This is a genomic window from Brevundimonas sp. BAL450 (genome assembly GCF_015767455.1).
GTDB classification, from domain to species: domain Bacteria; phylum Pseudomonadota; class Alphaproteobacteria; order Caulobacterales; family Caulobacteraceae; genus Brevundimonas; species Brevundimonas abyssalis.
On record NZ_JADWOW010000041.1, the window covers coordinates 1 to 53,926 of the forward strand.

Sequence of the window (53,926 nt, forward strand, 5' to 3'; positions counted from 1 at the left end):
CCCCGCCTCGCGGATGCCCTCGCGCACCCGCTTGGCCAGCTCGATGTGGTGGCGGTTGCACGGCGACAGGTCAGACCCTGTCTGGGCGATGCCGATGATCGGCTTGCCCGAGCGCAGCTCCTCCAGCGTCAGGCCGTAGTTCAGATAACGCTCCAGATACAGCGCCGTCATGTCCGGGTTCGCAGGGTTGTCGAACCACAGACGGGAGCGGAGAGGCTTGGTCATTCGGGCCTGTCGGTCAGGGCCGCCGGCGAGCCGGGGGCGAAGGGAAACACGCCGGGCAGATGGCGACCCGTGGTCTCCGAACAGTGCCCGTATTAGTCGGACAAATAGACGTGTCTCAAAAGTCGGACAAGAGCCAAAAAAGAACGCCGATCAGGCGCGCGGGCGCTGCTGCAGGGCGCGGGCCGTGTCGTGCAGGGCCATCTCCACCAGTTCGGTCATGGCCGCGCGCGCCGCCTCCGGCCCGCCCGAGGCGATGGCGTCGAACACCTTCCAGTGGTCGGGCATGGGATCGCGCGGCAGCTCCTTCTTCCGCTCCTTGTAGACCGTGGTCCAGCGGACCCCCGCGCCGATGGTGCTGGCCAGGCTGAGCAGGGGCGGATTGTCGGTGGCCTCCAGGATGGTGGCGTGGAACTCCCGGTCCGCGCCCTTGCCCTCCTCGGTGTTCAGGCCGTGGCGCTCCATGGCCATCAGGGCCTCGCGCATGCGGGTCACCTGTTCGGGGCTGCGGCGCTGGGCGGCCAGGGCGGCGGCGGCGGGCTCGATGATCAGACGCAGCTCGAAGAGGCCCTTGACCAGGGCGGGGCTGGGCTCGGTCTCGAATGACCAGGCCAGCACATCCGGGTCAAGCAGGTTCCAGCGCGCCTCGGGGTTCACCCGGGTGCCGGTCTTGGGCCGGCTCTCCACCAGCCCCTTGGCCGCCAGGATGCGGATGGCCTCGCGATAGGCGCTGCGGGACACCTCCAGACGCTCGGAGAAATCGATCTCGTTCTGGAGAATCTCGCCGGGCTTGTACTGCCCCGAGACGATGGCCACGCCCAGGTCATGGGCGATGACGCCATGGATGCGGGCCGGGCTGCGCACGGGCTTGCCGATGCGCCGGTCCCCTCCGGTTCTGGTTTTCTTTTCGGGCGCCATGGGCGAGGGTTCTGCTCCGTGCGGCATTCTGGGGCGGCGTGGTCGCACGCCCGCGTCTTGTGCGAGAAATGGCTATGCGACGTTCTGAAGCGCCATGCAATCGTCAGACCATTGGTTGACCGGCGCGGCAGGATGCCCTCTAAATGATGATAGCGCTACCAAGCCGGTCGCTGACGAACTGGCGGGAGCGAGGGAGGACGCACATGACCAAATGGGACCGGCCGGAGCGATTCCGGCGAGGACGGGCGATCACCGCCTTCGGGGCCGCCCTGGCCATCACGCTGGCGCCGATGCAGCCGGCCTTCGCTTTTCAGCAGGAACAGACGCCCGTCTATCGCGACGCCGCGCGTCCGGTGGCGGATCGGGTCGAGGACCTGCTCTCGCGCATGACGCTGGAGGAGAAGGTCGGCCAGATGCAGGGCCTGTGGGAGAACAAGGGCGACGTGCAGACGCCGGAGGGCGACTTCTCGCCCGAGCGGGCCTCCGCCGCCTTTCCCCATGGCCTCGGTCAGATCTCGCGGCCGTCCGACATGCGCGGCGTCGATCCCACCACCAACGGCGCGGCGGGCGTCACCGAGGGCGCCGTCAACCGCGACGGCCGCCAGACGGTGGAGTACATCAACGCCGCCCAGCGCTGGGCCCTCGAGGAGACCCGTCTCGGCATCCCGCTGATCTTCCATGAGGAGTCGCTGCACGGCTACACCGCCCGCGGCGCCACCAGCTTTCCCCAGTCCATCGCCCTGGCCAGCACCTGGGATCCCGAGCTGATCACCCAGGTGTTCAATGTGGCCTCGCGCGAGATGCGCGCCCGCGGCGTGCACCTGACCCTCGCCCCCGTGGTGGACGTGGCGCGCGACCCCCGCTGGGGCCGCATCGAGGAGACCTACGGCGAGGACCCGCACCTGGTGTCCGAAATCGGCCTGGCCGCCATCCGCGGTTATCAGGGCGACACCCTGCCCCTGGCCGAGGACCGGGTCTTCGTCACCCTCAAGCACATGACCGGCCACGGCGAGCCCGAGAACGGCATCAACGTCGGCCCCGCCCAGATCTCCGAGCGGGTCCTGCGCGAGGTGTTCTTCCCGCCGTTCGAGCGGGCGGTGCGAGAGCTGCCGGTGCGCTCGATCATGGCCTCCTACAACGAGATCGACGGCCTGCCGTCCCACGCCAACCGCTGGCTGCTGCACGATGTGCTGCGCGAGGAGTGGGGTTATGACGGCCTGATCGTCTCCGACTATTTCGCCATCCGCGAGATGGTCACCCGCCACCAGATGTTCGCGGACATCCAGGACGCCACCGTGCGGGCCATGGACGCCGGGATCGACATCGAGCTGCCCGACGGCGAGGGCTTCGTTCACCTGCCCGAGCTGGTCGCCGAGGGCCGCATCTCCGAGGCCCAGATCGACGACGCGGTGCGCCGCATCCTGACCATGAAGTTCGAGGCGGGCCTGTTCGAGAACCCCTATGCGGACCCCGACACCGCCGACGCCCTGACCGCCACCCCGGACGCCATCGCCCTGGCCCGTCAGGTGGCCGGACGCGCCATCACCCTGCTCAAGAACGACGACCAGACCCTGCCGCTGCGCGCGGACGGCCTCGGCCGTCTGGCGGTGCTGGGGACCCATGCGGTGGACACCCCCATCGGCGGCTACAGCGACATCCCGCGCCATGTGGTCAGCGTGCTGGAAGGTCTCGAGGCCGAGGCCGAAAGCGGCGGCTTCGAGGTGGTGTATTCCGAGGGCGTGCGCCTGACCGAAAGCCGCGAATGGGCCGCTGACGAGGTCAATCTGGTCGATCCGGCCGTCAACGCCCGCCTGATCGAGGAGGCCGTCGCGGTCGCCCGCCAGTCCGACGTCATCGTCATGGTGCTGGGCGAGAACGAACAGCTCAGCCGCGAGGCCTGGGCCGAGAACCATCTGGGCGACCGCGCCGACCTGCAGCTTGTGGGCCAGCAGATGGATCTGGCCCGCGCCATCTTCGCCCTGAACAAGCCCACCATCGTGCTGCTGCTCAACGGCCGCCCGCTGGCCGTCGGCGAACTGGTGGAGCAGGCCGACGCCCTCATCCAGGGCTGGTACCTGGGTCAGGAGACGGGCAACGCCGTCGCCGACGTCCTGTTCGGCCGGGTCAATCCGGGCGGCAAGCTGCCGGTCACCATCCCCCGCTCGGTGGGCCAGCTGCCGGTGTTCTACAACCACAAGCCGACCGCGCGCCGGGGCTATCTGTTCGACGAGACCAGCCCCCTGTTCCCGTTCGGCTACGGCCTCAGCTACACCAGCTTCCAGATGTCGGCGCCGCGCCTGACCAACCCGACCATCCGCGTCGGCGAGGCGGCCCAGGTGCAGGTGGACGTCACCAACACCGGCCCCGTGGCCGGAGACGAGGTGGTGCAGATCTATGTCCGCGACGACCACGCCTCGATCACCCGCCCCGTGCTGGAGCTCAAGGCGTTCGAGCGCGTCACCCTGCAGCCGGGCGAGACCCGCACGGTGACCCTGGATCTGTCGCCCGAAGCCCTGTCGCTGTGGAATCTGGACATGGAGCGGGTGGTGGAGCCGGGCACCTTCACCATCCACGCCGGTCCCAACTCGGTCGACCTGCAGTCAGCCACCCTGACGGTGCGCTGATCCTCCCCGACCGCCCGTCGTTCCTTCGGGAGCGGCGGGCGGCGCCTTTTCGCGACAGGAGGCGTGCATGCCGCGTTTCGTGACGGGCTTCCTTGCTCTTTGTCTTTTCTGGCTGGGCGCGGCGCTGCCCGCTTCCGCCTGCGAGGACCCGGGCGCGGTCTGCCCCGGCGCCGCGTCCGGCGAGGCCTTCGCCCTGATCGCCTCGGGCCGTCCCGCCGTGGTGCACACCGATCCCGGCGACCACGCGGGCCTGCTGCGCGCCGCCGCCGACCTGCGCGGCGATCTGGAGCGGGTGTCCGGTTCGCCCTCGCCGCTGGGTCATGACGCCGGCGAAGGGCTGGCGGTCATCGTCGGAACCCTGGGCCGCAGCGCCGTCATCGACGCCCTGGTCGCCGAAGGCCGTCTGGACGTCTCGGACGTGGCCGGCCAGTGGGAGGCCTTTGTCCAGCAGGTGATCGACAACCCGGCTCCGGGCGTGGACCGGGCCCTGATCATCGCCGGGTCGGACATGCGCGGCGCCATCTATGGCGTCTATGATCTGTCAGAGCGCATGGGCGTCTCGCCCTGGACCTGGTGGGCCGATGTGCCGGTGGTGCGTCAGGGCGACCTGCACGTCCTGCCCGGCCGCCGCGCCGACCGGCCCCGCGTACGTTATCGCGGCATTTTCCTGAACGACGAGAACCCGGCCCTCTACGGCTGGGTCAACGAGACCTTCGGCGGCTTCAACCACCACTTCTACACCCGGGTGTTCGAACTGACCCTGCGGTTGAAGGGCAACTATCTGTGGCCCGCCATGTGGGGCAAGGCGTTCTCCGACGACGATCCCCTGAACGCCGTCATGGCGAACGAATATGGCGTGGTGATCGGAACCTCCCATCACGAACCCATGATGCGCGCCCATGTGGAGTGGGAGCGCTACGGCGTGGGCGCCTGGGACTACACCACCAACCCCGACGCCTTGCGCCGGTTCTGGCGCGAGGGTGTCACGCGCATGGGCGGGCACGAGAGTCTGGTCACCGTCGGCATGCGCGGCGATGGCGACGAGGCCATGACCGAGGACACCGCCACCGCCCTGCTGGAGACCATCGTGGCGGACCAGCGGGACATCATCGCCGAGGTCACCGGCCGCGACCCCGCCGAAACGCCCCAGGTCTGGGCTCTCTACAAGGAGGTGCAGGACTATTACGACGACGGCATGCGGGTTCCTGACGACGTCACCCTGCTGTTCGCCGACGACAACTGGGGCAACATCCGCCGCCTGCCCGCGCCGGGGTCCGAGCGGCCCGGCGGCTACGGCGTCTATTTCCACTTCGACTATGTGGGCGGCCCCCGGAACTACAAATGGCTCAACACCACCCAGGTCGAGCGCACCTGGGAGCAGATGAACCTGGCCTGGGAATACGGCGCGGACCGGCTGTGGATCGTCAATGTTGGCGACCTCAAGCCCATGGAGCTGCCCATCAGCGCCTTCCTGGCCCAGGCCTGGAACCCCGAGGCCATGACGCTGGAGGCCATGAACGGCTTCACCCGCGACTGGGCCGCGCAGCAGTTCGGGGAGCAGCACGCCGACGAGATCGCCGACCTGCTGCGCCTCTACACCCGCTACAATTCGCGGCGGAAGCCGGAGCTCATCGGGCCGGACACCTTCAGCCTGCTCAATCACAATGAGGCCGAACTGGTGACGGCGGACTGGGCCGATCTGGCCCGCCGCGCCGACGCCGTGCGCGCGGCCCTGCCGCCGGAATACGACGACGCCTTCGTCCAGCTGGTCTGGTTCCCCATCCACGCCAGCGGCAATCTTACGGCCCTGCATGTGGAGACCGGGCGCAACCGGCTCTACGCCGCCCAGGGTCGCGCGGCGGCGGCCGGGGCGGCGGCACAGCAGGTGCGCGATCTGTTCGCCCGGGACGCCGAGCTGACCCGCATCTATCATCAGGACGTGGCCGACGGGCGCTGGAACCACATGATGTCCCAGACCCACATCAGCTACACCTACTGGCAGCAACCGGACGAGGATGTCCTGCCCGATCTGGCCGAGGTGACGCCTGTCGCCGGCGCGGCGCTGGGGGTGGCGGTGGAGGGCGATGCGCGGGCCTGGCCCGGCTCCGGCGGCGGGCCCGTCCTGCCGTCGCTGCATCGCCACGGGGTCGAGAGCCGCTGGATCGACCTGTTCGACCGGGGCGACCAACCCGCAGCCTGGACGCTCGAGGCCGGTGAGCCGTGGATCCGGCTGTCGGCGGCCGAGGGCCGGGGCGACCTGCGCGTGCGGGTCTCGGTCGACTGGTCCGCGGCGCCTGAAGGTCAGGCCGAGGGCTTCATACAGATGCGCGGCGCCGACGGAACCGAAATCACCGTCCTCGTGCCCATCCTCAATCCCGACGCGCCGGTCGAGCCGGGCCGCTTCATCGAGGCCGACGGCCATGTGACCATGGAGGCCGAACACTACGCGCGCACCCTGGAGGGGCAGGGTGTGGAGTGGCGGGTCATCCCGGGTCTGGGACGCACCCTGTCGGGCGTGACCACCACGCCCTCCACGGCCCCGGCGTCGGAACCGGGGCAGGGGCCGCGTCTCGAATACGATGTCCACCTGTTCGAGCCGGGCGAGGTCGAGGTGCGGCTGGTGCTGTCGCCGACGCTGGATTTCCGGGGCGGGGCGGGGCTCCGTTTCGGCGTCTCCATCAACGACGGACCGGTGCAGGTGGTGACCATGAACCCTACCGACACCGCGGCGGCGTGGGAGGGCGACGTGGCGAACGCCGTGGCCGTCCACGCGACCCGCCACCCGGTGGAGCGGGCGGGGCCGCACACCATCAAGGTGTGGCGCATCGATCCGGGCGTGGTCATCCAGCGGGTGATGCTCGTCCGCGACGGCGCGCCGGACAGCTATCTGGGACCGCTGGAGAGCGCCCGAGCCGACTGACTATTCAGCGGCGCGCAGGTGCTCGCTGATCTGCCCCGCCAGACGGCAGGCCTCGCCGCCGTCGGGACGGCCCTCGCGCCCGGACACGCGCACATCGGTGCGGCCCGGGCGGATGCGCAGCACCGCGTCGTGGCTGAAACCGAACCAGAAGCCTTGGCGCGTGCCCTCGATGCGGAACGGCGAGGTGCCCACCACGGTGAAGCCCGCCGCCTCCAGCGCCGCCTCGCCCACCTCCGGCGCCACCTGGGTGCGGGCGGAGAGGGCCTGATCGCAGGCGGCGACGGAGCCGACGGCCAGCGGCGCGGCCCCGGCCCGGTCGCGCTGGGCGCCGATCACCCCCGAAAAGCTCAGGGGTTCGCCCCAGTCGCTGGCGGCTTCATGCACCGGCGGGTGGGCGGCCAGGGCCTGGCGGTGGGCGATGTGCAGAGACAGGGTCACGCCCGCCGCCAGCACGGCTGCCAGCGCGTACAGCCCGCGCCGTTTCACATCGCCCATGGCCAGCAGCACCGTGGCCAGGGCCGCGCCCGCGCTGACCCAGGCCAGCCGCCAGCCCCAGACCAGGGTCAGCTGCTCATAGCCCAGCCGCCAGTCGATCAGCCCGACCCGGGTGCCGAAGGCGGCCACGAACCAGAGCAGCGGCGCCGCCAGGGCGATCAGGAAGGCCGCCGTCAGCCAGACGCCCCCGTGTCTTGATCTGCTCATGCCGAAACCTCTCGCCGTTGTGGCCGCGACCCTGCCCCCAAATCCCGCTTTTCGAAAGCCCGTTGCCCCTGTTTCCAAGGGGTCAGCCCTCCGGAAGGGGCTTTTTACGCCCACGCCTTCCGGGGGGGCTTATCATCAACGGGTCGAGGCGGGGTCCGCTCGGGCCCGATTTCGGACAGTCCGAAATCGCGCGAAATCAGGGGGAGGAAATATCTATATAAAACAAAGATAACGGCATCAGCCCGCGCCCGATTTCGGACAATTCGGACTCTGTTTTTTTCCAAGCCGGATCCGAGACCTGACCCGGACCGGCCCTCGCCTTGTCATCCCGGAAGCGCCGCAGGCGCTGTCCGGGACGGGCGGACAATAAAACTCCGCTCACCCCGGCCTTCGCCGGGATGAGCGGAGAGTGGGTGGCTCCGTCCCGGCTCTCCCCCCGGAACAAGTCCGGGGTGCGGCCGGGATGACAAGAGCTGAATCACACCGTCGGCAGGGTGTAGTCCTTGAACTCCTCGCGCAGGATCTTCTTGTCGATCTTGCCCGTGGCGCCCAGCGGGATGTCGTCCACGAAGACCACGTCGTCGGGCATCCACCATTTGGCGATCTTGCCTTCGAGGAAGTCCAGGAACTCCTGCTTCTCGGCGGTCTCGCCGTCCTTCAGCTTGACCAGCAGCAGGGGCCGTTCGTCCCATTTGGGATGGGCGATGCCGATGACGGCGGCCAGGGACGCCTTGGGGTGCCCCACGGCCACGTTCTCGATGTCGATGGAGCTGATCCACTCGCCGCCGGACTTGATCACATCCTTGGCCCGGTCGGTGATCTGCATGAAGCCGTTGGTGTCGATGATGGCCACGTCGCCGGTGTCGAAATAGCCCTCATCGTCCAGGATGTTGCCGCCCACGTCCTTGAAGTAGCTGGACGCCACGGTGGGGCCACGCACCATCAGCCGGCCCACCGCCTCGCCGTCGTGGGGCAGCGTCTCGCCCTCGTCGCTGACCAGCTTCAGCTCGATGCCCACGGGGGGCCGGCCCTGCTTCAGGCGGAACGGCATCTGCTCGTCATAGGACAGGTGCGCGATCTCCGGCGTCGGGGTCGAGACGGTGCCCACCGGCGAGGTCTCGGTCATGCCCCAGCCCTGGCGCACGTCCACGCCCAGGTCGTGGAAGCCGCGCACCAGCGCCTCGGGCAGGGCCGAGCCGCCGATCAGCACGTTCTTGAGGGTGGAGAATTTCAGGTCGTTGGCGGCCACATGCTGCAGCAGCATCTGCCACACGGTGGGCACGGCGGCCGAGAAGGTCACGCCCTCGGCCTCGATCAGCTCATAGATGGCCTCGCCGTCCATGCGCGCGCCGGGCATGACCAGCTTGGCCCCCACAGCGGGCGCCGAGAAGGCGACGCCCCAGGCGTTGGCGTGGAACATGGGCACCACCGGCAGGATCACGTCCGAGCCGGTCACGCCCATGATGTCCGAGCTCATGGTGATCAGGGTGTGCAGGAAGTTCGACCGGTGCGAGTACAGCACCCCCTTGGGGTCGCCCGTCGTGCCCGAGGTGTAGCACAGGCCGCAGGCGGTCAGCTCGTCGAAGCCGCCCCAGGTGAAGTCCTCGGACTGCTCGGACAGCACGTACTCGTAGCACTCCGCGTTGGGCAGCCTGGTCTCGGGCATCGAGACCTCGTCGGTCATGATGACCACGCGCTCCACCGTCGGGCAGTGGGCGATGATGGCGTCGAGGATCGGCACGAAGGTCAGGTCGACGAAGATGACCTTGTCCTCGGCGTGATTGATGATGAAGGCGATCTGGGACGGGTGCAGGCGCGGGTTCAGGGTGTGGCACACCGCCCCCATGCCCATGATGCCGTACCAGGCCTCCATGTGGCGCGCCGTGTTCCAGCCCAGGGTGGCGACCCGGTCGCCGAGCTTGACGCCCCAGCCGGCCAGGGCGTTCGACACCCGCTTGGCCCGGCGGTGCACGTCCGCATAGGTGGTGCGCACGATGGGGCCTTCCACCGTGCGGGTCACGATCTCACGATGCCCGTGCCAGATGCTGGCGCGATCAATGATCCGGTCAACCGTCAGCGGCCAGTCCTGCATTCGTCCCAGCATGCATCCCTCCATGTGCGCCTTGTTGAGAGCGGCGCTTTCAAATCGAAGCTACTTTGGTGATCGGTGTTAAGCAACGTGACGCTAGGGCAGGCAAGGCGCCCGGCCTTGGCCAGCGCGCACAGAAAGCCCTAAAGGACGGCCCTCGTCCATCGCGGAGCGCATCTCTTGAGCCTTCTCATCGCCATCACCGGAGGGTCCGGCTCGGGCAAGAGCACCCTGGCCCAGGCCCTGGCCCGCGCCCTGGGGTCGGATCAGGCGGTCGTGGTGCTGGAGGACTGGTACTATGTGGACGCCGCGGCCCTGCCGGACTTCGATCCGGCCAGCTTCGATTTCGACCACGTGGCGGCGCGGGATCACGCCCTGCTGGCCGCGCACCTGTCGGCGCTCAAGGCCGGGCAGGCGGTGCAGGCGCCCATCTACTCCCTGATCCACCATGGCCGCGAGCCGGGCGGGACCCCGGTGCCCGCCGTGCCGGTGGTGATCGTGGAGGGCATCCACCTGCTGGCGACACCCGCTGTGGCCGAGCTGTTCGATCTCAAGGTCTTCGTCGACACGCCCGCCGACATCCGCTTCATCCGTCGCCTGCTGCGGGACCAGGCCGAGCGCGGCCGCACGGCCCGCTCGGTGATCGACCAGTATCTGAAGACCGTTCGCCCGGGCCATGAACGCTTCACCGAACCGGGCCGCGCCCTGGCTGATTTCGTGGTGGCGGACCAGACTGCGGCGGTGGTGCTGGAGGACGTCCAGGCCGTGGATCGTCTCGCCGCGCCGGTGCTGGCCCACCCCATCCTGAAAGCCTTCCGCAGGACCTGACGGAAACCGACGTTTCTGTCTCTTGCCTTGCCAGTCCGTGTCGCGGACCATCTTTATGGTTAAGTTCCGCAACCTGAGGGGCAGGAGTCGCCCGCTTTTCATGACAGAGAACGCCCACGGGGGCGATGATGCCGAAAGCCTCCGTCATAAGCGAAAGGATCTGCTGAAAGTCGCCCGGCGCCACTTCATGGCTGAGGGCTACTCCGCCGCCCGCATGGAGGCCATCGCGCGGGACGCCTCGGTGTCCACGGCCACCCTCTACGCCTTCTTCCCGTCAAAGACCGATCTGTTCATCCGGGTCATCGACGACGCCTCGGATGACTTCGCCCGCCAGATCCAGGGAGTCCAGGTGCGCGCCGGCGCGGTGCACGAACAACTGGTCGCCTTCGGGGAAACCTACGCCGCCTTCCTGGGTGATCCGCTCGTCCGCGCGGTGTTCCGGCTGGTCATGGCCGAACGCAGGCGGTTCGAGCCGACGGCCGACCGCTTCTTCGAGCGGGGCCGCGCCGAAATCGGCGGGGTTCTGATGCAGGTGATCGGTGAGCATGTGGAGGCCGGCGCACTGAAGGTCGAGCGCCCCTCATGGGCGGCTGGCCAGCTGATGGGCATGATCGAGCATCCGGTCTTCTTCGTGCCCATGGTGACGGGCGAGGCGGTGCGGAGTCGCCGGGACGTCCGCTGCATCGTCGGCCAGGCCGTAGACACCTTCCTGGCCCGCTACGGGACCGGTCAGGGGTAGAGCCGGGTCCGGCGCCAATTCTCGCCTTCCCGGTCGAACCGCAGACGGTCATGCAGACGGAAGGGCCGGTCGCGCCAGAACTCGATCTGCCGGGGGATCACGCGCCAGCCGGTCCAGTATTCGGGTCGCGGCGGTTCCGCGCCCTCGAACCGCGCCTCAGCCGCACGCACGGCGGCCTCTAGCGTTTCCCGGCTGTCCAGCGGGCGGGACTGGGTCGAGGCCCAGGCGCCGATGCGGCTCTCGCGCGCCCGACTGGCGAAATAGGCGTCGGCCTCGGCTTCGCTGACCGGCTCAATGGCGCCGCGCACCCGCACCTGGCGGCGCAGGGACTTCCAGTGAAACAGCAGGGCCGCCTTCGGCTGGTCGCTCAGCTGGCCGCCCTTGGCGCTGCCGCGGTTGGAATAGAAGGCGAAGCCCCGCTCATCCACGCCCTTCAACAGAACCATGCGGCAATCGGGCAGGCCGTCGCTGTCCACCGTGGCCAAGGCCATGGCGTTGGAGTCGTTGGGCTCGGAGCGCCGCGCGTCCGCCATCCATTCCAGAAACAGCGGCACAGGGGCGTCGCGCTCGAACTGCGCCTCGTCGGCGTTGGCGGCCAGCTGGGCGGCGTAGTCTTCGGCGGTGGGGGTCGGCGGAATCGGATGATCGCTCATGGCCCGTTCTTACCCTCTCGACACCCTTTGGGGGAGAGGGAGCGTCACGGTTAACTCCGCCTTGACCATATTATCCGCCAATCGGGGTCATGACCGCCCAGACCCTGACCCTGCGCGACGCCTACGGCCTTCTGGGCCTGCACGGCCCCGTGGAGCCGCGCCGCCTGGCGGAGCTGTTCCGCGCTGCGGTGAAGGCCGCCCGCCCGGATCAGCCGGGCGGCGACGCCGACCGCTTTCGCCGCGTCATCGAGGCCTATCGCCTGATCCAGAAGCGCGGCGGCCTCGGCCCGGCGCTGGATGCGCCCAAGGCGCGCCCCATGCCGTTGCCGGTGGTGGTTCTGAGCCCTCTGGAAGCGATCCACGGCGCCTGCGCCACCGTCGCCCTGCCGGGACGCGGCGCCCTGCGCATCATGGTCCCGGCGGGACTGCGCACCGGCGAGCATGTGCGCCTGAGACGTGCGGCGTCGGACGGAAGCGACCTTTACCTGCCCGTGCTCATTCGCGCCGCCGACGGCCTGAAAGTCCTGGGCGACGACCTGTTCATGACCTGCCCGGTGGATCCCCGCCTGCTGGTCGACGGGGGGCGGGCCGAGATCGAAACGCACGCCGGACCGCGCCAGGCCTGGGTGGTCGGCGGCATGGCCGGGCCCGTGCGCCTGTGCCTGAAAGGCCTGGGCCTCCCGGCGCGGGGCGTCCGTCCGTCCGGACGCCTGTTCGTGACCCTGGAGGCCATGGCCGGCGCCCCCTCGGCTGCCGAGCATCTGCTGGCCCGGTTCAGTTCGGTATGGACGTCCGAGCGCCTCGCGGCCTAGAGGCTGTAAGCCATGTCCCACAACACCTTCGGCCATCTGTTCCGCGTCACCACCTGGGGTGAGAGCCATGGCCCGTCCATCGGCTGCGTCATCGACGGCTGCCCGCCGGGCATCCCCCTGACCGAGGCGGACATCCAGCCGTGGCTGGACCGGCGCAAGCCCGGCGGCTCGCGCTTCGTCACCCAGCGGCGCGAGGCGGACGAATGCCGCATCGTGTCGGGGACCTTCGACGACGGCGAGGGACCGGTCACGACGGGCGCGCCCATCGCCATCCTGATCGAGAACACGGACCAGCGGTCGAAGGATTATGGCGAGATCGCCCGCGCCTTCCGGCCGGGCCACGCCGACTACACCTATCAGGCCAAGTACGGGGTGCGGGACCATCGCGGCGGCGGGCGATCTTCGGCGCGCGAAACCGCCTGCCGCGTGGCGGCGGGCGCGGTGGCGCGCAAGGTGTTGGGCCAGGACGTCGCCATCCGCGCGGGTATCGTCCAGATCGGGCCGCACCGCATCGAGGACGACCGGATCGACTTCGGCGCGGTTGAGCACAACGCCCTGTTCGCCGCGAACGCCGAGGTGGTTCCGGCCTGGGCAGCCTATCTGGATGATATCCGCAAGGCCGGATCCTCCATCGGCGCGGTGGTGGCGGTCGAGGCTGTCGGCGTTCCCGCCGGATGGGGGGCGCCGCTTTACGGCAAGCTGGACGGCGAACTGGCGAGTGCCCTGATGTCCATCAATGCGGCCAAGGGCGTGGAGATCGGGGCCGGTTTCGAGTCCGCCGCCCTGACCGGCGAACAGAACGCCGACGAGATGCGGCTGGGCGACGACGGCGCGCCGGTGTTCCTGTCCAACAAGGCGGGCGGGGTTCTGGGCGGGATCTCGACCGGTCAGCCGGTGACGGCGCGGGTCGCCTTCAAGCCCACCTCATCGATCCTCACGCTCCGGCGCACGATCACCCGGGACGGAACCGAAACGGACCTGCGCACCAAGGGCCGTCATGATCCCTGCGTCGGCTTGCGCGGCGTTCCCGTGGTGGAGGCCATGACCGCCTGCGTTCTGGCCGACGCCATGCTGCGTCAGCGGGGGCAGACAGGATGGGCCTTCCCCTCTTTCAGCGAGACTCAAATATGACGCGCATACTGTCCGCCGCCGCCATGGTCGCTGCCGCCCTGATGCTTCAGGGGTGCCTTGTAGGAACGGCCGTCGGGGTCACCGGCGCCGTGGTCGGCACGGGCGTGAAGGCCACCGGCGCGGTGATCGGCGCGGGCGTCGACGCGGTCACGACCTCGGACGCCGAGACCCTGCGGGCCGAACGCCGCGCCTGCGAGCGCCGCGTGCGTCGCGGCTCCAACGAGGACTGCCGCCGCTACCGCACCGACGATTAGAACCGGGCGACTAGAGCAGGGCCGAGATCGCTTCGCGCGCGGCCGCGCCCAGATCCTCGCGCTTTAGCGCAAGCGCCACATTTGCGCGCAGCAGGCCGATCTTGTCGCCGCAGTCGTGGGTCACGCCTTCATATTCGACGGCGGTGAAGGCCTGGTCCTGCATCAAGCGGGCCATGGCGTCGGTCAGCTGGATCTCGCCGCCCGCGCCTCGCTCCTGGGTTTCCAGCAGATGAAAGATCTCGGGCTGCAGGATATAGCGGCCCGAGATGGACAGGTTAGACGGCGCGGTCCCCTTGGCCGGCTTCTCCACCATGCCCTTCATGCCGATGCGGTTGCCGGTCCGCTCCAGCGGATCGACGATGCCGTACTTGTGGGTCATGTCCTCGGGCACCGCCTCGACGCCGATGACGTTGCCGCCGACCTCCTCATAGACCTGAATCAACTGCTTCAGGGCGCCCGGCGCCGCATCGACGATCACGTCGGGCAGGATCACGGCGAACGGCTCGTCCGCGATGATGTCGCGGGCGCACCATACCGCGTGGCCCAGGCCCAGCGGCTTCATCTGGCGGGTGAAGCTCATCTCGCCCGCGCGGGCCAGTTCGCCGTTCATCATCTCGAGGATGTCGGTCTTGCCCTTGGCCTCAAGCTGGGCCTCCAGCTCGATCTGGTGGTCGAAATAGTCCTCGATGGCCTGTTTCGCCCGGCCGGTGACGAAGACGATGTGCTCAATGCCGGCCTCGCGCGCTTCTTCCACGATGTAGCTGAGGATCGGCCGGTCCACGACGTTCAGCAGTTCCTTGGGCGTGGTCTTGGTGCCGGGCAGAACCCGGGTGCCCAGACCCGCGACGGGCAGGACAGCCTTGCGAACACGTCGAGGGGACTTGGCGTCGGTCATGGGGGCTCCAGTCTGGATCAGGTTCGGCGAGGCCGTTGATAGGCGCTTCGGGCGGCGCTGCAAACGTCGGCGCCGCGATGGAGGTCGGAACCGCCGGGCTGGCGGACAGTTCCGCGATGTGATGTCGTGGTCGCCCGACCGTCCGCACCCGAAAGGCCTGACATGATCCGACCATTCGCCGTCCTCACCCTGTCGCTGTCCGCGCTGGCGCTCGTCTCTTGCAGCGACCAGGAGTCTGAAGGCCCCGCCGTGCCGCCGACCACGGCCGAGACCCTCGAAGTTCCGGAGGATCTGATCATGCCGCCCGAGGAGGCCGAGGTGCCGCCGGCCGTGGGCCAGGAAGCGGCTGCCATCCCGGATACCCCGCCGGTGCTTCCCGAAGGCGGGCCGGCGCCCAGTCCGGCGGCAAGCCCCCCGCCGGAAGGCTGAAAGCCGGTTATTCGACCGTGACGGACTTGGCCAGATTGCGCGGCTGGTCCACGTCGGTGCCCTTCTGCACGGCCGTGTAATAGGCCAGCAGCTGCACCGGCACCGCATAGATCAGGGGCGCGATGAAGGGGTCGCAGGGAGGGATCTCGATTCGACGCACCGTTGCGCCGTGGGGCGAGGGCGCACCCCGCGCCGTGATCATCACCACCGGGCCGCCGCGCGCGGCCACTTCCTGAAGGTTCGAGGCGGTCTTTTCGAACACCTCGTCCATGGGGGCCAAGGCGATGATGGGGGTCGCCTCGTCCACCAGGGCGATAGGGCCGTGCTTCAGCTCCCCGGCGGCGTAGCCCTCGGCGTGGATATAGCTGATCTCCTTCAGCTTCAGCGCCCCCTCCATGGCCAGGGGGAACATGGCTCCCCGCCCCAGGAACAGCACGTCCGACGCCTTGGCCACATCCTGGGCGACGGCCCTGATGTCGTCATCGGCCTGCAGGGTCTCGGCGATCAGGCGCGGCGCCTCGAACAGGGCCTTGACCAGGCGCGCCTCCTCGTCCGGCGCCACGCGGCCGCGCGCCACGCCCGCCGCCAGCGCCAGCGACAGCAGCGCCGCCACCTGGGCGGTGAAGGCCTTGGTGGAGGCCACGCCGATCTCTGGCCCGGCCCAGGTGGGCCACATGGCCCGGGCTTCGCGCGCCATGGACGAGGTGTGGACATTGACCACCGCCGCGGTGTCGAAGCCCTGCGCCTTGCACCAGGTCAGGCTGGCCAGGGTGTCGGCGGTCTCGCCTGATTGGCTGACCGCAACCACCAGGGTTCCGGGCGTCAGGGCCGGGCTACGGTAACGGAACTCGGACGCGATCTCCACGTCGCAGGGCACGCCGGCCAACCGCTCGAAAGCGTAGCGGGCGATCTCCCCGGCGTAGAAGGCGGTGCCGCAGGCCACGATCTGGATGCGGCTGACCTTGGTCAGGTCGATGGCGTCCTGGGGTTTCACCTTCTGCGCCACCAGATCCAGATAGGCCGACAGGGTGTGCTGGACGCTGTCGGGCTGCTCGTGGATCTCTTTCTCCATGAAGTGGCGGTATTCGCCCTTCTCCACCATGGCGGCCGAGGCGGAGACGGTGACCACCGGGCGGTTCGCCTTCCTGCCCTGTTCATCCCGGATGTCGGCGCCGCCGCGGGTCAGGGCGACATAGTCGCCTTCTTCGAGATAGCTGATCTGCTGGGTGAAGGGGCCGACCGCGAGGGCGTCGGAGCCCAGATACATCTCGCCCTCGCCCCAGCCCACCACCAGCGGGCTGCCCTTGCGCGCGCCCAGGATGAGGTCGTCGTGGCCCTCGATCAGCACGCCCAAGGCATAGGCGCCGCTCAGGCGGTCCAGCACGGCCTTGAAGGCCGTCATGGGCTCGTCGCCGGCGTCCAGCCGCGCGTCGATCAGATGGGCCACCACCTCCGTGTCGGTCTGGCTTTCGAAGACGCGCCCCGCGGCCTCCAGTTCGGCCTTCAGTTCGGCGAAATTCTCGATGATGCCGTTGTGCACCACCGCCACACGCCCCGCCTTGTGCGGGTGGGCGTTGGGCTCGGTGGGCGGGCCGTGGGTGGCCCAGCGGGTGTGGCCGATGCCGACGACGGAGGTCAGGGGCTGATCGGCGAGAACCGCCTCCAGCTCCCGGATCTTGCCCTTGGCCCGGCGCCGCTCGATGCGGCCGTCCACCAGGGCCGCAACGCCCGCGGAATCATAGCCCCGGTATTCCAGGCGCTTCAGGCTGTCGATCATCAGAGGGGCCGCCTGGGCCGTCCCGGTCACGCCGATAATTCCGCACATGGCTTGATCTATTCTCCCGAGACGAAGGGTTCAGGCTGCTTGGCACAGGCCGCGCCTGGCGTTAAGCCCGCGTGCAAAGGGCGGGCCTGATCGTTTCGGCTTTAACCGAAAGGCCGTGACCGCCAACTAAAAAGACGTTTCGCCAGGTTTCCCGGCGAAAACGGAGGGATCGTGAGCAAGCGACGTTATTTCGGCACCGACGGCATTCGCGGCCGCGCCAACAGCCACCCCATGACGGCCGAGGTCGCGCTGCGCGTCGGTCTGGCGGCGGGCAAGTTGTTCATGTCCGGCGACGACCGGCGCCATCTGGTGGTGATCGGCAAGGACACGCGCCTGTCCGGCTACATGATCGAACCGGCTCTGGTGGCGGGCTTCGCCAGTGTGGGCATGGACGTGCGCACCTTCGGTCCCTTGCCCACACCCGGCGTCGCGATGATGACCCGGTCCATGCGTGCGGACCTGGGGGTGATGATCTCGGCGTCGCACAACAGTTTCGCCGACAACGGCATCAAGCTGTTCGGGCCGGACGGATACAAGCTGTCCGACGAGATGGAGTTGAAGATCGAGGCCCTGATGCATGAAGACCTGGGCCAGGGGCTGGCGGACGCCGACGCCCTGGGACGGGTCAAGCGCATCGACGACGCCCAGGCCCGTTACGTGGAGATCGCCAAGGCGACCTTCCCGAGAAAGATGAACCTGAACGGCCTGCGCATCGCCGTGGACTGCGCCAACGGCGCTGGTTATCGCGTGGCCCCGACCACCCTTTACGAGCTGGGCGCGGACGTCTTCCCGGTCGGGGTGGAGCCGAACGGTCTGAACATCAACGCGGAGTGCGGCTCGACCCATCCGCGCACCCTCTCCGAGGCCGTGAAGCGCTACGGCGCCGACATCGGCATCGCCCTCGACGGAGACGCCGATCGGCTGGCCCTGTGCGACGAAAAGGGCCGGGTCATCGATGGCGACCAGATCATGGCCCTGATCGCTCGCGACTGGGCCAAACGGGGCATCCTGACCGGCGGCGGCATCGTGGCCACGGTCATGTCCAACCTGGGCCTTGAGCGCGTCCTCAAGGCCGACGGCCTAACGCTTGAGCGCACCCAGGTGGGCGACCGCTATGTCATGGAGTGCATGCGCGAGGGCGGGTTCAATGTGGGCGGCGAACAGTCCGGCCACCTGATCCTCAGCCGCCACGCCACCACCGGCGACGGTCTGATCGCCGCGCTTCAGGTGCTGGCCGTGCTCGTGGAGTCCGGCAAGCCCATGAGCGAACTGGCCGCCCAGTTCGAGCCTGTGCCCCAGAAACTCAAGAACGTGCGCCATTCGGGCGGAAACCCCTTGGCGGACAAGGGCGTCACCGACGCGATCGCCGCCGGGCAGACGCGCCTTAACGGCTCCGGCCGGGTGGTTGTCCGCGCCTCGGGCACCGAACCTCTGATCCGCATCATGGCCGAAGGCGACGACGCCAAACTGGTGAATGCGGTGGTCGATGAGATCGCCGAGGCGGTCAAGGCGGCGGGCTGACGGCCGCCGCGCCATGACCCTTCCCCCGCTCCTGACCCGGATCACGGCCCTGGCGCCTGGCGTGGCGCTCAGCCTGGTGGTGGCCGCCGTCGCCATGGGGTTGCAAAGCTTCGAGACGCAGGTGTTCGACCGCATCTGGCTGGAAGGCCTGGTGCTGGCGATCCTGATCGGCGCGGGCGTGCGGACCTTCTGGCCGCCGCCCGAGACCTTTCGCGCGGGCGTGGCGTTCAGCGCGGGGTTTCTGCTGGAGGTGGCGGTGGTGCTGCTGGGCGCCTCGCTCAGCGCCCCGGCCCTGGCGGCCATGGGGCCTACCCTGTTGCTGGGTATCGTACTGGTGGTCGCCGTGGGCGTGACCGGGGGCTACTGGCTGGGCCGCTGGTGCGGCCTGACCCGCAACGCCGCCCTGCTGGTGGCCTGCGGCAACGGCATCTGCGGCAACTCGGCCATCGTCGCCGTGGCGCCCGTGATCGGGGCGAAGGGCGAGGAGGTGTCGGCGGCCATCGGTTTCACCGCCGTTCTAGGTGTCGGCATGGTGCTGTTGCTGCCGGTGGTGGCGGATCTGCTCGGCCTGTCGATCACCGATGCGGGCGTGCTGGCGGGCCTGACGGTCTATGCGGTGCCCCAGGTGCTGGCGGCGGTGGCGCCCATGGGGCTGGCGGCGGCGCAGGTGGGCACGCTGGTCAAACTGACCCGCGTGCTGATGCTGGGGCCGGTGTGCATCGTGCTGGCCCTGACCACGCGGGATCGGGCGGGCCAGAAGCCCGGGCTGGCGCGCCTGATCCCCTGGTTCATCCTCGGCTTCATCGCCATGGCGGCTCTACGGTCGTTCGGTCTGATCCCCGAGGCGCTGATCGGGCCGATCACGGGCGTGGCCGGTGTCCTGACGGTGATCGCCATGGCGGCGCTGGGCCTGACCACGGACCTGCGCGCGGTGCTCCGATCCGGGCCACGCGCCGCTCTGGCCGCCGTTCTGTCGCTGGCCCTGCTGAGTGTGCTGGCGCTGGGCCTGATCGGGCTTCTGAACCTGCTCTAGATTTCCTGATTCCAGGCGCCGACGGCGTCGTGACGGGCCAGGCGGGGCTTCACCTCACTGTGGAAGAGGTCGCGCATGTCGTCCTCGGAGCGCAGGCTTTCCACCACCACCACCAGCTCCGGCTTGTTGGAGGAGGCGCGCACCAGCACCCACGAGCCGTCCTCCAGATGGACCCGCGCGCCGTTGACGGTGATCACTTCGGTTACCTTGCGGCCCAGGATTTCGCCTCCGGCCGCGTGCAGGGCCAGATAGTCCTTCTGCACCGCCTCGACGACGCTGTACTTGGCCTCGTCGGCGCAATGCGGGCTCATGGTCAGGGAGGTGAAGGCTTTCGGCAGGGCGGTCTTCAGCTGTGACAACCGCTTGCCGGGATGTCGGTCCAGCAGGGACAGTACTGCACCCGCCGCCACGATGCCGTCGTCGTAGCCGCGTCCGATGGGCGCATTGAAGAAGAAGTGCCCCGACTTCTCGAAGCCCGCCAGCGCCTTCGCCTCGGCGACCTTGCGCTTGATGTGACTGTGGCCGGTCTTCCAGTAGACGGTGGTCGCGCCGTGCTCCGCCAGCACGGGGTCGGTCTTGTAGAGCCCGGTCGATTTCACATCGACCACGAAGGTCGCGTTCGGATGCAGCGTCGACAGGTCGCGGGCCAGCATCAGGCCGATCTTGTCGGCGAAGACCGCCTCGCCTGTGTCGTCCACCACGCCGCAGCGATCCCCATCGCCGTCGAAACCCACGGCCAGATCCGCGCCGGTCTCCTGCACCCGCCGGGACATCTGCGCCAGCATGGCGTGGTCCTCGGGGTTGGGGTTGTACCTCGGGAAGGCCCAGTCGAGATCGCAGTCCATCTCGATGACCTCGGCGCCCATGCTGCGCAGGGCTTCGGGTGCGAAGGCGCCGGCCGTGCCGTTGCCACAGGCGACCACGACCTTGAGGGGCCGTGTCAGGGTCACCCCGGCGGTGACTTCATCCAGATACTGCTCGCGGAAGTCCTCGATCCGCTCCAGCCGTCCGCCGGGGCGGGCGACGCCGTCGCCGTTCAGCACGATGGCCTTCAGGCGGCTCATCTCGTCAGGACCGAAGGTCAGCGGCGGCTCGGCGCCCATCTTCACCCCGGTCCAGCCGTTCTCGTTATGGCTGGCCGTGACCATGGCCACGCAAGGGGCGTCCAGCGCGAACTGGGCGAAATAGGCCATGGGCGACAGGGCCAGGCCGATGTCCAGCACCTCCATGCCGCCCTGCATAAGGCCCAGCGTCAGGGCCTGTTTGACGCTCTGGGAATAGGACCGGAAGTCGTGGCCCACCACGATGCTCGGCCTGGCTCTGATCTCGTGCGCATAGGTCGCCAGTCCGAGGCCCAGGGCTTGCAAGCCGAGGAGGTTGATCTCCGATCCCAGGATCCAGCGGGCGTCGTACTCTCGGAACCCCGTAGGATTCACCAAGGGGTGGGTCTCGTAGTCAGCGGTGTCGGGAGCCAGGCCGGGACGAGGTTTCAGCATGGGTCCCTCGCAAGGGCGTCAGCCGGCGGGTGCAGCCGGCGGCGCGTCGGCGGGCGTTGTCGCCACGCCCCGTCCAGCCTCGCCCTCGGGCCAGTTCAGCGCCAGGGCGACCATGGCGACGGCGATCAGCGCCATGAGGGGAAAGAACAGTCGGTTCCGCATGGCTCCCGCTATAGCAGGGCCGTTTCGCGGGCCACAACATCGCAAGGAGCGGACGACGCCGCGCCGCGCTTGCGGGTTGACCCCCGCCCGCGCCGGTCCTACCCGGTCAGGTCCAACTGGAGACACCGATGCCCCGACTGATCCTGCTGCGACATGGCCAGAGCCAGTGGAACCTGGAGAACCGCTTCACCGGCTGGGTGGACGTGGACCTGACCGACCAAGGTGAGGCCGAGGCGACGCGCGGCGGCGAGCTGATCGCCAGGGCGGGCTTCAAGCCCGACGTGATGTTCACCTCGGTGCTGAACCGGGCCAAGCGCACGGGCGCCATGGCGCTGGAGGCGGCGGGCCTGAAGGACGTGCCGGTGATCGAGGACTGGCGGCTGAACGAGCGGCACTACGGCGGGCTGACCGGGCTGAACAAGGCCGAGACCGCCGAAAAGCACGGCGAGGAGCAGGTGAAGATCTGGCGGCGCAGCTATGACACGCCGCCGCCGCCGCTGGCGCCCGGCGGCGAATTCGATTTCACGACGGACCCCCGCTACGCCGGGCAGGACATTCCCGACACCGAAAGCCTCAAGATCACGCTGGAGCGGGTTCTGCCCTACTGGAACAGCGCCATCGCGCCCCGCCTGAAGGCGGGGGAGGACGTGCTGGTCACCGCCCACGGCAATTCACTGCGGGCCATCGTCAAGCACCTGTTCGACGTGCCTGACGACCGCATCGTGGGGGTGGAGATCCCCACCGGCAACCCGCTGGACATCGAACTGGACGCCGAGCTGAAGCCGGTTTCGGCCCGCTATCTGGATGAGGACAGGGCCCAGGCTCTGCCGGCCCTGTCATGAGCGAAGCACGCGATCAGGAATTCATGCGCCGGGCCATCGGCCTGGCCAGGGACCAGATGGGCAAGACTTGGCCCAATCCGGCGGTGGCCTGCGTCGTGGTCAAGGACGGCGAGATGGTCGCCGAGGCCGCCACAGCGCCCGGCGGCCGTCCCCATGCGGAGGAGCAGGCCGTGCCCGCCGCCGGCGACAGGGCGAAGGGCGCCACCGCCTATGTGACCATGGAGCCGTGCGGAGCCCGGTCGTCGGGCCGCACCTCCTGCGCGCAGTACCTCATCGAGGCCGGCGTCGAACGGGTGGTCATCGCCTGTCTGGACCCGTCCCCCTTTGCCGCGGGGCGCGGGGTGGAACGGGTCAGGGCCAAGGGGCTCGAGGTCGAGACCGGCGTGCTCAGCGACGAGGCGGCGATCCTGTATGAAGGCTATCTGCACCGGCTGGAGTCGGGCCGTCCCATGGTCCGGATCAGCGAAAACGGCGACAGCTTCGACGGCCAGTTCGCCGCCTCGGCCAAGGCGGATCTGGCCACCGAGCTGAAGCGGCTGGGCGAGGCGGGATACACCCGGCTGTGGACCGCGCCCGGCCCCCTGGCCGACGCCCTGCGCGAACAGGGCCTGCTGACCGAATAGGCACCGGGATTCCAACGCTTTCTTAAGCGGCGGTCAGGCATGTTCCGGGCATGTCGGCGCAATCCGCTCCCATCGATCCCGCCAACAGGCGGCGGCTGACCCAGGCCGAACTGGACGCCATTTGCGCCCGGCACGACCGGCTATGGCAGGCGAAGCCGGGCGGCGCACGCGCGGTGTTCACCTGGATGGACCTGTCGGGCCTGAGCCTGAAGGGCCGCAACCTGACCGACGCCGACTTCTCGGCCGCGGATATGGCCGGCTGCGACCTGACCGGGACTCGCCTGGACAATGCGGTGTTGTTCGGGGCCGACCTTCAGGATGCGCTGCTGATCGAGGCCAGCCTCCGACGGGCAGACCTGCGCGGCGCGTGCCTGCGCGGGGCGGACCTCACCGGGGCGGACCTGTTCGAGGCAGACCTGCGCGAAGGCGCCATCGCCGCAGCGGATTCCAAGCTTGGCTTCCGCATGGTGGAGCATCTGGTGCGCGACCGGGCGCGGGCGTCGGGCGCCAACCTGTCGGGCGCCAATCTGGAGCGGTCCAAGCTGACCGGCATCATCGCCATCGCGGCCGACTTCTCCGGCGCGGTGATGAAAGACTGCAAGCTGGTCCGGGCCAATCTGAAACAGGCGAATTTCAACGGCGCGGATCTGGCGGGCGCGGACCTGTCAGGGGCGGACCTGACCGGGGCGGACTTGCGGGACGCGGTGCTGGTGGGCACCAAGCGGGCCATGTGGCGGGCCGACGGGGCCGACATGACCGGGGCCCTGACCGACGAGAAATCCTCGGGCGCGCCGGTGTCCAAGCTGCCGGCCGCTGACATGCTGCGCGAACACGCCATCTGGTGCGAGACGGGCGGCGCCAAGGGCCAGCCCTCGGTGTTCGACGATGTGGACCTGCGCAGCCTGAAAACGATCCGGGGCCTGACCCTGACCGGCCTGTCGGCCAAGCGGGCCGTCTTCTACGGCCTCGACATGGAGGGCGTTCAGCTGCAGGGCGCTCAGCTCGAAGGCGCGGACCTGCGTTCGGCCAAGATGCGTGGCGCGGACTTGCGCGGCGCCCGTCTCAAGGGCGCGCGCCTGACCGGCGCGGACCTCCGCGAGGTCCAGCTGGGCCCGTTGATGATCGCCCAGGACCGCTTGCTGCCCGCCGACCTGACCGGAGCCCATCTGCGCGGCGCCGACCTGTCGGGCGCGGATCTGCGCCGGGCCATCCTGGTCCAGGCCGACCTCAGCCGCGCGGCCCTGCACGGGGCCCAGACCCGGCATGCCGAATTCCTGGCCGCCCAGCTTCATGGCGTGCGCGGGCTGGTGCTGGACGCGGAATAAGAAAGGGCGGCCCGAAGACCGCCCTTCCCAGGTCTTGAAAGCCGTCAGGCGTTAAGCCGCCTTCTTGCCCTTGCCTTCGATCAGGGCCGGGCCGGCGTTGATCTCGATCCGCCGGGGCTTGAGCGCCTCGGGCAGTTCGCGCTTCAGGTTGACGGTCAGAAGGCCGTTGTTCAGGCCAGCCTCGGTCACCACCACATAGTCGGCCAGCTGGAAGCGGCGCTCGAAGTCGCGCTCGGCCAGGCCGCGATGCAGGAAGGTGCGCTCGGTCTCGTCATTGGCCGTGCGACGGCCGGTGACGGTGAGCAGGTTCTCCTTGACCTCGATGTTCAGTTCGTCGGGCTTGAAGCCGGCCACGGCGATCTCGATCCGGTAGGCGTTCTCGCCCGTCGTCTCGATGTTGTAGGGCGGCCAGCCGCCCGGCTCGCCGGTGCGCGCGGCGCTTTCCAGCAAATTGGCCATGCGGTCGAAACCCACGGCGGAACGGTAGAGGGGGGTGAAGTCGATGGTGCGCATTACAATCCTCCTGATGCACAGCAAGGTTGAACCGCCCCGTTTCCGGGGACGGACGGTGTCGGCCTTTGGCGGTCCCTGATGGGCCCCGCCGCGACCGTGAAAGCCCGGCGAACCGGCGCTCTCGGGAACTGAAATAGGAGGGTCGACATCCGCCGCAAGAGGCTTGGGCGCGAATTCGTCAGACGCCGCTTGCCCAAGGGCGAGGGGGCTTTAGGGTGCGCGCAACGGAGACGCCGTCCAATGACTGGGAGACCGCCTATGCGCCGCCTGACCCTCGCCGCCGCCCTTCTCGCCCTGACCGCGCCAGCCGCCCTGGCCCAGACGCCGGATGCGCCCGCCCGCGGCTCGGCCGCCGCCCCGGTTCACGCCGAAGACGCCGTGCTGGCCGACATCATCGCTTCTGACACTCGCGCCGCCGCCAACACTGCGCGGGATCAGCACCGGCGTCCCTATGAGGCCCTGACCTTCTGGGGCCTGCGTCCGGGGCTGACGGTGGTGGAGATCGAGCCCGGCGGCGCGGGCTGGTGGACGGAAATCCTGGCCCCCTACGCCCAGCGCACCGGCGGCGAGTACGTGGCCGCCTGGATCGACCTGGAAGCGCCCACCGTCTCGGACCGCGCCCGCGAAGCCCGCGCCGGGCTGGAGCAGGAACTGGCCGCCTTCGGTGGCTCCGCCCGCGCCGTGAATTTCGGGCCCGCCTCGGGTCTGGGGGTCGAGGACGGGACCGCCGACGTGGTTCTGGTTGCCCGTGCATTCCACAATTGGGCCCGCGCCGACCTGACGGACCGCTACATGGCCGAGTTCTTCCGCGCCCTGAAGCCGGGCGGGATCCTTGCGGTCGAACAGCACCGGGCCGAGGAAGGCCTGAACGCCACCGACACAGCTTCCACCGGCTATGTGCCCGAAAGCTATGTCATCCGCGCGGCCCAGGCCGCCGGCTTCGAGCTGGACGCCCGCAGCGAACTGAACGCCAATGCGGCGGATGATCGGGATCACCCGTTCGGTGTCTGGACCCTGCCCCCGGTGCGGCGCACCGAACAGGGCGGCCGTACGCTCACCGAGGCCGAACGCGCCGCCTTCGACGCCATCGGGGAAAGCGACCGCATGACCCTGCGCTTCCGCAAGCCCGAGTGATCATCGTTCCGGTGCGTCACGGCGCGCTTTGACGGGTATGGTGAACCGCTTTAAGTCCAAGGCCGTGGCCGTGTCGGGGCGGCCTGCAAACGCGAGTCTTGCGGCACATGGGATTTATGGCTGATCGGTCCTGGAATCAGGCGATGTCCGCCTCGCGTCGGCGGCTTCTGGCGGGTGGGGCGGCCCTGGCCGGCCTGACGCTGGTGTCCGCCTGCGGACGTGGCGCCGAGCCCGAGGTCGCCGAAGGAGAACCCCAAGGCCCGCCCCCGCCGCCGGAAGGGAGCCTGGAATGGGCTGTGGCCGGGGCCTGGCGGGTTCATGATCGCGGCCGTGACCAGTGGCGGCATCCTGTCGAGACCCTGACCTTCTTCGGCATTGAGCCGGACATGCACGTGGTGGAGATGTGGCCCGGCGTCGGCTGGTACACCGAGATTCTGGCCCCATACCTGAACCGGGGCGGCGGCAGGCTGTATGCGGCGGGCTTCGAGATCGGTCCTGACGCCGATCCCGCCCTGCGTCAGGTCATGGCGCGGTTCGAGGGCCGTTTCGCGGCGGACCGGCGGCTCTACGGAGACGTGGAGATCAGCGCCTTCGGCCCCACCAGCGGCCCCCTGGCGCCGGCCGGAACCATCGACATGGCCTTGTTCCTGCGCAGCCTCCACGCCTGGATGGCGGCGGGCATCGCGGAGAAAGCCTTCGCCGACGCCTATGCGGCCCTCAAGCCCGGCGGCGTCCTCGGCGTGGAGCAGCACCGCGGAGCCTCGGGAGGCGATCAGGATCCGGCCGCAGCTACCGGCTATGTGCAGGAGGCCTTCGTCAAGCAGCTGGCCGCCGAGGCGGGCTTCGTCTTCGTGGCGTCCAGCGAGGTCAATGCAAACCCTGAAGACACCAAGGACCACCCCTTCGGCGTGGACACTCTGCCGCCCAACAGCATGACCGCCCCGCCTGGCGAACCCGCCGACCCCGAGTTTGACCGCAGCCGCTATGACGCCATCGGCGAAAGCGACCGCATGACCCTGAAATTCCGGAAACCCGAATGAACGCCTCCACCGCCCCCGGCGTCAACCGCGCCGCGGCCTTCGCCGCGAACGCCCCCCTGATGGGCGTGCCGGGCGCGTCTTCGCCTCCCGGCGGCGTGGGTGAGTGGTATCGAGGCGCCGGGGGGCTGCGTTTGCGCGCGGCGTTGTGGACACCGTCGCCGTCCATCGAGGACGCGCCGCGCGGCACGGTGATCATCAGTCCGGGCCGGACCGAGCCCATCGAGAAATATTTCGAACTGATCGGCAATCTGCTGGCCCGGGGGTTCTGCGTGCTGGCCCATGACTGGCGGGGCCAGGGCCTTTCGGCGCGTCTTCTGCCCGACCGGCTGCGCGGCCATGCCCGGGCGGTGGAGGAATTTCTGGACGACTACGCCCGACTGATGGACGCCTTCGAGGCGCGGCTGCCCAAGCCCTGGATCGCCATCGGCCATTCCATGGGCGCGGCCCTGAACCTCCTGACGCTCGAAGCTGGAGAGACCCGCATCGCCGGCGCGCTGCTGTCCAGCCCCATGCTGCGCATTCGCACGGGCAAGCGATCCCTGTGGTCGGCCAAGATGGCGGTGAAGTGGAACCTGCGCCACGGCAAGGCCGGCGACTATGTGCTGGATGATCCGGACGATCCGTTCGACCACACCTTCGAGACCGACGCCCTGACCAGCGATGAGAGCCGCTATGAGCTCTGGCGCCAGCAGCTCTACGCCTGCCCGCATCTGGCGCTGGGTGGGCCGACCTGGGGCTGGCTGGCCTTCGCCTTCGATGCGGGCGAGCGGGCCCTCAAACCCAAGGCCCTGAAGCGGGTGACCATGCCGGTCTCCATCGTCCAGGCGGGAGAGGACACCATCGTCTGGAAACAGACCAACCGCTGGGCGGCCAAGCGTCTCGGCCGTGGGCGGTATGTGGAGGTGGACGGCGCCAGGCATGAGGTGATCATGGAGACGGATGACCTTCGCGCCGCGTTCCTGCGGGAATTCGACGCCATGGCCGACTATCTGGCGCCGCGGGGATCGCAGCAGGTTCAGGCCGAATCCGCCGAATTGGTTTAGAGCGCCGCGCGCCTGAGCGTCACCAGGGCTTGATCGATCAGGCCCTCGTCGCCCACAGCGAGAACCTGACCCCTGTCATCCGGCGTCTGGCCACGCCAGTTGACCACCTTGCCGCCTGCGGCCTCGACCACCGGGACGAGGGCGGACCAGTCCCACGGTTTCAGGCTGGTCTCGGCCACAAGATCGATGCGTCCGGCGGCGATCATGGCGTAGGCGTAGGCGTCGCAGCCCAGTCGGGCCAGTCGCGCGGTCGCCCGCACCTGGGTCCAGGCGCCCAGTTCTGCGCCGGTGAAGATGTCGGGATCGGTGGTGGCGATGACCGCGTCGTTCAGGCGGGGACAGGTGCGAACCTTGAGCGGGGAGGGGGCATCGCCGCCCTTGAGCAGTAGGGCGCCTGACGGGCCGCCCAGAAAAATCTCGTCCATCACCGGCTGGGCGATGGCGCCCGTTACGGGGCGGCCTTCATGGCGCAGGGCGATCAGGGTGGTCCAGAGCGGGAGGCCTGCGACGAAGGCGCGCGTGCCGTCCACGGGGTCCAGCATCCAGACGTATTCGGCGTCGGGGCGATCCTCGCCGTATTCCTCGCCAATGACGCCGTGATCGGGAAAGCGTTCGGTGATCAGCCGCCTCATGACCGCTTCGGCGTCCCGGTCCGCCCGGGTCACGGGGTCGAAGGCGCCGGGCTCGCCCTTGTCCTCCTCGCCGCAGTCGGTGCGGAACAGGGGCAGGGTCACGGCGGCGGCGGCGCGGGCCAGGTCGACGGCGAAGGCTTCAAAAGGGGTCATGACCGGCGGGCATACAGTGCGCCCGCCGACGCGTCACGATCTTAAGGCGTTCAGGCTGTTTCCGGCGTGGCGTGCAGCGACTTGGCCAGGTCCAGCAGCCGACGGCGCGGACGCTCGCCGAGCTGGTAGTAGGCCTGGATCAGGTCGATGGTCTCCTTGCGGGAGAACATCTCACCGCCGTGCCCATTGCCGGGGCCCGCATCCTTGCGCTCCAGCGCCTCGGACAAGCCGTCGTAGAAATAGTTGACCGGCGTCTCCAGCGCCTCGGCCAGCTGCCACAGGCGAGCGGCCGAGATGCGGTTGGCGCCGCATTCGTATTTCTGAATCTGCTGGAACCGGATGCCCACCTGTACGGCCAGCTGCTGTTGGGTCAGGCCCAGCAGGCGACGGCGGCGACGCAGGCGGCGACCCAGATGAAGATCGATTTCGGTGGCCATGTTGAGCCCCTCCTCGTTTGGCGACCGCTGTTCCACTACGGGACAGCTCGCCCGTCACGGGGCAAGGGCCATGCCGGTTTCTCGCGGTGCGGGAGGCGATTCACCTTTCGAGTGTGCAATATGGCTGCAATCAGGCAACCTTGACCGCTTCGGCGCATTACAGAGCCGACCTCGTTTATCAACGGAAGGAAATCGACATGGGTGGAATGGGTTGGATCGCCTGGATCATTATCGGCATCATCGCCGGTTGGTTGGCGGAACAGATCATGGGCCGCAATCACGGCCTGCTGACGAATCTGATCGTGGGAGTCATCGGCGCCCTGATCGGCGGCTTCGTCGCCAATGCACTGGGCTTCGCCTGGGGCGGCTGGATCGGCTCGACCATCGTGGCCACGATCGGCGCGATCATCCTGTTGTTCATTCTGGGCCTCGTAAAGCGACGCTAGAACTGAGCTTCAGACAGCAAAAAGGGCGGCTCGAAAGAGCCGCCCTTTCCGTATGCGCGGTCAGTCGGATCAGGACTTGGCCTCGGGTTCCTCGACCGGTTGCATGGTTTCCGGCGTGGGTTCCGGCAGCGCCTCGGTTTCCGGCTTGGGCTCCTCGGTCACTTCGCCTTCACCCGGAAGCGGGGCCTCGGCGCCCGATACGTTCGAGGACGCGTCGGCGACCGCGGGGGCCGCGTCGAACTCGGCTTCAGTCCAGGTCAGGACCACCGCTCCGTTGTCCAGCGTGGCGCCGTCGATGGGGGCTTCCCGAAGCTGGCCGTCATCGGCCCGAACCTGCAGGGTCTGCTGACCCGAGGCGTCCACGCCGGCGCCTTCAAGGATGCCGAGCGAAGCGCCGTCCGACGACGTCACCTGGGCGCCCGGAGCGACAGAGCCGCTCTGTTCAGTCGTAGCTTCGGCTTCAGCGGCCGGGGGCTGGGTCATGGGGTCGGTGGCCGGATCCTGGGTCATGTCCTGCGCGAAAGCCGGTGCAGCGAACATCAGGGCGCCGGCGACGCCGGTCAGAAGAACGGTCTTGCGGATCATGATGAAATCTCCTGTTTCGCGAGCCGGGAGGTGCTCGCATAAAAGTGAACACGGCAGATTTCGGTTTGTTTCGGACGCCCAGAAATGACCTTGGCCCCGCCCCATTCGACCGATTCCTGATCGATCCGGGGCGAGGCCAAGGCGGCCGTGTGGAGATTGCAGCAGGGTAGGGCCATCGCCCCGCAGACGCGGCCTTACTGAGGCATGGCCTCGAACTCGGCTGCGGTCATGGCCGTGACCACCGCACTGCCTTCAACCGAGGCGCCCGCAGCCGGGACGGTGCGGACGGCGCCGTCAGCGGTGCGCACGGCCAGCGACTGTGCGCGGCCGGCGGTGTCGCGCGTCACATTCACCACATGGCCGAGCATGGCGCCGTCGGATGCATGGACCATGGCGCCAGCTTGGACGTCCAGATCGGCGGAGGCGCTGGAGGCGTTGACGCCGGCGTCCGCTTGGGCGTCGGCGGAGACTTCGGCGTCGACGTCAGGCGTATGTCCCAGCGTGTCCTGGGCGTCCTGGGCCGTGTCGCGGGTGATGCGGCCGGTGTCTCGCACCGTGTCTCGGGTCAGGTCCCGGGTGCGGTCGATGGTCGAGCCGAGCGGCGGGGTCGTCACTTGCCCCCCGACCTGACCGCCCACCTGGCCGCCGATGTTTCCGACCACCTGGGCGGTGGCGGGGAAGGCCGTCAGCGCCAGTACGGCGGCGCCGGTTGTGAGAAGAGTCTTACGCATTGTGTCACTCCGTGGCGGGTGAAATTGCGCCCCCACCGACAGGAGAAACCCGCCAAGGCTGTCCCGGGTTTCATTCCGGGACAGCCTGAACGTCGTTTAGTCTCAGTCTTCCTTCACGCGCTTCTTGCGGAAGGAGGGGTTCAGCACCTGCTTGCGCAGGCGGATGGACTTGGGCGTGACCTCGACCAGTTCGTCGCTCTCGATGTAGGCGATGGCCTGTTCCAGCGAGGGGCGGCGCGGCGGGGTCAGGCGAACGGCCTCGTCCTTGCCGGAAGCGCGCACGTTGGTCAGCTGCTTGCCCTTGATGGGGTTCACGTCCAGGTCGTCGGACCGGCTGTTCTCGCCGATGATCATGCCCTGATAGGTCTTCTCACCGGCGCCCACGAACATGACACCGCGATCTTCCAGGTTCCACAGGGCGAAGGCCGCCGTCTCGCCGTCGGAGTTGGAGACCAGCACGCCCTTCAGACGGCCCTCGATGGCGCCCTTGTAGGGTTCGTAGTGGCTGAACACGCGGTTCAGGACGCCGGAGCCGCGGGTGTCGGTCAGGAACTCGCCCTGATAGCCGATCAGCGATCGCGAGGGGCACATCAGCTGGACGCGGGTCTTGCCGGCGCCGGACGGGCCCATGTCCTTCAGCTCGGCCTTGCGTGCCGACAGCTTTTCGATGACCACGCCGGAGTATTCGTCATCCACGTCGATGACCACGTCCTCGATAGGCTCCAGCCGCTCGCCGTTCTCGCCGGTCTGATAGACCACGCGGGGGCGGGAGATGGACAGCTCGAAGCCTTCACGGCGCATGTTCTCGACCAGAACGCCCAGCTGCAGTTCGCCGCGTCCGGCGACCTCATAGGCGTCGGCGCCCGGGGTCTCGGTGACGCGGATGGCCACGTTGGACTCGGCTTCCTTGAGCAGGCGGTCGCGGATGACCCGGCTCTGCACCTTGTCGCCCTCGCGGCCGGCCAGAGGACTGTCGTTGACCGCCACGGTCATGGAGATGGTCGGCGGATCGATGGGCTGGGCGGGCAGGGCCTCGGTGACTTCCAGCGCGCACAGGGTGTCGGCCACGGTGGCCTTGGACATGCCCGCGATGGCGACGATGTCGCCGGCCTGGGCGCCCTCTTCCACCGGTTGGCGCTTCAGGCCGCGGAAGGCCAGCACCTTGGTGATGCGGCCCTGTTCGATCTGCTTGCCGTCGCGGTCCAGGGCCTTGATGGCCATGCCGGCCACGGCCTTGCCGCTCTCGATACGGCCGGTCAGCAGGCGGCCCAGGAACGGATCGGACTCGATCAGGACGTTCAGCATCTGGAAGGGCTTGTCGACGTTCAGGGCCACCGGCGCCGGCGGCACGTGCTCGACGATCAGGTCGAACAGCGGAGCCAGGGTGTCCGACTTCTGGTTCAGGTCCAGCGTCGCCCAGCCGTCGCGGCCCGAGGCGTAGATGTGGGGGAAGTCCAGCTGCTCCTCGCTGGCGCCGATGGCCGAGAACAGGTCGATGGTCTCAAGGTGAACCCGGTCCGGGTCGGCGTGGGGGCGGTCGACCTTGTTGATGCAGAGGATCGGCTTGAGGCCCATCTTCAGGGCCTTGGTCAGCACAAATTTGGTCTGGGGCATGACCCCTTCCTCGGCGTCCACCAGCAGGACGCAGCCGTCCACCATGCCGAGGATCCGCTCCACCTCGCCGCCGAAGTCGGCGTGGCCGGGGGTGTCGATGATGTTGATGCGGGTCTCGCCCGCCTTGCCGTTCCACAACACCGAGGTGGCCTTGGCCAGGATGGTGATGCCGCGCTCACGCTCCTGGTCGTTGGAGTCCATGGCGCGTTCGGTCGTCGCCTCATTGGCTCGGAAGACGCCGGACTGGGCCAGCAGCTGGTCCACAAGGGTGGTCTTGCCGTGGTCGACGTGGGCGATAATGGCGACGTTACGAAGGTTCATGGCGATGATTCAGACGTGTAAGGCGGGCGCGCGGACCGGCTCGGTCCGTTCGGGCCGCTGGATTTGCGGATCGGGGAGGCGGGGGCCTCATATAGGAGGCGCGGCCAAAAGGCCAGCGCGGGCGTGCCCTGGACCTCTCGAGATCAGCCGTACAGGTCGCCGAGATAGACGCGGCGGACGTCGGGATCGCTGATGATCTGGCCGGGCGTTCCCTCGAACAGCACCTCGCCGCCGTGGATGATGGAGGCCCGGTCGATGATGTCCAGGGTCTCACGCACGTTGTGGTCGGTGATCAGCACGCCGATGCCGCGATCGGCCAGATAGCGGATCACCTGGCGGATGTCGGCGATGGCCAGCGGGTCGATTCCGGCGAAAGGCTCGTCCAGCAGCATGAACGACGGCTTTCCGGCCAGGGCGCGGGCGATCTCGACCCGGCGGCGTTCACCGCCCGACAGGGCCGTGGCCGGGGCCTCGCGCAGATGGTCGATGTGCAGTTCTTCCAGCAGGCGGCTGACCTCTTCGGAAACCGCCTTTTCGCCAGCGGTGTTCAGCTCCACCACCGCCCGCACGTTCTGCTCGACCGTCATGCCTCGGAAGATGGAGGCTTCCTGAGCCAGATAACCCAGACCCATGCGCGCCCGCTGGTACATGGGTTGGCGGGTGATGTCCTCGCCGTCCAGCCAGATGGCGCCGGAATCGGCCGGAATCAGGCCGGTGATCATGTAGAAGCAGGTGGTCTTGCCGGCCCCGTTGGGACCCAGAAGCCCGGCCACCTCGCCCCGGTTCACGTGCAGCGAGACGTTGTGCACCACCTGACGCTTTCCGAACGACCGGGCGATGTTCTCCACACTCAGCCCCTTGCGACGATCGGCGGGCGAGGCCGCAGTCGCCCTCTCAGGCGCGGCATCAAGCGACGCGGCGGCCCTGGAGGCGCGCCTCGGCCGGGGCGGACGGTTCAGGGCTGAGAGTTCCTTGCGCGCCAAAAGCCGGCTCAGTCCCGGTCAGGATAGAAGACGCCCTGCACCCGGCGTCCGGCGTTTCCGGTCGGCGCGCCTTCCATGCGTGCGCGGCCGGTGCCGATGTTGATGCTGAGATTGGAGCCGGTCATGACGTTGTCGCCCTGGCGCAGGATCACGTCTCCGGAGACGACCAGGGTGTCGCTGGCGGCGGTGTAGACAGCGCGATCGCCGCGGACCACCTGTTCGGGGGTGACGAAGTAGACATCCCCGATGGCCTCGATGCGATTGAGGCCGCCCATGCTGGTGACGGCGGAGGAGCCCTGCTCGCCGGAACGGCTGTAGTAGACGTCGAAGCGTCCCGCGCGCAGGCGGTTCTCGCTCTGCATGGCCTCCGCCCGGCCGATGTAGCTGATCAGGCCCCGCTGTTCGTCGAATTCGACGTCGTCCGCATTGATCATGAACGGGTCGCTGCTGCGCGAAATCTGGGTCCAGCCGGCGGTGGCCAGACCGCTCACCGCCAGAACGGCCGCCGTCAGTGCGATTGTCATGCGCCGCATGATCATGATTCCCTATCCGGCCCCGCCGGTGTTGATCGTGGTCCGGACCTTATCATCGCCCGAGCCGCTGAACACGACCCGACCGCCCTGTTCGTAGATGGCATAGGACGACGCGTCGATTGTTCCAAGGGCGCCGACGCCCTGGATGCCCTTGTCGCCGGTGACGACGCCGGTGCGCGTGTCCACAACGGCCTCGGGCGTGACGAAGCGAAAGCCCGCGCCGCCGTCCTCGATGATCACCTGTCCGCGCAGGATCAGTGTGCGGGACGGTTCGTCATAGAGGCCATGCCCGGCCGAGAGTTCACTGGTCTTGCCGGCCTCCAGCGTCAGCCGCATGACCGGGGCGTCCAGCCGGAACATGCCGGTGTCCGGATCGCGCACCGCCTGGGCCGCGCCGATGACGAAGGAGCGGCCCTGCTCGTCCTGTCCGTGGAACATGGGGTTGGACAGGCGCACTTCGCGGGACTCCACCCGGCTGCGTTCGACCCCCGCGATGATGGACCGGGTTCCGACCCACAGGGCGGTGCCGCCCGCCAGCACGGCGATGATGAGGGGCAGGACGCGACGAAGCAGCATGACCCGTCGTGAGCGCGCGCGCCATTGTCGGCCCGCCAGAACAACCCGGCGCTCGTCCGCCGCCTTCAGGTCATCGCTGGGGGTGGGATCGGCCATGATCAGGTGTGGGCGAAGATGTCGGCGTCTTCCCAGCCTTGCAGATCAAGTCGGGCCCGCACAGGCAGGAAGTCGAAACAGGCCTGGGCCAGCTCGGTGCGGCCCTCGCGCGCCAGCATGGTGTCCAGCCGGTCGCGCACCACATGCAGGTGCAGCACGTCGGAGGCGGCATAGGTCAACTGCTCGGGGCTCAGCACTTCGGCGCCCCAGTCCGAGGACTGCTGGGCCTTGGAAAGCTCCACCCCGGCCAGTTCGCGCACCACATCCTTCAGGCCGTGGCGGTCCGTATAGGTGCGGGCCAGCTTGGAGGCGATCTTGGTGCAATAGACCGGGCGCGTCTCGACCCCCAGATGGTTCTCGAACATGGCGATGTCGAAGCGGCCGAAGTGGAACAGCTTGAGGACATTGCCATCCGCCAGCACCCGCTTCAGATTGGGGCAGTCGTAGGCCGGACGCTTCAGTCGGACCACATGGGCGTCGCCGTCGCCGGACGACAGCTGGACCACGCACAGATCGTCGCGGTTGTGGCGCAGGCCCATGGTCTCGGAATCCACCGCCACCACCGGGCCCAGATCCAGATCGCCGGGCAGGTCGCCTTCGTGCAGGTGAACGGTCATGAGGGCCTCGTACAGAATCCGGTGCGCTTTGTCCGGATCATCATAGACGAACGGCGCCGCGTCCCAAGACACGGCGCCGCCGAAAAATATGGTGCCCAGGAGAGGACTCGAACCTCCACGACCTTTCGATCACTGGCACCTGAAGCCAGCGCGTCTACCAATTCCGCCACCTGGGCCCGAAGGTTTCCCCTCGGAAGGCGCGGACCCTTAAGGCAGGGAAAACGTGCGGTCAATGGCGGTTCTGATCATATTGCGCATAACGGGCCGTGCGCGCGTTGCGGGGGCCGATGGCTTGGTCTATCCCCGGCGCGCCGAACGCGATCAATTCCGGCACAGAGCGTCGGCCCGGAGCATTTGTCATGACCGCATCGTCCAGACTCGTCACCGTCTTCGGCGGCTCGGGCTTCATCGGTGGCCAGGCCGTGCGCGAACTGGCGCGGCTGGGCTGGCGCATCCGCGTGGCCGTCAGGAAGCCGAATACAGCCCATGATCTGCGCCCGCTGGGCGACGTGGGCCAGATCCAGCTGATGCGCTGCGATGTGACCCGGCAGGCGGACGTGGAGGCGGCGCTGCGTGGCGCCGACGCCGTGGTCAATCTGGTCGGCACCTTCAACACCCGCCGGTTCCAGGCCATGCACGTGGACGCAGCTCGCTACATCGCCGAGGGCTGCGCCGCCAACGGCATCACGCGGCTGGTGCAGGTCTCTGCCAACGGCGCGGACGCCGACTCGCCATCCGCCTACGCCCGCTCCAAGGCCGAGGCGGAGGCGATCATGCGTCAGCATGTTCCCGGCGCCGTGATCCTGCGCCCGTCGGTGGTGTTCGGCGCCGAGGACGATTTCCTGAACCGGTTCGCCGCCATGGCGTCCATGTCCCCGGCCTTGCCTCTGATCGGCGGCGGAAACACGCGGTTCCAGCCGGTCCATGTCGGCGATGTGGCCGACGCCATTGCTGCGGCTGCGACGCGTCCCGAATTCGTCGGGCGCACCTTCGTGCTGGGCGGGCCGTCGATCTACAGCTTCCGGGAGATCCTGGAGTTGATCCTGCGTGAAACGCACCGGGAAAAAGTTCTGCTGCCCCTGCCGTTCCCGCTGGCGCGAGCCATGGGCTCGGTGATGCAAGTGAGCGAGCTGTTCGGGATCGCTCCGCCCCTGACGCGCGACCAGGTGCTGATGCTGCAGTCCGACAACGTGGTTCCGGACGGCGCCGAGGGCTTTGCCGCCCTTGGCATCATGCCGACGGGGATGGAGGTCATCGCCCCGTCCTACCTGTGGCTATATCGCCGGGGCGGCCAGTTCGCCGAACCGGCCGCGGCCTAAAGCGCGCCAGTCAGCCACAGGCCTGCCAGGCCCACGGTTCCCACGACGATTCGCCACCAGGCGAAGACCGCGAAGCCATGCCGGGTCACAAAGGCCAGCACCGCCTTGACCGTCAGGAAGGCGGTGATGGTGGCGGCGATGAAGCCGACGGCGATCAGGCCGAAGTCCGAGAAGTCCAGCACGGCGCGGTTCTGGAACAGGTCATACGCAACGGCAGCGCCCATGGTGGGCAAGGCCAGGAAGAACGAGAACTCCGCCGCCGACCGCTTGTCGGCGCCCAGCAGCAAGGCGCCGGCGATGGTGGCGCCCGAGCGCGATACGCCGGGGACCATGGCCAGACACTGGGCCACGCCGATGATCAGATACATGCGCATGGGGTATTTCGCGGCGTCCAGATGCACCGGCGTCATTGGTCGCCTGTCGAGCCACAGCAGGACGAAGCCGCCCAGGATCAGCGAGACGCAGATGATCACCGGCGTCTCGAAGAACACATTCTTGATGGTGTCGTACATGAACACGCCGATCACCATGGCCGGCAGAAAGGCGACCAGCAGGCCGATCAGGAAGTGCCGCGCCTGGCGATCATGGGGCCACCGGGTCGCCAGCTCGAACAGGCGGCGCAGATAGACAGTGACGATTGCCAGCAAAGCGCCCAGCTGGATCACCACCTCGAAGGTCTTGCCGGTGCTTTCGAAGCCCAGGAAGTGGCCCAGCAACAGCAGGTGGCCGGTGGACGAGACAGGAATGAATTCGGTCAGCCCCTCGACGATGCCGAGAAGCAGAGCAATCAACCAGTCGCCCATGCGGCGAACCCCCGTTCAATAGTCAGATGGTCCCGGCGCCCGTCAGTGCGCGCCCGGCTCGACGCCCACATAGCGCAGGCGTGCGCGGATGGGCGCCCCCTCCAGCAATTGATCCAGCGCATGGGCCAGGAGCCCTGCCGATCGCCCGATGGCGAACAGGTCGAAGGCGCCGTCGCGGGGCAGGTTGAAGCGCCGCACGATCAGGGCCAGGGCCAGGTCGAAGGACGGCTTGAGGCCGGTGGCCCGCTCGCCCGCCTCCACCAGACCCGCCAGATCGCGGGGCAGGTCGGCGGCGGCCAGCAGGGCGGCGGCGCGGGGGTCGCCGTCGGGGTAAAGCTCGTGCCCGAAGCCGGGCAGGCGGCCGTCCTGATCCATACGGCGGCGCATGGTGTCCTCCGGGTCGCGCCGGGCGTCCAGCACCAGGGCGCTGGCGGCGGACAGCTGGCGGCTGACGTCCGGGCCGGTCAGGGCGGCCAGGCCCGCCATGGCGGCGGCGGCCGGGCTGGCGCCCGTGCCCGCCACGGCCCGTGTGGCCAGCACGGCGCCGTTCAGCTCGTGATCCGCGGACAGGACCAGGGCGCGGCGCAGGATGCCGGAATCCAGCTCGGGGATCTTCCAGGCGCGGGCCAGACGCTGATGCAGATGCAGGCGCGGGCCCATGCCGACGATGGCGTCGACCATCTCGCTCAGCACTCCGGCGCATTCGATGGTCAGGTCACGCTGGGCCCGGCCGGCGGCGGGCGGGTCCTCGTCCACGCGCCGGGCGATGAACTGCAGCAGGCGGGAGCGGGACGGCCCGGCGTAGGCCACGTCGATACGGGGCTTCAGCGTGGCGAAGGGATTGCCGTCGCGGGCGTTCCACAGCACCCGGGCCGCGTCCTCCAGCGTGGCGTGCTCGGCCAACTGGATCGCATCGCGGCCCCGGTAGAACAGGCGCCCCCCCATGATGGCGGTCACCGAGGACTGCACCGTCGCCTCGCCGCGCACCGGCGAGCCGCCGATCACAGCCGGGGCGGCGGGCGCGGGCGAGCCGTCGCACAGCCGCGCCACGTCGTCGGCGGCGTAAAGGCTGCGTCTGGGATTTTCAGGATCTGGGCGAGCGGTGATCCGTCCCCGACTGACATAGGCGTAGAGCGTCTGGGTCTTCACCCCCAGGCGGTCCAGGGCCTCATTACGGCCGATCCAGTTTCGCTGGGCGGTCTCCATGACGGCTCCCTTGTCCTGCGACCTTCGTGCGGTTGACCTACCTAGGTCGATCAACATTGATAAACTGTTCCCTGCAGCAGGCGATTTCATGACCGGCGTTGGAATTTTTCACCTCATTCGGCGTTCGGTTGCGCGCACCCCCGCTGTTGCGCCACAAGACGTCCGATGATCGCAACTTCGACGCCTGAAGACGGCCACGCCGCCAACCGCCGTATCACGACCCTGTCGGTCGGGGTGGCGGTGTTCCTGATCGCCATCAAGGCCTTCGCCCTGGGCGCCTCGGGCTCGGTGTCGATCCTGGCGTCGCTGGCGGACTCGGCGCTGGACCTGATCGCGTCGCTCTCGGTGTTTTTCGCCGTGCGCTGGGCCGCCATCCCGCCCGATCACGAGCACCGATATGGCCACGGCAAGGCCGAGGCGCTCGCCTTCCTGGTGCAGGCGGGCCTGGTGTTCGCCTCGGCGGTCTTCATCGCCTGGGAATCCATCCAGCGCATGGTTGACCCGCGCCCGATCACGGCGGGCGGCTGGGCTGTGGGGGTGATGATCGTCTCCATCGCCGTGACCCTGGGTCTGGTGTGGCTGCAGAGTCGGACTATCCGCGCCACGGGTTCGCTGGCGGTGCGGGGTGACCGGGCCCACTACGCCGCCGACCTGGGGGCCAACGTTGTGGTGCTGATCGGTGTGGCGTCCGGCGCTTTCTTGGGCGCAGCCGGACTGGACGCGGCGGCAGGCCTCGTGGTCGCCGTCTGGCTGTTCTGGGGCGCACTGGGGATGTTGAAGGGGTCGGCGGACCATCTGATGGACAAGGGCGTGGACGACGAGACCCGCGCGCGCATCGTCGCCGCCGTGCTGGCTGATCCTCGCATCGGCGGGGTGCATCAGTTGCGCACTCGCCTGGCCGGACCGGTGCTGATGATCCAGATGCATGTGGACCTTGAGCCCGACCAGACGCTGGAGGCAGCCCACGGCGTTGTGGTGGAGGCCGAGGCCCGCATTCTGAAGGTCTTCCCTGGCGCCGACATCCTGATCCATCCAGACCCGCGCGGCCGCACCCGCGGCCATGGCGGGGTCAAGGGCGATGCGGAGCCCTCCACCGGCGTCCCGGTGACGGAGTAAACGCGGGATTAAGGACGACGGGCGCATGGGTTCGACCATGTCTTCGCCAGTCGCCGCCCTGTTGCATTACCCGTTCGATCCGGCCTCGCGCGCCGCGCGCCTGGCGCTGGGCGAGGCGCGGGTCGAGTTCAGCGAAAGCCCGGTCAAGCCGTGGGAGTCGGACTGCATCCTGAACCAGGTCAATCCCACCGGCATGCCGCCGGTGGTGCGCACCCTGCTCGACGGCCGCACCCTGACCCTGTGCGAACTGGGCGCGATCCTGGGCTGGATCGAGGACAGCGCGCGGGGCCCGCTGCTGATGCCTGTCGACCCGGTGGAACGGGCCGAGACCCGTCGCCTGACCGCCTGGTTCGAGCGCCGCTTCAATGACGAGGTCAACGCCGTGCTGCTGCACGAGCGGTTGGAGAAGGCGATCCTGAAACTGGGCCCGCCCGACGCGCGCAGCCTGCGTCAGGGGCGCGAGGCCCTGCGTCATCATCTGGGCGAACTGGAAGAATTGCTGCAAGGCCGTGACTGGTTGGCCGGGCGCCGCATGACTCAGTCCGACCTGATCGCCGCCGCGCACTTCTCGGTCATGGACTATTTCAGCGAGATGCCATGGGCGTCGTTCCCGGCGCTCAAGGCCTGGTATGTGCCGATCAAGTCGCGGCCGTCGTTCCGGCCGCTGCTGGGCGACCGCTTCCCCGGCGTGGCCCCGCCGGTGCACTACGCGGATCTGGATTTCTAGCTTTCCGCCGCCGCGCGCGCTATCGCGCCCCATGGCCAGGGACCCCCGAGACGAGATCCGGCGCCGGGCAAAAGACCTGGGCTTCGACGTCTGCCGCTTCGCATCAGCGTCCGCGCCCTGGAGCGCGGGCGAGCGGCTGGCCCATTTCGTCGAGCAGGGCCGCCACGGCGAAATGGGCTGGATGGAGACGACCCTGGCGCGCCGCGCCCATCCCACCGCCATGTGGGCGGATGCCCGCACCGCCATCGTCCTGGGCCTCAACTACGGCCCCGGGCATGATCCCCTGCCGGAGATGGAGGACCGCTCGGCGGGCTATATCTCGGTCTATGCCCGGGGCGACGACTATCACGAGCTGATCAAGGGTCGGCTGAAGCAGCTGGCCGGCATCGTGGCCGTGCGGTCGGGCGCTGAGGTGAAGGTGTTCGTGGACACCGCCCCCCTGATGGAGAAGCCGCTGGCCCAGCGCGCGGGTCTGGGGTGGCAGGGCAAGCACACCAATCTGCTCAGCCGCACCCACGGCAACTGGCTGTTCCTGGGGGTCATTCTGTCGGCCGCGGACTATGAGCCCGACCCGTCGGAGGACGAGCATTGCGGCTCTTGCCGGGCCTGTCTGGACGCCTGTCCCACCAACGCCTTTCCCGCCCCGTTCCAGCTGGATGCGCGCCGCTGCCTGTCCTATCTGACCATCGAGTTCGCCGGGCCGTGGCCGGAGGAATTCCGCGCGGCGGCAGGCAGCCGCATCTACGGCTGCGACGATTGTCTGGCGGTTTGTCCGTGGAACAAGTTCGCCCAGGGGGCGCACGAGGCGCGGCTGCATGCCCGGGACAGTCTGAGCGCACCCCGTCTGGTTGATCTGGCGGCCCTGGATGACGCGTCCTTCCGCACCCTGTTCGCCAAAAGCCCGGTCAAGCGCATCGGCCGGGACCGCTTCGTGCGCAATGTGCTCTACGCCATCGGCAACAGCGGCGATCCCGCCCTGATCCCGTCGGCAGAACGCCTGCTGGAGGATCCGGACCCGGTGGTGCGCGACGCCGCCGGCTGGGCGCTGGGGCGGCTGAGGGCCGGGGACGTGGCCTAAAGCTGATCCATGTTGTTCTCGTGATCCACCGCCTCGCGCTTCAGCCAGTCGGCGAAGGCGCTGGCGCTGGGCGAGGCCGGTCGGTCGCGCGGGGTGACGATGTGATAGGCGAAGCCCACGGTCTGACTGCCGTCGGGGAAGGGCGCCATCAGCCGTCCCGCGCTCAGGTCCGCCTGGGCCAGGGTGCGCTTGGCCAGGGCCACGCCGCGCCCCGCCACCGCCGCCTCGATCAGCAGGCTGGACTGGGAGAAGCGTGATCCCCGCCGCGGATCGGGATGGCGCACCTTGCGCGCCTTCAGCCACATGGCCCAGTCCGGCCGCCCCGGATCGGCGTCGGAGGACACGTCGTGCAGCAGGCCATGGTGGATCAGGTCGGCGGGTTTTCGGATGGGCTTGTCGCCGTTCATCAGGCCGGGGGCGCAGACCGGCAGCACCTGTTCTGTCATCAGCAGGTCCACATGGGCGTTGGCGTAGCCGCCGGGGCCGTAGCGCACCGCCACGTCCACGGTGCCGTCCGACAGGTCCGCCGGCTCCATATCGGCCGAGATCCACACCTCCACCTCCGGGTGCTCGGCGTGAAAGCGGTCCATGCGCGGCATCAGCCATTTGGCGGCGAAGGAGGGCGCCACGCTGACGCTGATCTGCTTCTTGCGGGGCGGCTCGCGCAGCAGGGCCGAGGCGTCCATCAGGCGCTCCATGCCCTCACGCAGCAGCGGGATCGAGGCGCGGCCCAGATCAGTCAGGGCCAGGCCCTTGGGCTCGCGCCGGAACAGAGGCGCGCCGACGATGTCCTCCAGCAGGCGGATCTGCTGGCTGACGGCGCCGGGCGTCACCGACAGCTCGTCGGCGGCGCGGCTGAAGTTCAGATGCCGGGCGGACGCTTCGAAGGCGCGCAGGGCGTTCAGGGGCAACAAGGGTCTGGCCATGCCCCGTCATTAGATTTCCTAACACAGAGCGCAAGGCATAATGGTTTGTGAGGCGCCCGGCGCCGGGTGTTGGATCGCGGCTCGTTTCAAGAGTTCCGATCCATGCGCGTCTTCCTGGCCTCCATTCCCCTGACCGACGTCCGCGTCGCCGTGATCGGCGGCGGCGAAGCGGCGCTGGCCAAGCTGCGTCTGTTCACCACCTCGCCCGCCGCCCTGTCGTGGTTCGCCGTCGGCGAGGTGGCCGACCGCCGTGAGTGGCCCAATGGCGCGCCCGAGCCGGTCTTCACCGAGCCCACCGCGGAGCATCTGGCCGGCGCCCGGCTGGTGTTCATCGCGGTGGAGAACGCGGGCGACGCCGCCCGTCTGGCCGCTATGGCCCGCACCACGGGGGCCCAGGTCAATGTGGTGGACCGCCCGCACCTGAGCGATTTCCAGACCCCGGCCCTGATCGATCGGGACCAGGTGGTGGTGGGCGTGGCCACCGGCGGGCTGGGCCCCATTCTGGCGCGTGACCTGCGCTCGCGCATCGAGGCGGTGCTGCCCGCCGCGCTGGGCCCGCTGGCCCGGCTGGCCGGCGAACTGCGCGAGACGGTCAAGGCCTCGGTGCCCGACTTCATGGCGCGCCGCCGCTTCTGGGAGCGAGCGTTCCGGGGCCCCGCCGCCGATCTGGTTGCCCACGGCCGCGAGGCCGAGGCGCGCCGCGAGATGCTGCGCCTGCTGAACGTGGCGGCGCCCGAGCACGGGGTGGTGCACATCGTCGGCGCCGGGCCGGGCGATCCCGAACTGCTGACGCTCAAGGCGCTGCGCGTGCTGCAGGACGCCGACGTCATCATCCACGACCGGCTGGTCTCGGATGCGGTGCTGGAACGCGCCCGCCGCGACGCCAAGCGCATCTATGTGGGCAAGGCCAAGGGCGACCATTCGGTGCCCCAGCGCGACATCGAGGCCCTGATGATCGCCGAGGCGAAGTCCGGCCACCGGGTGGTCCGTCTGAAGGGCGGCGACCCGTTCGTGTTCGGACGCGGCGGCGAGGAGCTGGCGGCCATGCAGGCGGCGGGGGTTCAGGTCCATGTGATCCCCGGCATCACCGCCGCTTTGGCCTGCGCCGCGTCTGCGGGCATTCCCCTGACCCACCGGGACCACGCCCAGGCAGTCAGCTTCGTCACCGCCCAGCCGAAACCGGGCGGGGAGGCGGCCCACTGGGCCTCGCTGGCTACGGCCAATCACACCGCCGCCATCTACATGGGCGCCGGCCTGGCGGATCAGGTCAGCGCCAGCCTGATCGCCGCGGGCCGCGCGCCCTCCACCCCCGTGGCCATCGTCGAGAACGGCACCCGGCCCGAGGAGCGGGTGCTGACCGGACGGCTGGACGATCTGGGCGGACTGGTGGCCCGTCACGCCGTCACCGGCCCCGCCATGCTGTTCGTGGGCGAGGTGGCGGCCTTCGCCGAAGCCTTCGTCGAGCCGGCCCGTCAGCTTCAGGAGGCCGCGGCATGAAGGTGCTGACCGCCAACCGCCTGTCCGACGGTCGCGTCCTGTACTGGGGCGCGCAGGGTCTGGCCACCGAAGCCCTGGCCGAGGCCCTGTGGCTGGACGACGCCGAGGCCGAGCGCGCCCTGGCGTCCGCCGCCGCCCGGCCCGACCTGTTCGTGAACCCCTATCTGGTGGAGGTGAACGCGGGCGAGCCTTCGGGCCGCGACCGCTTCAAGGAGTTCATCCGCTCCACCGGGCCCACGGTCGGCCACAGCCGTCCCGACATCGAAGGGGCCGCCTGATGTACCGCTATGACGAGTTCGACCATGCCCTGGTCAGCGAACGGATCGCCGAGTTCACCGATCAGGTCCGCCGCCGCGTCGACGGCCGCCTGACCGAGGACCAGTTCAAGCCCCTGCGGCTGATGAACGGGGTCTATCTGCAGTTGCACGCCTACATGCTGCGGGTGGCGGTGCCCTACGGGACGATGAACAGCGCCCAGCTGAAGAAGCTGGGCCACATCGCGCGGGTCTATGACAAGGGCTACGGCCATTTCACCACCCGCACCAACATCCAGTACAACTGGCCCGCCCTGTCGGACCTGCCCGCCATCCTGACCGAGCTGGCCGAGGTCGAGATGCACGCCATCCAGACCTCCGGGAACTGCATCCGCAACGTCACCACCGACGTCTTCGCCGGGGCCACGGACGAGGAGATCGAGGACCCGCGCCCGTGGTGCGAGATCATCCGGCAATGGTCGACGATCCACCCGGAATTCTCGTTCCTGCCGCGCAAGTTCAAGATCGCCGTCATCGCCTCCGAGACTGACCGCGCCGCCATCCGCACCCACGACGTGGGGCTGCAGATCGTGCGGGGCGAGAACGGCGAGACGGCCTTCCGCGTCTTCGTCGGCGGCGGGCAGGGGCGACTGCCCCACATCGCCCAGGAGATCGCCCCCGCCGTGCCGGGCCGCGAACTGCTGGCCTATCTGACCGCCATCCTGCGCGCCTACAATCTGCTGGGCCGGCGCGACAACATCCACAAGGCGCGTATCAAGATTCTGGTGGCCGCCCTGGGCATCGACGCCTTCCGCGAGGAGGTGGAGCGCCAGTTCGAGACCCTGCGCCACGAGGATCTGCGCATTCCGGACGACGAGCTGGCCCGCATCCAGGCCTATTTCGCGCCGCCGCCGTTCGAGACCCTGCCGAAGCACTCCGGCCCGTTCGACCGGGCCCTGCTGGCGGATCCTGACTTCGCCCGCTGGAGCCGCAACAACGTCCGTCGCCACCGCGCGCCCGGCTACGCCAGCGCGATCATCTCGCTGAAGCCCGTGGGCGGCGTGCCCGGCGACATGACGGCGGACCAGATGGACGTGGTGGCCAAGCTGGCCCGGCGCTTCTCCTTCGACGAGGTGCGCGCGGCCTATGAGCAGAACCTGGTGCTGCCCCATGTGAAGCTGGACGACCTGCCCGAGGTCTGGCGCACCCTGCATGCCCACGGTCTGGCCACGGCCAACGCCGATCTGGTCACTGACGTCATCGCCTGCCCGGGGCTGGACTACTGCAGCCTGGCCAACGCCCGCTCCATCCCGGTGGCGCAGGCCCTGTCGAAGCGGCTGGCCGATCTGGACTTTCAGGAGAAGCTGGGCCCGATCCGCGTCAACATGAGCGGCTGCATCAACGCCTGCGGCCACCACCACGTGGGCCACATCGGGGTGCTGGGCGTCGACCGGAAGGGCGAGGAATTCTACCAGATCACCGTCGGCGGCTCGCCCGACGAGCAGGCGGCCCTGGGCGAGATCGTGGGCAAGAGCCTGCCCGCCGAGGACGTGGCTCCCGCCATCGAGCGGGCCCTGAACCGCTACCTGGCCATCCGCCACGAGGGCGAACGCTTCATCGACACCGTGCGCCGCACCGGCGCCGAACCCTTCCGCGAGGCCATCTATGAGGCTGCTTGATCCCCTGCCCGAAACCGACGAGCCGGACGGCGCCATCCCGGGCGACACGCCGCTGGCCGAGGTCGAGGCGGCGGCTGTCGGCGCCAACCGCCTGACCATCCGCTTCGGCGCCTTTCGCGACGGGCGCGGCTTCTCGCTGGCGTCGATCCTGCGCGAGCGGGGCTATGGCGGCGAGCTGATCGCTGCGGGCGACCTGCTGCCCGATCAGGCCCGCCATCTGAAACGCTCCGGCTTCGACGCCGTGCGGCTGAACGCGGGCGCCGACCCAGCGGAATGGCGCGCCATGTTGGCGGTGATCGACACGGTCTATCAGCCTGCGTCTGACGTCGCCGTTCCGGTCTGGCACCGCCGTGCGGCCGTGGAGACGCTGGAGCAGAAGGCCGCCCGGCTGGACGCCCGCTATCGCGACGCCGATCCCGAAACAGTGCTGGCGGCGGCGCACCGGGAGTTCCCCGGCCGCATCGCCCAGCTGTCGTCCTTCGGCGCCGAGGCGGCGGTCAGCTTGCATCTGCTGGCGCAGGTCGATCCCGCCACGCCCGTCCTGTTCCTCGATACCGGCCAGCATTTCCTGCAGACCCTGTCCTATCGCGATAAGCTGACGGCCCGTCTGGGCCTGACCAATGTGAAGATTGTTCTGCCCGACGCCGCCGAGCGCGCGGGCGAGGACCCGAAAAACGATATGTGGCGCTCCGACCCGGACGCCTGCTGCGACCTGCGCAAGGTCCGTCCCCTGGGCCGCGCGGCGGCGGCCTATGACGCCCTTATCACCGGCCGCAAGCGCTATCAGGCGACGACCCGCGAACGGCTGGCCGTGTTCGAGGTTCTGGATGGTCAGGTGCGGGTCAATCCGCTGGCCAATCTGGACGCGGACGAGGTCGAGGCGCGCTTCGACGACCACGACCTGCCGGCTCATCCGCTGGCTGATCAGGGCTACGCTTCGATCGGTTGCTGGCCCTGCACCCGCGCGGTGCGGTCGGGCGAGGATGCCCGCGCGGGCCGCTGGTCCGGCGCCGACAAGGTGGAGTGCGGCATTCACTTGAGCGCCCGCGCCGCCTGATCCCGGTCGCGCCGCCGCCTGCGGCGTCCTATATGTCTCGTCTCCCACCTGCCCGGATGACAACCATGCCCGTCACCCAGTCCGTCGCCGACCTGATCGGCAACACGCCCCTGATCAAGCTGAAGAAGGCGTCCGAACTCACGGGCTGCACCATCCTTGGCAAGGCCGAGTTCCTGAACCCGGGCCAGTCCATCAAGGACCGCGCCGCGCTGGGCATCGTCACCGCCGCCCGCGCCTCGGGCGAACTGCTTCCCGGCGGGGTGATCGTCGAGGGCACGGCGGGCAACACCGGCATCGGCCTGGCGCTGGTGGGCGCGGCGCTGGGCCACCCCGTGGTCATCGTCATCCCCCGCACCCAGACCGAGGAGAAGAAGGCCGCCATCCGCGCCCTCGGCGCCCGGCTGGTGGAGGTGGACGCCGCGCCCTTCTCCAGCCCCAACCACTTCGTCCATTATTCCGGGCGGCTGGCGAAGGAGCTGAACGAGACCGAGCCCAACGGCGCCTTCTGGTCCAACCAGTTCGACAACACCGCAAACCGCAACGCCCACTACACCGGCACCGCCCCGGAAATCTGGGAGCAGACCGAGGGCAAGGTCGACGCCTTTGTCAGCGCGGTGGGCTCGGGCGGCACTATCACCGGCGTCTCGGCCTTCCTCAAGGAGCGCAACCCCGACATCCGCATCGCCCTGGCTGACCCCATGGGCGCGGCGCTCTACAGCTGGTTCACCACCGGCGTCATGCAGGGGGCGGGCTCGTCCATCACCGAGGGCATCGGCGTGGCGCGCATCACCGGCAATCTGGAAGGCTTCACGCCCGACCACAGCTATCAGATTCCCGACGAGGAATTCCTGCCCATCGTTTTCGACCTGATCCTCGAAGAGGGCCTGTCGCTGGGCGGCTCCAGCGGAGTCAACATCGCCGGCGCCCTGCGGCTGGCGCGCGAGATCGGCCCCGGAAAGACTATTGTCACGCCCCTGTGCGATCCCGGCACGCGCTATGCGTCCAAGCTGTTCAACACCGACTTCCTCAAGTCGAAGGGTCTGCCCCTGCCGCCCTGGGCCGCCGGCGTTCCGGCCGAGGCGGCGGCGTAGGCTCGCTCTAGGCTTCGGTCTCCATCGAAGCGTCGTACTGGCCGAGGCTGGCCAGGCTGTTCATTTTCGCACGGTGGGCGAAGGCGGCCTGGGCCTTGGCGGCGTTGGCGTTGTCGCCGCCCCAGGCGCGCTGCGGCGCGGCCTGAAGCGCGCGGCCGTAAGAGAAGGTCATCTTCCAGGGGAAACCGCCGATGCGGTTCATGGCGTCCAGATGAGCGGTGGCCTGTTCGTCGGTCTGACCGCCGGACAGATAGGCGATGCCCGGGACCGATGACGGCACGGTGGCCTTGAGCGCGGCGATGGTGCGCTCGGCCACCTCGTCCACCGTCGCCTGACGCACGCTGCCCTTGCCCGAGATGACCATATTGGGCTTCAGCACGATGCCCTCCAGCGCCACGCGCTGCTCGAACAGCTCGCTGAACACCGTCTGCAGCACCTGGCGCGTGACCTCGTCACAGCGGTTGATGTCGTGGGGGCCGTCCATCAGCACCTCCGGCTCCACGATCGGCACGATCTGCTCCTGCTGGCAGATGCGGGCGTAGCGGGCCAGGGCGTGGGCGTTGGACTTGATGCAGGTCCAGGTGGGCACGCCGTCGGCGATCTCGATGACGCCGCGCCACTTGGCGAAGCGCGCGCCGCGCTCGCGGTAGGAGCGCAGGCGCTTGGACAGACCATCCAAGCCCTTGGTGACCGTCTCGCCGGGGAAGCCGGCCATCTTGGTCGCGCCCTTGTCCACCTTGATGCCGGGGATGGCGCCGGAGGCGTTGATCAGGTCCACCAGCGGGGTGCCGTCGGCGGCGTCCTGGAACAGGGTCTCCTCGAACAGGATGACGCCCGAGATGTGGTCCTTCATGGCGTCCGCGCGGAACATCAGCTCGCGATAGTCGCGGCGGTTGTCCTCGGTATTCTCCACCCCGATGGCGTCAAAGCGCTTCTTGATGGTGCCCGTGGATTCGTCCGCCGCCAGGATGCCCTTGCCGGGCTGCACCATGGCCGTCGCCACCGCGTTCAGAGCCGCGAGATCCATGCCGAAATACCCCTGAATATGTTGTTTTGCCGCTGTCTAGCGTCCGGCGGCGGCAAAGTCACGCCGCGTTACAGGAAGATCAGCCCCCGTATTTCGCGGCGTCCTCGTCCGAAATGTCCTCGTTGGAATAGACGTTGGCCACGTCGTCCTCGGCGTCCAGGGCGTCCAGCAGCTTGAACAGGGTGCCGACCGCTTCGCCGGTGACCGGAACCTCGGACTGGGGCTTCCAGACCAGGGCGGTGGACTTGGGATCGCCCAGAACCTTGGACATGGCCTCGGCCACCTCGTTCAGATCCTCGAAAGCGGTCCAGATGGTGTGGCCGGGCGCATCCTCGTAGATGTCGGGCTTGACCAGATCGCTGTGCACATCCTGGGCGCCCGCCTCGATGGCGGCTTCCATGACGGCGTCCTCGGTGCCCGCCTCGGCCGGATAGCGGATCTCGCCGACCCGGTCCCACATGAAGGCGACGGAGTTCATTTCGCCCAGGGCGCCGCCGTTCTTGGTGAAGGCGGCGCGGATGTTCGACCCCGCGCGGTTGCGGTTGTCGGTCAGGGCCTCGACGATGATGCCCACCCCGCCGGGGCCGCGGCCCTCGTAGCGGATCTCCTCCATGGTATCGACGTCGCCGCCGGCCGCCTTGCTGATGGCGCGCTGGATCACGTCCTTGGGCAAACTTTCGGCCTTGGCGTTGTTGACCGCCAGGCGCAGGCGCGGGTTCAGCGCCGGGTCGGGCAGGCCGGACTTGGCCGCCACGGTGATTTCCCGCGACAGGCGCGAGAACAGCTTGGAGCGCACCGCGTCGGCGCGCCCCTTGCGGTGCATGATGTTCTTGAACTTGGAATGGCCGGCCATGCGGAACCCCGGAATCTGGGTCGGAAAGGGAAGGGCGCCATCTAGCGCAACCCGTTCAGCCTAACAAGGAACCGGTGCGCCGGCCGGGGATTAGACCTGGATCAGCCAGCTGGAGGGATGACATGGCCGCCGAAGACGTTCTGATCGACGAAGACGACGAAGCCGACATCGTGGAATGGTACGAGGCCCGGCCCGTCACCGTCTCGACTGCCGTCGCCACCGGCGCAGTGGTCACCGCCTTCGCGTTGGGCGTGCTGACCGGTGTCGGCGCCTTGGCGCTCATGGGGTGGCTGGACGACTGACGATCCGTGGAGGCCGGACCGGTCCGAGCCTTCGATGGGATTTGTCAGGGGTTCTTGCGAGGGGTTTCGGGCCTATCGCCGTACTCCTGCTCGTCCCTTGCCTCCCGCAGCTTGAACGCCATTCTGGCAACTAGCGCGAACATCCCAATCAAAGCTCCGAACCCAATGCAAAACGCACTTTCGGCAAACGAGACATAAGAAATGGCCAGATTGACGGAGCCAGTGTTGGCTCCGCCGATGAAGGTGTTCATCAGGTTGTAGGCAGCAGCGTAGACGCCCATGAGGGGAGCTAGTAGGGCCAGCGTTGTCGTCGTTACTAGCGTGCCGGATTTGACCCTTCCTTCAGTCAGAATTTCTGATGCCGCCAGCACGATTAAAAGACAGGCAAACGCGACCAAGATGAGCAAATTAAGCTGAACCACCGGGTCCATATCCAGAACAAGACGGGACAACGTAAGTCTGCTTGAGAATTCCGAAGTTGGGCCGATCATGGACAGCTCCTGCGTCAACTGGCGTCAGGACGAATGGATGACATGAAAATCAAACGGCCGGAATCGCCTGACTCAATCGGCCGCCGACCCGGATCGGCTCGACGCGCGTGGCGAGGCCCGTGCGGTCGTCCGTCTCCACATAGACCCCGCAGACGGTTGCCGGGCCGCTTGCCGGCACGTAGCGACCGCCGGACAGGCGGGTGGTGAAGCGGCGCAAGGGCTCTTCCTTGTCGTTGCCGATGACCGAGTCGTAGTCGCAGCAGCCGCCGGCGTCGGTCTGGTAGGCGGTGCCGCCCGGCAGGATCTGGCAGTCTGCGGTGGGGACGTGGGTGTGGGTGCCCACCACCAGAGAGGCGCGGCCGTCGCAGAAATGGCCCATGGCCATCTTCTCGCTGGTGGCCTCGCAGTGCATGTCCACGATCACGGCGTCGGCGACCACGCCCAGCGGCGCGGCGTTGAGCTCACGCTCCACCGCGCTGAACGGGTCGTCCATGGGGTCCATGTGAATCCGGCCCAGCACATTCATGACCAACACTCGACGGCCGTCCGATGTCGTGAACACGTCGGCGCCACGGCCCGGCGCGTCCATCAGGCGCGGGTAGTTAGCCGGTCGGATCAGGCGCGGCTCGCGCACGATATAGGTGAGGGCCTCGCGCTGGTCCCAGGAGTGATTGCCCAGGGTCAGGACGTCGGCGCCGGCGTTGAAGATGTCACGCGCCGTGTTCTCGGTGATGCCGAAGCCGCCCGCCGCGTTCTCTGCGTTGACCACCACGAAATCCAGCTTCAGGTCGCGGCGAAGGCCCGGCAGGTGATCGGACAGCCCGTCACGCCCGGACTTGCCCACAACATCGCCGAAGAAAGCCAGTCTCATTCAGATACCCTTTTGCGCGGTCCTATAGCCCGCTTCGGTCAGGACTCCATCCAGAGGCTGGTCGTGGGCGTCCATGGGCAGGTTGTCCATTTCCTGGGCCGCATAGGCCAGGCCGACGGCGGCGATGCGGGGCATGCGGTCTTCTGCACGCAGGGCCCCTAGCGTCCGGTCGTAATAGCCACCGCCCTGGCCGAGCCGTCCGCCTGCGGCGTCGAACGCGAGCAGCGGCACCATGATCAGGTCGGGGATGATCTCGCCGGCCAGGTCCAGCGGCGCCGGGCATCCGGCCTGATCCAGCTCCAGAGGATCGCCGGGGCGCCAGCGGCGAAAGACCAGCGGGGCGTCGCGACGCACCACCACCGGCAGGGCCAGTTCCAGCCCGTGAACCATCAGGGCGCGGGCCAGAGGGGCAGCGTCCATCTCCGAGCCCAGCGCGCCATAGAGGGCGGCGGTGAGGGTTCGGTCGGAGGCGTCTGTCGCGAAGTCGCCGGTGCTGGAAAACAGAGCATCCAGCATGGCGCCCACATGCTCCACCAGCCGCTCGGCAGCGTAGGGGTTGGCGTCGGCGGCCTGTTTGCGGCGGCCCCGCATGGCGGCGCGAAGATCGGCTTTGACGGTCACGATCCCAGCCTAGCGTATTTCGGGGGAAAGGGTTGGCGGCGCCGCGAGAGCCGTGAAGGACGGTTTGATCCTCTCGAGCCTGGATAACCAGGTGGGCGCCGTATGCCCGGGCCCACGAGCCCGGACAGGGACAACTCCCTTCGAGTGAATTAAGGCCGCGAGGATATGTTGCCTTCGACGTGAGCCACAGCATGACCCGCCACCGCGCAAGATAGGCGCGAGCGGTGTCTTCAACAAGGCGGATCAGATCCCAGCTGCGATCTTCTCGATCCGTGCGGCGACGGCGTTCAGAGCCTCGGCGACCCCGGCCTCGGAGGGCGCAGCGGCGGGGGCGGGGGGAGTCTCGCCCATACGGGCTTCCTGAAGCTGGTCCGCCAGCACCAGGGCGGCCATCAGGAACAAACGGATGTCGCCCACCTGGCCCACGTCGGCAGCCACGTCGCGCACATGGTTGTCGAACTGCTTGGCCAGGATGCGCACGCGCTCTTCCTGCCCGTCAGCGCAGCCCACCCCATAGGGCCGGCCGTTGATCTCGACGGTGACGGTGGCCATCAGCCCTCTCCATTCAACATGGCGCGGACCTCGTCGGCGGCGCGCGACAGGGCTCGGGACGCCTCATCGGCGGCGGTCTCCAGTTCGGCCACGCGGGCGGTGCTCTCGGCATTGGGGGCGGCGCCGCCGGATCGCGGTGCGAACAGGTCGTCGTCGGCCACGTGCGCCGGCCGCGCCTTCAGCTCACGCACCTTGCGCTCCAGATCGTTCAGCGCACGGTCGATGCGGGCCCGTGCGGCCTCGACGGCGTCAGCCATGCTCAAATCCTCCAGTTTTCGTATAGAACCCGAAGGCGCGTCGGGGTAAAGCGGCGCCGCCCCCGTTTACTATTCATTCTTCGAGAGGTCCGCCGCCGTGGCCGAGCCCCAGACCACCCGCACTCCGTCCGCCAAGCCCTCAATGCGCCAGATGGCCGATGCGATCCGGGTTCTGTCCATGGACGCGGTGGAAAAGGCCAACAGCGGCCACCCCGGCATGCCCATGGGCATGGCCGATGTGGCGACGGTGCTGTTCTCGAAATATCTCAAGTTCGACGCCAGCCGTCCGGACTGGGCGGACCGGGACCGGTTCATCCTGTCGGCGGGCCACGGCTCGATGCTGTTGTACAGCCTGCTGCACCTGACCGGTTACAAGGCCGTGACCAAGGAGGAGCTGTCCAACTTCCGCCAGTGGGGATCCAAGACGGCGGGTCACCCGGAGTACGGCCACATCCCCGGCGCCGAAACCACCACCGGTCCGCTGGGCCAGGGCCTGGCCAACGCCGTGGGCTTCGCCATGGCCGAGCGGCACCTGAACGCGCGCTTCGGCGAGGATCTGGTGGACCACCGCACCTGGGTCATCGCCGGCGACGGCTGTCTGATGGAGGGCGTCAGCCAGGAAGCCATCGGCATCGCCGGACGGCTGAAGCTGAACCGGCTGACCGTGCTGTGGGACGACAACGACATCACCATCGACGGCGC

General features: G+C 68.6%; 57 protein-coding genes, 1 tRNA gene and 1 other RNA gene (1 of these 59 cut by a window edge). 28 read left to right on the plus strand and 31 right to left on the minus strand.

Annotated features, from left to right (window positions below; translation table 11 throughout):
• On the minus strand, positions 1–225 hold a 225-nt coding region (locus IWC96_RS03845; protein WP_196838117.1), incomplete at its 3' end, for a dihydroxy-acid dehydratase.
• 150 nt (positions 226–375) lie between these two features.
• Complete coding sequence (locus IWC96_RS03850) at positions 376–1,140, minus strand: FadR/GntR family transcriptional regulator (RefSeq protein WP_021698316.1); 765 nt, start codon at positions 1,138–1,140, stop codon at positions 376–378.
• Positions 1,141–1,343: 203 nt separating this feature from the next.
• Here IWC96_RS03850 and IWC96_RS03855 point away from each other — a divergent pair, with 203 nt between their 5' ends.
• Positions 1,344–3,764 carry a glycoside hydrolase family 3 N-terminal domain-containing protein gene (locus tag IWC96_RS03855; protein ID WP_021698317.1) on the plus strand — a complete coding sequence of 807 codons (2,421 nt, stop codon included), beginning with the start codon at positions 1,344–1,346 and terminating at the stop codon, positions 3,762–3,764.
• 67 nt (positions 3,765–3,831) lie between these two features.
• Positions 3,832–6,684, plus strand: a complete 2,853-nt coding sequence (locus IWC96_RS03860; RefSeq protein WP_196838377.1) for a glycosyl hydrolase 115 family protein — start codon at positions 3,832–3,834, stop codon at positions 6,682–6,684.
• Here IWC96_RS03860 and IWC96_RS03865 read toward each other — a convergent pair whose 3' ends face one another.
• Positions 6,685–7,386: a DUF1499 domain-containing protein gene (locus IWC96_RS03865; protein ID WP_021698319.1), complete on the minus strand. Its 702-nt coding sequence runs from the start codon at positions 7,384–7,386 to the stop codon at positions 6,685–6,687. It abuts the gene before it with no gap.
• Between the two features lie 478 nt (positions 7,387–7,864).
• Positions 7,865–9,490: a long-chain-fatty-acid--CoA ligase gene (locus IWC96_RS03870; protein WP_021698320.1), complete on the minus strand. Its 1,626-nt coding sequence runs from the start codon at positions 9,488–9,490 to the stop codon at positions 7,865–7,867.
• Positions 9,491–9,655: 165 nt separating this feature from the next.
• Here IWC96_RS03870 and udk point away from each other — a divergent pair, with 165 nt between their 5' ends.
• Positions 9,656–10,303 (plus strand): uridine kinase, encoded by a 648-nt coding sequence (gene udk, locus IWC96_RS03875; RefSeq protein ID WP_021698321.1) that lies wholly within the window; start codon positions 9,656–9,658, stop codon positions 10,301–10,303.
• Between the two features lie 100 nt (positions 10,304–10,403).
• Positions 10,404–11,042: a TetR/AcrR family transcriptional regulator gene (locus tag IWC96_RS03880; protein ID WP_021698322.1), complete on the plus strand. Its 639-nt coding sequence runs from the start codon at positions 10,404–10,406 to the stop codon at positions 11,040–11,042.
• Here IWC96_RS03880 and pdxH read toward each other — a convergent pair.
• Positions 11,033–11,695: a pyridoxamine 5'-phosphate oxidase gene (pdxH, locus tag IWC96_RS03885; RefSeq protein WP_021698323.1), complete on the minus strand. Its 663-nt coding sequence runs from the start codon at positions 11,693–11,695 to the stop codon at positions 11,033–11,035. The two genes, IWC96_RS03880 and pdxH, sit on opposite strands and share 10 nt — an antisense overlap.
• Positions 11,696–11,784: 89 nt before the next feature.
• Here pdxH and IWC96_RS03890 point away from each other — a divergent pair, with 89 nt between their 5' ends.
• Genes IWC96_RS03890 through IWC96_RS03900 form a run of 3 tightly spaced genes read left to right on the plus strand, consistent with a single transcriptional unit; the run spans position 11,785 to position 13,892 of the window.
• Positions 11,785–12,507 (plus strand): DnaJ C-terminal domain-containing protein, encoded by a 723-nt coding sequence (locus IWC96_RS03890; RefSeq protein WP_021698324.1) that lies wholly within the window; start codon positions 11,785–11,787, stop codon positions 12,505–12,507.
• Positions 12,508–12,519: 12 nt separating this feature from the next.
• Positions 12,520–13,638: a chorismate synthase gene (gene aroC, locus IWC96_RS03895; RefSeq protein WP_021698325.1), complete on the plus strand. Its 1,119-nt coding sequence runs from the start codon at positions 12,520–12,522 to the stop codon at positions 13,636–13,638.
• The gene (locus IWC96_RS03900; protein ID WP_196838378.1) at positions 13,635–13,892 is read left to right on the plus strand and encodes a hypothetical protein; all 258 of its coding nucleotides are present in this window, start codon (positions 13,635–13,637) and stop codon (positions 13,890–13,892) included. Before aroC ends, IWC96_RS03900 begins: the two co-directional genes overlap by 4 nt.
• A 10-nt stretch (positions 13,893–13,902) precedes the next feature.
• Here the strand turns inward: IWC96_RS03900 and galU are convergent, their stop codons facing one another.
• Positions 13,903–14,787, minus strand: coding sequence for a UTP--glucose-1-phosphate uridylyltransferase GalU (gene galU / locus IWC96_RS03905; protein WP_045319314.1), 885 nt, complete (start codon positions 14,785–14,787; stop codon positions 13,903–13,905).
• A gap of 162 nt (positions 14,788–14,949) precedes the next feature.
• Here galU and IWC96_RS03910 point away from each other — a divergent pair, with 162 nt between their 5' ends.
• Positions 14,950–15,216, plus strand: coding sequence for a hypothetical protein (locus IWC96_RS03910; RefSeq protein WP_196838379.1), 267 nt, complete (start codon positions 14,950–14,952; stop codon positions 15,214–15,216).
• A 7-nt stretch (positions 15,217–15,223) separates the two neighbouring features.
• Here IWC96_RS03910 and glmS read toward each other — a convergent pair whose 3' ends face one another.
• Positions 15,224–17,041, minus strand: coding sequence for a glutamine--fructose-6-phosphate transaminase (isomerizing) (glmS, locus tag IWC96_RS03915; protein ID WP_196838380.1), 1,818 nt, complete (start codon positions 17,039–17,041; stop codon positions 15,224–15,226).
• A 171-nt stretch (positions 17,042–17,212) separates the two neighbouring features.
• Between glmS and glmM the strand changes: the two genes are divergently transcribed.
• Both glmM and IWC96_RS03925 read left to right on the plus strand, forming a co-directional pair.
• Positions 17,213–18,562, plus strand: coding sequence for a phosphoglucosamine mutase (glmM, locus tag IWC96_RS03920; RefSeq protein WP_021697850.1), 1,350 nt, complete (start codon positions 17,213–17,215; stop codon positions 18,560–18,562).
• Between the two features lie 13 nt (positions 18,563–18,575).
• Entirely contained in the window at positions 18,576–19,595 is a 1,020-nt protein-coding gene (locus IWC96_RS03925) for a YeiH family protein (protein WP_196838381.1), read from the plus strand.
• On the opposite strand, the gene IWC96_RS03930 is transcribed toward IWC96_RS03925, so the two are convergent.
• Both IWC96_RS03930 and IWC96_RS03935 read right to left on the minus strand, forming a co-directional pair.
• A complete protein-coding gene (locus tag IWC96_RS03930) occupies positions 19,592–21,091 on the minus strand; it encodes a phosphomannomutase/phosphoglucomutase (protein ID WP_196838382.1) in 1,500 nt (499 codons plus the stop codon). The two genes, IWC96_RS03925 and IWC96_RS03930, sit on opposite strands and share 4 nt — an antisense overlap.
• Positions 21,092–21,109: 18 nt before the next feature.
• Positions 21,110–21,253 (minus strand): hypothetical protein, encoded by a 144-nt coding sequence (locus tag IWC96_RS03935; protein WP_158332136.1) that lies wholly within the window; start codon positions 21,251–21,253, stop codon positions 21,110–21,112.
• 128 nt (positions 21,254–21,381) lie between these two features.
• On the opposite strand from IWC96_RS03935, the gene gpmA reads away from it, so the two are divergent.
• Genes gpmA through IWC96_RS03950 form a run of 3 tightly spaced genes read left to right on the plus strand, consistent with a single transcriptional unit; the run spans position 21,382 to position 24,043 of the window.
• The gene (gene gpmA, locus IWC96_RS03940; protein ID WP_021697854.1) at positions 21,382–22,095 is read left to right on the plus strand and encodes a 2,3-diphosphoglycerate-dependent phosphoglycerate mutase; all 714 of its coding nucleotides are present in this window, start codon (positions 21,382–21,384) and stop codon (positions 22,093–22,095) included.
• The gene (ribD, locus tag IWC96_RS03945; protein ID WP_021697855.1) at positions 22,092–22,718 is read left to right on the plus strand and encodes a bifunctional diaminohydroxyphosphoribosylaminopyrimidine deaminase/5-amino-6-(5-phosphoribosylamino)uracil reductase RibD; all 627 of its coding nucleotides are present in this window, start codon (positions 22,092–22,094) and stop codon (positions 22,716–22,718) included. The genes gpmA and ribD overlap by 4 nt, the downstream gene beginning before the upstream one ends.
• A 50-nt stretch (positions 22,719–22,768) precedes the next feature.
• Entirely contained in the window at positions 22,769–24,043 is a 1,275-nt protein-coding gene (locus IWC96_RS03950; RefSeq protein WP_021697856.1) for a pentapeptide repeat-containing protein, read from the plus strand.
• A gap of 51 nt (positions 24,044–24,094) precedes the next feature.
• Here the strand turns inward: IWC96_RS03950 and IWC96_RS03955 are convergent, their stop codons facing one another.
• Positions 24,095–24,556 carry an Hsp20 family protein gene (locus IWC96_RS03955; RefSeq protein ID WP_021697857.1) on the minus strand — a complete coding sequence of 154 codons (462 nt, stop codon included), beginning with the start codon at positions 24,554–24,556 and terminating at the stop codon, positions 24,095–24,097.
• A 258-nt stretch (positions 24,557–24,814) separates the two neighbouring features.
• Between IWC96_RS03955 and IWC96_RS03960 the strand changes: the two genes are divergently transcribed.
• The 3 genes from IWC96_RS03960 to IWC96_RS03970 all read left to right on the plus strand — a co-directional run bounded on the left by IWC96_RS03960 (position 24,815) and on the right by IWC96_RS03970 (position 27,773).
• Positions 24,815–25,690 carry a class I SAM-dependent methyltransferase gene (locus tag IWC96_RS03960; RefSeq protein ID WP_196838383.1) on the plus strand — a complete coding sequence of 292 codons (876 nt, stop codon included), beginning with the start codon at positions 24,815–24,817 and terminating at the stop codon, positions 25,688–25,690.
• A 143-nt stretch (positions 25,691–25,833) separates the two neighbouring features.
• Positions 25,834–26,730, plus strand: a complete 897-nt coding sequence (locus IWC96_RS03965; protein WP_196838384.1) for a class I SAM-dependent methyltransferase — start codon at positions 25,834–25,836, stop codon at positions 26,728–26,730.
• Positions 26,727–27,773 carry an alpha/beta fold hydrolase gene (locus IWC96_RS03970; RefSeq protein ID WP_021697861.1) on the plus strand — a complete coding sequence of 349 codons (1,047 nt, stop codon included), beginning with the start codon at positions 26,727–26,729 and terminating at the stop codon, positions 27,771–27,773. The genes IWC96_RS03965 and IWC96_RS03970 overlap by 4 nt, the downstream gene beginning before the upstream one ends.
• On the opposite strand, the gene hisN is transcribed toward IWC96_RS03970, so the two are convergent.
• Together hisN and IWC96_RS03980 are read right to left on the minus strand one after the other, a co-directional pair.
• Positions 27,770–28,558, minus strand: a complete 789-nt coding sequence (gene hisN / locus IWC96_RS03975) for a histidinol-phosphatase (RefSeq protein ID WP_021697862.1) — start codon at positions 28,556–28,558, stop codon at positions 27,770–27,772. The two genes, IWC96_RS03970 and hisN, sit on opposite strands and share 4 nt — an antisense overlap.
• Positions 28,559–28,608: 50 nt before the next feature.
• Positions 28,609–28,995 carry a helix-turn-helix domain-containing protein gene (locus IWC96_RS03980; RefSeq protein ID WP_021697863.1) on the minus strand — a complete coding sequence of 129 codons (387 nt, stop codon included), beginning with the start codon at positions 28,993–28,995 and terminating at the stop codon, positions 28,609–28,611.
• Positions 28,996–29,192: 197 nt separating this feature from the next.
• Between IWC96_RS03980 and IWC96_RS03985 the strand changes: the two genes are divergently transcribed.
• Positions 29,193–29,441, plus strand: a complete 249-nt coding sequence (locus IWC96_RS03985; RefSeq protein ID WP_196838385.1) for a GlsB/YeaQ/YmgE family stress response membrane protein — start codon at positions 29,193–29,195, stop codon at positions 29,439–29,441.
• A 69-nt stretch (positions 29,442–29,510) separates the two neighbouring features.
• Here the strand turns inward: IWC96_RS03985 and IWC96_RS03990 are convergent, their stop codons facing one another.
• The 8 genes from IWC96_RS03990 to IWC96_RS04025 all read right to left on the minus strand — a co-directional run bounded on the left by IWC96_RS03990 (position 29,511) and on the right by IWC96_RS04025 (position 35,673).
• A complete protein-coding gene (locus IWC96_RS03990) occupies positions 29,511–30,026 on the minus strand; it encodes a superoxide dismutase (RefSeq protein WP_196838386.1) in 516 nt (171 codons plus the stop codon).
• Positions 30,027–30,220: 194 nt separating this feature from the next.
• A complete protein-coding gene (locus IWC96_RS03995) occupies positions 30,221–30,757 on the minus strand; it encodes a hypothetical protein (RefSeq protein ID WP_021697867.1) in 537 nt (178 codons plus the stop codon).
• Positions 30,758–30,859: 102 nt separating this feature from the next.
• A complete protein-coding gene (gene typA, locus IWC96_RS04000; RefSeq protein WP_021697868.1) occupies positions 30,860–32,692 on the minus strand; it encodes a translational GTPase TypA in 1,833 nt (610 codons plus the stop codon).
• Positions 32,693–32,835: 143 nt separating this feature from the next.
• Entirely contained in the window at positions 32,836–33,540 is a 705-nt protein-coding gene (gene lptB / locus IWC96_RS04005; RefSeq protein ID WP_021697869.1) for an LPS export ABC transporter ATP-binding protein, read from the minus strand.
• Positions 33,541–33,683: 143 nt separating this feature from the next.
• Complete coding sequence (locus IWC96_RS04010) at positions 33,684–34,208, minus strand: LptA/OstA family protein (protein WP_081703488.1); 525 nt, start codon at positions 34,206–34,208, stop codon at positions 33,684–33,686.
• Between the two features lie 12 nt (positions 34,209–34,220).
• Positions 34,221–34,880, minus strand: coding sequence for an LPS export ABC transporter periplasmic protein LptC (gene lptC / locus IWC96_RS04015; protein WP_021697871.1), 660 nt, complete (start codon positions 34,878–34,880; stop codon positions 34,221–34,223).
• Between the two features lie 2 nt (positions 34,881–34,882).
• Positions 34,883–35,497 carry a ribonuclease D gene (locus tag IWC96_RS04020; RefSeq protein WP_045319174.1) on the minus strand — a complete coding sequence of 205 codons (615 nt, stop codon included), beginning with the start codon at positions 35,495–35,497 and terminating at the stop codon, positions 34,883–34,885.
• A gap of 89 nt (positions 35,498–35,586) precedes the next feature.
• Positions 35,587–35,673: transfer RNA gene (locus tag IWC96_RS04025), tRNA-Leu, on the minus strand.
• A gap of 183 nt (positions 35,674–35,856) precedes the next feature.
• On the opposite strand from IWC96_RS04025, the gene IWC96_RS04030 reads away from it, so the two are divergent.
• A complete protein-coding gene (locus IWC96_RS04030) occupies positions 35,857–36,816 on the plus strand; it encodes a complex I NDUFA9 subunit family protein (protein ID WP_196838387.1) in 960 nt (319 codons plus the stop codon).
• Here IWC96_RS04030 and IWC96_RS04035 read toward each other — a convergent pair.
• Positions 36,813–37,619: an undecaprenyl-diphosphate phosphatase gene (locus IWC96_RS04035; protein ID WP_021697874.1), complete on the minus strand. Its 807-nt coding sequence runs from the start codon at positions 37,617–37,619 to the stop codon at positions 36,813–36,815. The genes IWC96_RS04030 and IWC96_RS04035 overlap by 4 nt on opposite strands.
• Before the next feature lie 42 nt (positions 37,620–37,661).
• Positions 37,662–38,825 carry a citrate/2-methylcitrate synthase gene (locus tag IWC96_RS04040; RefSeq protein WP_021697875.1) on the minus strand — a complete coding sequence of 388 codons (1,164 nt, stop codon included), beginning with the start codon at positions 38,823–38,825 and terminating at the stop codon, positions 37,662–37,664.
• Between the two features lie 165 nt (positions 38,826–38,990).
• Here IWC96_RS04040 and IWC96_RS04045 point away from each other — a divergent pair, with 165 nt between their 5' ends.
• Genes IWC96_RS04045 through queG form a run of 3 tightly spaced genes read left to right on the plus strand, consistent with a single transcriptional unit; the run spans position 38,991 to position 41,746 of the window.
• Complete coding sequence (locus tag IWC96_RS04045; RefSeq protein WP_196838388.1) at positions 38,991–39,941, plus strand: cation diffusion facilitator family transporter; 951 nt, start codon at positions 38,991–38,993, stop codon at positions 39,939–39,941.
• Positions 39,942–39,978: 37 nt separating this feature from the next.
• Positions 39,979–40,668, plus strand: a complete 690-nt coding sequence (locus IWC96_RS04050) for a glutathione S-transferase family protein (protein WP_045319175.1) — start codon at positions 39,979–39,981, stop codon at positions 40,666–40,668.
• 31 nt (positions 40,669–40,699) lie between these two features.
• Positions 40,700–41,746, plus strand: coding sequence for a tRNA epoxyqueuosine(34) reductase QueG (gene queG, locus IWC96_RS04055; RefSeq protein WP_196838389.1), 1,047 nt, complete (start codon positions 40,700–40,702; stop codon positions 41,744–41,746).
• On the opposite strand, the gene gcvA is transcribed toward queG, so the two are convergent.
• On the minus strand, positions 41,743–42,672 hold the full coding sequence (gcvA, locus tag IWC96_RS04060; protein ID WP_021697879.1) for a transcriptional regulator GcvA: 930 nt from the start codon (positions 42,670–42,672) through the stop codon (positions 41,743–41,745). The two genes, queG and gcvA, sit on opposite strands and share 4 nt — an antisense overlap.
• A gap of 102 nt (positions 42,673–42,774) precedes the next feature.
• On the opposite strand from gcvA, the gene cysG reads away from it, so the two are divergent.
• The 5 genes from cysG to IWC96_RS04085 all read left to right on the plus strand — a co-directional run bounded on the left by cysG (position 42,775) and on the right by IWC96_RS04085 (position 48,250).
• A complete protein-coding gene (cysG, locus tag IWC96_RS04065; RefSeq protein WP_196838390.1) occupies positions 42,775–44,169 on the plus strand; it encodes a siroheme synthase CysG in 1,395 nt (464 codons plus the stop codon).
• A complete protein-coding gene (locus tag IWC96_RS04070) occupies positions 44,166–44,447 on the plus strand; it encodes a DUF2849 domain-containing protein (RefSeq protein WP_021698236.1) in 282 nt (93 codons plus the stop codon). The genes cysG and IWC96_RS04070 overlap by 4 nt, the downstream gene beginning before the upstream one ends.
• Positions 44,447–46,102 (plus strand): nitrite/sulfite reductase, encoded by a 1,656-nt coding sequence (locus IWC96_RS04075; RefSeq protein ID WP_021698235.1) that lies wholly within the window; start codon positions 44,447–44,449, stop codon positions 46,100–46,102. Before IWC96_RS04070 ends, IWC96_RS04075 begins: the two co-directional genes overlap by 1 nt.
• Positions 46,089–47,159, plus strand: coding sequence for a phosphoadenylyl-sulfate reductase (locus IWC96_RS04080; RefSeq protein WP_196838391.1), 1,071 nt, complete (start codon positions 46,089–46,091; stop codon positions 47,157–47,159). The genes IWC96_RS04075 and IWC96_RS04080 overlap by 14 nt, the downstream gene beginning before the upstream one ends.
• Positions 47,160–47,224: 65 nt before the next feature.
• Positions 47,225–48,250 (plus strand): cysteine synthase A, encoded by a 1,026-nt coding sequence (locus IWC96_RS04085; RefSeq protein WP_021698233.1) that lies wholly within the window; start codon positions 47,225–47,227, stop codon positions 48,248–48,250.
• A gap of 7 nt (positions 48,251–48,257) precedes the next feature.
• On the opposite strand, the gene IWC96_RS04090 is transcribed toward IWC96_RS04085, so the two are convergent.
• Together IWC96_RS04090 and IWC96_RS04095 are read right to left on the minus strand one after the other, a co-directional pair.
• On the minus strand, positions 48,258–49,277 hold the full coding sequence (locus IWC96_RS04090) for a class I fructose-bisphosphate aldolase (RefSeq protein ID WP_021698232.1): 1,020 nt from the start codon (positions 49,275–49,277) through the stop codon (positions 48,258–48,260).
• A gap of 79 nt (positions 49,278–49,356) precedes the next feature.
• Positions 49,357–50,130: a YebC/PmpR family DNA-binding transcriptional regulator gene (locus tag IWC96_RS04095; protein WP_021698231.1), complete on the minus strand. Its 774-nt coding sequence runs from the start codon at positions 50,128–50,130 to the stop codon at positions 49,357–49,359.
• A gap of 122 nt (positions 50,131–50,252) precedes the next feature.
• Between IWC96_RS04095 and IWC96_RS04100 the strand changes: the two genes are divergently transcribed.
• On the plus strand, positions 50,253–50,432 hold the full coding sequence (locus IWC96_RS04100; protein ID WP_196838392.1) for a hypothetical protein: 180 nt from the start codon (positions 50,253–50,255) through the stop codon (positions 50,430–50,432).
• 44 nt (positions 50,433–50,476) lie between these two features.
• Here IWC96_RS04100 and IWC96_RS04105 read toward each other — a convergent pair whose 3' ends face one another.
• From IWC96_RS04105 to IWC96_RS04130, 6 genes are all read right to left on the minus strand, one after another.
• Positions 50,477–50,923, minus strand: coding sequence for a hypothetical protein (locus tag IWC96_RS04105; RefSeq protein WP_148291529.1), 447 nt, complete (start codon positions 50,921–50,923; stop codon positions 50,477–50,479).
• 49 nt (positions 50,924–50,972) lie between these two features.
• Positions 50,973–51,794, minus strand: a complete 822-nt coding sequence (locus tag IWC96_RS04110) for a TIGR00282 family metallophosphoesterase (protein ID WP_021698229.1) — start codon at positions 51,792–51,794, stop codon at positions 50,973–50,975.
• Positions 51,795–52,415, minus strand: a complete 621-nt coding sequence (locus IWC96_RS04115) for a 5-formyltetrahydrofolate cyclo-ligase (RefSeq protein ID WP_021698228.1) — start codon at positions 52,413–52,415, stop codon at positions 51,795–51,797. It lies immediately after the preceding gene.
• 34 nt (positions 52,416–52,449) lie between these two features.
• Positions 52,450–52,611: non-coding RNA, 6S RNA (ssrS, locus tag IWC96_RS04120), on the minus strand.
• Between the two features lie 47 nt (positions 52,612–52,658).
• Positions 52,659–52,967, minus strand: a complete 309-nt coding sequence (locus IWC96_RS04125) for a cell division protein ZapA (protein ID WP_021698227.1) — start codon at positions 52,965–52,967, stop codon at positions 52,659–52,661.
• Positions 52,967–53,224, minus strand: coding sequence for a hypothetical protein (locus tag IWC96_RS04130; RefSeq protein WP_021698226.1), 258 nt, complete (start codon positions 53,222–53,224; stop codon positions 52,967–52,969). The genes IWC96_RS04125 and IWC96_RS04130 overlap by 1 nt, the downstream gene beginning before the upstream one ends.
• 151 nt (positions 53,225–53,375) lie before the next feature.
• Here IWC96_RS04130 and tkt point away from each other — a divergent pair, with 151 nt between their 5' ends.
• Positions 53,376–53,926, plus strand: the start of a protein-coding gene (gene tkt / locus IWC96_RS04135; RefSeq protein ID WP_045319281.1) for a transketolase. It continues 1,399 nt past the right edge of the window; 551 of the gene's 1,950 nt are visible here — the first part of the coding sequence; it begins with the start codon at positions 53,376–53,378; the stop codon falls past the right edge of the window.

Bases quoted from the DNA above. Each gene is read 5' to 3' on its own strand.
- IWC96_RS03850 (WP_021698316.1), bottom strand. From the start codon at position 1,140: ATGGCGCCCGAAAAGAAAACCAGAACCGGAGGGGACCGGCGCATCGGC.
- IWC96_RS03855 (WP_021698317.1), top strand. From the start codon at position 1,344: ATGACCAAATGGGACCGGCCGGAGCGATTCCGGCGAGGACGGGCGATC.
- IWC96_RS03860 (WP_196838377.1), top strand. From the start codon at position 3,832: ATGCCGCGTTTCGTGACGGGCTTCCTTGCTCTTTGTCTTTTCTGGCTG.
- IWC96_RS03865 (WP_021698319.1), bottom strand. From the start codon at position 7,386: ATGAGCAGATCAAGACACGGGGGCGTCTGGCTGACGGCGGCCTTCCTG.
- IWC96_RS03870 (WP_021698320.1), bottom strand. From the start codon at position 9,490: ATGCTGGGACGAATGCAGGACTGGCCGCTGACGGTTGACCGGATCATT.
- IWC96_RS03880 (WP_021698322.1), top strand. From the start codon at position 10,404: ATGACAGAGAACGCCCACGGGGGCGATGATGCCGAAAGCCTCCGTCAT.
- pdxH (WP_021698323.1), bottom strand. From the start codon at position 11,695: ATGAGCGATCATCCGATTCCGCCGACCCCCACCGCCGAAGACTACGCC.
- IWC96_RS03890 (WP_021698324.1), top strand. From the start codon at position 11,785: ATGACCGCCCAGACCCTGACCCTGCGCGACGCCTACGGCCTTCTGGGC.
- aroC (WP_021698325.1), top strand. From the start codon at position 12,520: ATGTCCCACAACACCTTCGGCCATCTGTTCCGCGTCACCACCTGGGGT.
- IWC96_RS03900 (WP_196838378.1), top strand. From the start codon at position 13,635: ATGACGCGCATACTGTCCGCCGCCGCCATGGTCGCTGCCGCCCTGATG.
- galU (WP_045319314.1), bottom strand. From the start codon at position 14,787: ATGACCGACGCCAAGTCCCCTCGACGTGTTCGCAAGGCTGTCCTGCCC.
- IWC96_RS03910 (WP_196838379.1), top strand. From the start codon at position 14,950: ATGATCCGACCATTCGCCGTCCTCACCCTGTCGCTGTCCGCGCTGGCG.
- glmS (WP_196838380.1), bottom strand. From the start codon at position 17,041: ATGTGCGGAATTATCGGCGTGACCGGGACGGCCCAGGCGGCCCCTCTG.
- IWC96_RS03925 (WP_196838381.1), top strand. From the start codon at position 18,576: ATGACCCTTCCCCCGCTCCTGACCCGGATCACGGCCCTGGCGCCTGGC.
- IWC96_RS03930 (WP_196838382.1), bottom strand. From the start codon at position 21,091: ATGCTGAAACCTCGTCCCGGCCTGGCTCCCGACACCGCTGACTACGAG.
- IWC96_RS03935 (WP_158332136.1), bottom strand. From the start codon at position 21,253: ATGCGGAACCGACTGTTCTTTCCCCTCATGGCGCTGATCGCCGTCGCC.
- gpmA (WP_021697854.1), top strand. From the start codon at position 21,382: ATGCCCCGACTGATCCTGCTGCGACATGGCCAGAGCCAGTGGAACCTG.
- ribD (WP_021697855.1), top strand. From the start codon at position 22,092: ATGAGCGAAGCACGCGATCAGGAATTCATGCGCCGGGCCATCGGCCTG.
- IWC96_RS03950 (WP_021697856.1), top strand. From the start codon at position 22,769: ATGTCGGCGCAATCCGCTCCCATCGATCCCGCCAACAGGCGGCGGCTG.
- IWC96_RS03955 (WP_021697857.1), bottom strand. From the start codon at position 24,556: ATGCGCACCATCGACTTCACCCCCCTCTACCGTTCCGCCGTGGGTTTC.
- IWC96_RS03960 (WP_196838383.1), top strand. From the start codon at position 24,815: ATGCGCCGCCTGACCCTCGCCGCCGCCCTTCTCGCCCTGACCGCGCCA.
- IWC96_RS03965 (WP_196838384.1), top strand. From the start codon at position 25,834: ATGTCCGCCTCGCGTCGGCGGCTTCTGGCGGGTGGGGCGGCCCTGGCC.
- IWC96_RS03970 (WP_021697861.1), top strand. From the start codon at position 26,727: ATGAACGCCTCCACCGCCCCCGGCGTCAACCGCGCCGCGGCCTTCGCC.
- hisN (WP_021697862.1), bottom strand. From the start codon at position 28,558: ATGACCCCTTTTGAAGCCTTCGCCGTCGACCTGGCCCGCGCCGCCGCC.
- IWC96_RS03980 (WP_021697863.1), bottom strand. From the start codon at position 28,995: ATGGCCACCGAAATCGATCTTCATCTGGGTCGCCGCCTGCGTCGCCGC.
- IWC96_RS03985 (WP_196838385.1), top strand. From the start codon at position 29,193: ATGGGTGGAATGGGTTGGATCGCCTGGATCATTATCGGCATCATCGCC.
- IWC96_RS03990 (WP_196838386.1), bottom strand. From the start codon at position 30,026: ATGATCCGCAAGACCGTTCTTCTGACCGGCGTCGCCGGCGCCCTGATG.
- IWC96_RS03995 (WP_021697867.1), bottom strand. From the start codon at position 30,757: ATGCGTAAGACTCTTCTCACAACCGGCGCCGCCGTACTGGCGCTGACG.
- typA (WP_021697868.1), bottom strand. From the start codon at position 32,692: ATGAACCTTCGTAACGTCGCCATTATCGCCCACGTCGACCACGGCAAG.
- IWC96_RS04010 (WP_081703488.1), bottom strand. From the start codon at position 34,208: ATGCGGCGCATGACAATCGCACTGACGGCGGCCGTTCTGGCGGTGAGC.
- lptC (WP_021697871.1), bottom strand. From the start codon at position 34,880: ATGGCCGATCCCACCCCCAGCGATGACCTGAAGGCGGCGGACGAGCGC.
- IWC96_RS04020 (WP_045319174.1), bottom strand. From the start codon at position 35,497: ATGACCGTTCACCTGCACGAAGGCGACCTGCCCGGCGATCTGGATCTG.
- IWC96_RS04030 (WP_196838387.1), top strand. From the start codon at position 35,857: ATGACCGCATCGTCCAGACTCGTCACCGTCTTCGGCGGCTCGGGCTTC.
- IWC96_RS04035 (WP_021697874.1), bottom strand. From the start codon at position 37,619: ATGGGCGACTGGTTGATTGCTCTGCTTCTCGGCATCGTCGAGGGGCTG.
- IWC96_RS04040 (WP_021697875.1), bottom strand. From the start codon at position 38,825: ATGGAGACCGCCCAGCGAAACTGGATCGGCCGTAATGAGGCCCTGGAC.
- IWC96_RS04045 (WP_196838388.1), top strand. From the start codon at position 38,991: ATGATCGCAACTTCGACGCCTGAAGACGGCCACGCCGCCAACCGCCGT.
- IWC96_RS04050 (WP_045319175.1), top strand. From the start codon at position 39,979: ATGTCTTCGCCAGTCGCCGCCCTGTTGCATTACCCGTTCGATCCGGCC.
- queG (WP_196838389.1), top strand. From the start codon at position 40,700: ATGGCCAGGGACCCCCGAGACGAGATCCGGCGCCGGGCAAAAGACCTG.
- gcvA (WP_021697879.1), bottom strand. From the start codon at position 42,672: ATGGCCAGACCCTTGTTGCCCCTGAACGCCCTGCGCGCCTTCGAAGCG.
- cysG (WP_196838390.1), top strand. From the start codon at position 42,775: ATGCGCGTCTTCCTGGCCTCCATTCCCCTGACCGACGTCCGCGTCGCC.
- IWC96_RS04070 (WP_021698236.1), top strand. From the start codon at position 44,166: ATGAAGGTGCTGACCGCCAACCGCCTGTCCGACGGTCGCGTCCTGTAC.
- IWC96_RS04075 (WP_021698235.1), top strand. From the start codon at position 44,447: ATGTACCGCTATGACGAGTTCGACCATGCCCTGGTCAGCGAACGGATC.
- IWC96_RS04080 (WP_196838391.1), top strand. From the start codon at position 46,089: ATGAGGCTGCTTGATCCCCTGCCCGAAACCGACGAGCCGGACGGCGCC.
- IWC96_RS04085 (WP_021698233.1), top strand. From the start codon at position 47,225: ATGCCCGTCACCCAGTCCGTCGCCGACCTGATCGGCAACACGCCCCTG.
- IWC96_RS04090 (WP_021698232.1), bottom strand. From the start codon at position 49,277: ATGGATCTCGCGGCTCTGAACGCGGTGGCGACGGCCATGGTGCAGCCC.
- IWC96_RS04095 (WP_021698231.1), bottom strand. From the start codon at position 50,130: ATGGCCGGCCATTCCAAGTTCAAGAACATCATGCACCGCAAGGGGCGC.
- IWC96_RS04100 (WP_196838392.1), top strand. From the start codon at position 50,253: ATGGCCGCCGAAGACGTTCTGATCGACGAAGACGACGAAGCCGACATC.
- IWC96_RS04105 (WP_148291529.1), bottom strand. From the start codon at position 50,923: ATGATCGGCCCAACTTCGGAATTCTCAAGCAGACTTACGTTGTCCCGT.
- IWC96_RS04110 (WP_021698229.1), bottom strand. From the start codon at position 51,794: ATGAGACTGGCTTTCTTCGGCGATGTTGTGGGCAAGTCCGGGCGTGAC.
- IWC96_RS04125 (WP_021698227.1), bottom strand. From the start codon at position 52,967: ATGGCCACCGTCACCGTCGAGATCAACGGCCGGCCCTATGGGGTGGGC.
- IWC96_RS04130 (WP_021698226.1), bottom strand. From the start codon at position 53,224: ATGGCTGACGCCGTCGAGGCCGCACGGGCCCGCATCGACCGTGCGCTG.